We start from the raw sequence: 56,126 nt of genomic DNA on the forward strand, positions 1-56,126 counted from the left end.
ACGATCGATGGAAATCCAGCGGCTGCTGGGCTCGGATATCGTGATGGCGTTTGACGAGCTGGTGCCTGCGACGGCGGAGCGCGATGTTCAGGCGGCGGCGATGGAGCGCTCGATGCGCTGGGCGCGCCGCTCGCGCGAGGGCTTTGACAGCGGCGGCGAGCACGCGCAGCGCGCGGCGCTGTTCGGCATCCAGCAGGGGTCGCTCGACGAGCAGCTGCGCCGTCAGTCCGCTGATGCGCTGCGCGATATCGGCTTTGACGGCTATGCCATCGGCGGTCTGGCGGTGGGCGAGGGGCAGGAGGCAATGTTCGGCGTGCTCGACTATGCCCCCGGCCAGCTTCCCGACGACAGGCCGCGCTATCTGATGGGCGTGGGCAAGCCCGATGATCTGGTCGGGGCGGTCGAGCGCGGAGTCGACATGTTCGATTGCGTGCTGCCCACCCGCTCGGGCCGCAACGGCCAGGCGTTCACCTGGGATGGGCCGATCAACATCCGCAACGCGCGCCATGCGGAAGATCTGGGCCCGCTCGACGAGGCGTGCGGCTGCACCGCGTGCACGCGCTTCAGCCGCGCCTATCTGCACCATCTGGTTAAGTCTGGCGAAATGCTGGGCGCAATGCTGATGACGGAACACAATCTGCGGTTCTATCAGGATCTGATGGTCGGGATGCGCAGCGCGATCGCAGAGGGACGGATGAGTGCCTTCGGGAACGATTTTCGCACACGATATTACGCCAAGGGCTGAAGTCTGCGGGTTCAGGCCTTTGCGGGCACGAACACCGGTACGGCGATGGCGATGCACTCGAACGCGGTATCGCGATCGAGCGGTGCACGCAGCTGACGGGCCAAGCCCGTCATCACCCGGTCGATGCCATCGGCGAGCATCGCTTCGAGCTCCGGGTTCGGCCCCAGTGCGGGTGACGCGACCCGCAGCACAATTTTCGCCGGTTCATCGCTCTTGCGCACCGCGGAAATCCGGATCGTCGCCTCGGGTCGGGTGAGGTGGATCAGCTCGAGGATTTCGGTCAGCAGAAACGCAATCGGCACGCCGACGTCCTGGCTGACATGGACATTGTCGATATCGATCATGATATCCGGACTGTCCCCGTTATGGCCATTGTCGGCATGCTCGAAACTGCCCGCCAATTCGCCTACCAGCGCGCGCAGGTTGATGCCTTCGTTGTGTTCGGTTCCCGCGAAATGGTTGCGGTGGACCACGGCAAGCGCGTCGACCCGGCGCTGGATCTTGCCATAGGCAAGCTTGGCCTGCGCGGAATCGGCGGTGCGGGCATGCAGGTTGATCAGGCTGGCGATGATCTGCAGGTTGTTCTTGACGCGGTGGTGCACCTCGCGGGTCAGCATGATCTGCTGTTTCAGCCCCTCGTCGAGCGCCTCGCGATCCACCGACACCTTGTGCGCCAGCGCGACGAAGCCCTGATCCAGCTCCTGGATTTCGCTGGCGTTGAATGCGGTGCGCGCCATCGGGGCGAGTTGCTCACCCGTCTCGTACTGGCGTACCTTGCGTTGCAACTGGGTCAGCGGGCGGATCAGCATGAGGTTCACCACCAGCCAGCCAATGATCGCCGCTGCCAACAGGGTGATGAAGGGAATGATCTGCGCCAGAAATTCCGGCGGACTTTGCGTGGGCCGGACATAGCGCAGGTCCAGTTTCAAACCGGCAATATCACCCTGTGCCGTCATCAGCGCGTTCAGCCGCCGCTGCCAGTTTGATGGAATGACGGTAAGCGGCAGCACGGTTGCCTGGGTCCGCAATTCGAACTGCGACAAAGGCACGTCATCGACGGGATTTGCCAGCCCGAACAGGCTGTCGGACGAATAATACGCCACCGCCCGGGCAACCGAGACTCGTCCGCGCGTCGTGAAGATTGCGCCGTTAGCCTGAGGAGACAGCGTGACAGCAGGAGAGGCGGCGTCAGCGCCGACGTCACGAAGCGCTCTGGGTACCGCGCCGATCTGACAAGAAGGCGCGCCGCTGTTAGTGGTGTAGAGCAACGCAGCAAAGCGGGTCTTTTGCGCCCCAAGCTGTTCACGCAGGTTCAGGCAAATCTTTGCCGGGTCTTCCCCCAGCGCAATCTGGGACGCAGCCGCACTCAGGATGGCGAGGTCGTTCCGAACAGCCACATCGAGACGCAACGCGGCGTCATCGACATTCTTCTGGAGCAGCCGGTTGCGCTCATCGGTGGCCGTTTCGGCCAGGCTGCGGTTGGCGATGACAGACCCCAGCGCAAGCGGCAAAAGCGCCACCGCGAGAATAAGGAAAAGTCTGGTGCCAATCGAAAGGCGCGCAATCGGCGCCAGGTAGGGAAGCTTAGCCCGGCTGTTGGTCGGCATTATTTCAACTGCTTGAGCAAATCCAGAAAGTCGTCTGGAATCTCCTCTTCCAACGTGCGCTGGTAAACCGATTTGAGCGCGTCGCCGATCATGTGTGTCTTGCCGTCGTCGCCCAGGCTGTTTTCACCTGTGCCTGCACTGCCGTCCTCGTCGGTAACGCCGGGCAGGGGAGTGGCCGTCGGAGTGGCCGGACTCGCCTGCTCCGTCGTTGCATCCGCATCTGCGCTGACGACTAAAGGCTTCTGTGCGCCAGATTGATCGTCATTTTTACGATGCACGAGCATCCCATCCCGCCTGTTGAATTTCCGTCCCAAAATGGGCTTAGCAAGCCGTCCCAACCCTGCCAAGCCCGCAAAATCGTGCGGGATTGTGCATAAACGTCTCATACGAGGAAACAAACTGCGGCGCAGATTGTTCCTTCCCTGAGGTTCGGTTTGTCACCTTTCGCATTCGGCATCCTTGCGGCCAACCCGGTTTTGACACGGGTGGTCAAAGACCATAGACACGGCGTCAGCCGATAAAGGAGTTTCCATTCATGTCCCTGGGCCAGACGCTCGCTCCCCATCTTCCGCTTTTGCGGCGTTACAGCCGGGCTCTTGCCGGTGATCAGCATCATGGCGATGCCTATGTGAAGGCCACTTTGCAGGCGATCATTGCCGCGCCGGACCAGTTCCCCAGCGATGTCGATGCCCGCCTTGGGCTGTACCGGGTCTTTCAGGTGATCTGGAGTTCGACCCATGATGACCGCCACGAATCGGACAGCTTCGATGCCTACCCTGATGCGGATGATGACGCGCGCGTGCTGATGGCCGAGCAGCGGCTGGGCCGCATCCCGCCGCTGTCGCGCCAGGCGCTGCTGCTCACCGCGATGGAGGGGTTCTCCAATTCGGATACGGCCTATCTGATGGGTCTGGACGACCGCACCGTTTCGGGCCTTGTGTCCGAGGCGCTGAGCGAGATCGACAGCCAGATCAAGGCGCGCGTCCTTATCATCGAGGACGAGCCGATCATCGCGATGGATATCGAGACGATCGTGCGTGATCTGGGCCATGATGTCACGGGCATCGCAGTCACCCGTGACGAGGCCGTGGAACAGGCGCGGCTCTCCAAGCCCGGCCTTGTCCTGGCCGACATCCAGCTGGCCGACGACAGTTCAGGCATCGACGCGGTGGCGGACATCCTGCGCGAAATCGACGTGCCGGTGATCTTCATCACCGCCTTCCCCGAACGCCTGCTGACCGGCGAACGTCCCGAACCGGCGTTCCTCATCACCAAGCCGTTCCACCGCAACACAGTGCGCGCAGCGATCAGCCAGGCGCTGTTCTTCTTCGACGCTGAAACGGTAGGTTAATCACCGCAGGGATGGCTCGCGCCATTTCAGGCGAATGAAAAAGCGGGCCATTGGTCCGCTTTTTTATTGCCTGTCTGCGATAGGATTGCGGCTGGCTGCGGCCGTTCGCTCATCGAGCAGAACGGCGGATAGGCAAGGCAACAAAAAAGGCGGACCGTGAGGCCCGCCTTTTTCGTAATGCGTTGGGTTGGACCCGGATCAGCGCGAATAGAATTCGACGACCAGATTGGGTTCCATCTTCACCGGATACGGCACTTCGTCGAGCGTCGGAATGCGGGTGAAGGTGATCTTGTCGGTGCCATCGGGCGCGACATAATCGGGGATGTCACGCTCGGCCAGGCCCTGTGCTTCGATGACCAGAGCCATTTCCTGCGCCTTCTTGCCCAGCGACACGACATCGCCCGGCTTCACCTTGCGCGATGCGATGTTGCACTTCACGCCGTTGACGCGGATGTGGCCATGGCTGACGATCTGGCGAGCCGAGAAGATGGTCGGCGCGAACTTGGCGCGATAGACGACCATGTCGAGGCGCTGTTCCAGCAGACCGATTAGGTTCTGGCTGGTATCGCCCTTCATGCGGCTGGCTTCGGTATAGTTCTTCTTGAACTGCTTTTCGGTGATTTCACCGTAATAGCCCTTGAGCTTCTGCTTGGCGCGCAGCTGCAGACCGAAGTCCGAAACCTTGCCCTTGCGACGCTGGCCGTGCTGGCCGGGACCATATTCGCGCTTGTTGACGGGAGACTTGGGGCGGCCCCAGATGTTCTCGCCCATGCGGCGGTCAATTTTGTACTTCGAACTGTTACGCTTCGACACGTGTGTTTCTCCAATTTGCTGCCCGAAGGATCGGGCGGGTCCGGTCCCGAAAGGGCCAGGTTTGTCCCGGGTTCGCGCCACGTTGCCAAACATGCCTCGTGCGGCCGCTGCTTCACCGGGGGTGCAGGGCCAATTGCGAAGCGCGGCCTATGGCGACACGGGGACAAAGAGTCAACCCGCCGCTCAATGCCCCGACCCGCCTCGACAGGGGCCGGGCAGGCCTTTATGCGGGAGCCATGTCAGACATTATCAAATCGCCCGAAGACTGCATGACCATGGCCGATGTCCGCGCGGGCGTCGACGCGCTCGACCGCGAACTGGTCGCGCTTCTCGAAACCCGCTTCGGCTATATGCGCGCCGCTGCCCGGATCAAGCCCGAACGCGGCATGGTCCGCGACGAGGCGCGCAAGGCGCAAGTCATCGCCCAGGCCAAGGCCGCCGCATTCGACGCCGGCGTACCCGTGGGGCTGGTCGCCGATTTCTGGGAGCGGCTGGTGGAAGCCTCGATAGCGTATGAGGGCGAGCATTGGGAATTGTTGCGGCGGTAGGGGTAGGGTTGACCTTGTCACTTGCTGCCACCCACATCCGCTCAGCCTGAGCCTGTCGAAGCCCCCGCTATTCCGCCCCCGAGGGCGCGGGGCCTTCGACAGGCTCAGGCTGAGCGGATGTGGTCAAGCTCAACTGCTTGATCACTCCACCGGCTTGCGCTTGTCCTTGGCCAGCGTGCTCAGCACGCCTCTGAAGGTGCGAACCTCGTTGCTGTTCCAGTGCGGTTTGGTGAGCAGGTTGCGCAAGGTGCGCCGGGTCATCGAGGCGCGGCCTTCGGGGAAGAAATAGTTCTTTGCCTCCAGCATCGTGCACAGCTGCTCGAACATGCCGTCGAGTTCCTCCATCGGCGCGGGGGGATCGAGTTCGACCTCGGTCGGGGATGACACCGCATCACCGCCGCCGGTCTTCGACCATTCATACGCGACCAGGATTACCGCTTGTGCGAGGTTGAGCGATCCGAACTGCGGGTTGATCGGCACGGTGAGGATGGCGTGCGCGATGGCGACGTCCTCGGTCTCCAGCCCCGAGCGCTCCGGCCCGAACAGGATCGCGCTGCGTCCCGGCGCGCTGACGATCTGCTCTGCAGCGACCGCAGGCGTAACCACGGGCTTGGTGACCCCGCGCTTGCGCACGGTGGTGGCATAGACATGGTTGCAGTCGGCCACCGCATCGGCGACCGTCTCAAACACCTGCGCCTGTTCCAGCACGATATCCGCGCCCGAGGCCGCCGGGCCTGCACTGGGGTTGGGCCAGCCATCGCGCGGGGCGACCAGCCGCATTTCGGTCAGCCCGAAGTTGAGCATCGCGCGCGCGGCCTTGCCGATGTTCTCGCCCAGTTGCGGCCGTACCAGGATGACGATCGGCTTGCGCAGGTCGCCCGGCGTTGCGTCTTTGGCGGACTGAAGGTTGCGCGCTGCCTTGGCCTTGCCGAGCAGCATCTTGCGCGCGCGTTCGGACAATGCGGCATAGTCCTGCCGAATCAGCGCCTCTTTCTTGGCGCGGCTCCAGCCCTTGATCTGCCTGTCGACGGCGTTGGCGTTGTCAGCGGTGGCAAAGTCCTCGCTCCACACCAGTTCGACCGGTTGGCGTGACTTGGTATAGCCAGGCACGGTGCCCGACTGATGCGCGGCGACATCACGCTCCAGATCCTCGCCGTGGCCGACGAAATACGAGCCATCGCCGCAGCGCAGGATATAGGTATGAAATGGCATGGTCAGGCGCCGCCCCCGCCGCCGCCGCCAACGTCCTTGACGGTGCTGGCGAACTCCTCGAAATCCTTCGCCTCGCTGAAATCGCGATAGACCGAGGCGAAGCGGATATAGGCGACACTGTCGAGCACGCGCAGCCCGTCCATCACCATCCCGCCGATATCGCGCGAATGGACCTCGTTCTCGCCCGAGGTTTCGATCTGCCGCTGGATGCCCGAGACGAGCTGGTCGATCCGTTCCTGGTCGATCCCGCGCTTGCGGCAGGCGACTGCGACCGATTTTTCGATCTTGGCGCGGTTGAACGGCTCGCGCCGGTTCTCGCTCTTGACCACCATGATGTCGCGCAGCTGGATGCGTTCGAACGTGGTGAAGCGCGCGCCGCAGCTTTCGCATTGGCGGCGACGGCGGATAGCCGCCCCGTCTTCGGTGGGGCGGCTATCCTTGACCTGGCTGTTTTCGTGCGCGCAAAATGGGCATCTCATTGTTTAGCAGATGCCCTTTAGGGACGCAGGCGCTTGTAGAGCATGAAGCCCGCGCCCGCGAGCAGGCCAACTGGCCAGCTGACCACCGGCAATACCGCGCCCGCGACTGCACCGATCGCGCCTGCGGTGAGCACCGGCTTGGTCGATGGGTGCGCCATGCCCTGCTTGGCCATGCCCACGATTTCCTCGCGTGCATCGCCGATCAGGTCGCCCTTGTTGTTCGGATCATCAGGATTCTGCATGGTTCAAAGCTCCGGGTAGATGGGGAACCGGTCGCACAGGGCCTCGACACGCACGCGCACCGCAGCCTCGACTTCCGGATCGCCATGTTCGCCCTTTTGACGCAGGCCGTCCAGCACGTCTGCGATCATGTCACCGATTTCCCGGAACTCCGCGACGCCAAAACCGCGCGTGGTGCCCGCAGGGCTGCCGACGCGGATGCCGCTGGTCTTGGTCGGCGGCAGCGGATCGAACGGGATGCCGTTCTTGTTGCAGGTGATGCCGGCGCGCTCGAGCGCCTCATCGGCATCTTTGCCGGTGACGCCCAGCGGACGCAGATCAACCAGCGCCAGATGCGTGTCGGTGCCGCCCGCCACCAGGTCCGCGCCGCGTTCCTTCAACCGGCTCGCCAGCGCCTTGGCGTTGTCGATCACCGCGCGCGAATAGCTCTTGAACTCGGGCGTCAGCGCTTCGCCGAATGCGACGGCCTTGGCAGCCACGACGTGCATCAGCGGGCCACCCTGCAGTCCGGGGAACACGGCGGAGTTGAACTTCTTGGCCAGCGCTTCGTCGTTGGTCAGGATCATGCCGCCGCGCGGGCCGCGCAGCGTCTTGTGCGTGGTGGTGGTGGCGACATGCGCGTGCGGGAAGGGCGAGGGATGGACGCCCGCTGCGACCAGCCCTGCAAAGTGCGCCATATCCACCTGGAAGTACGCGCCCACTTCATCGGCGATTTCGCGGAATTTGGCGAAATCTATGTGGCGCGGATAGGCAGAGCCGCCTGCGAAGATCAGCTTGGGCTTGTGCTCGAGCGCCAGGCGGCGGACCTCGTCATAATCGATCAGGTGGGTATCGGGGGTCACGCCATACTGGATCGCGTTGAACCATTTGCCCGACATTGCAGGCCGCGCACCATGGGTGAGATGGCCGCCAGCGTCGAGCGACATGCCCAGAATGGTATCGCCGGGCTTGATCAGCGCCAGCAGCACCGCGCCATTGGCCTGCGCACCCGAATGCGGCTGGACATTGGCATAGGCGCAATCGAACAGCTGGCATGCGCGGTCGATCGCCAGGCGTTCGACATCGTCCGAAGGCTCGCAGCCCTGATAATAGCGCTTACCGGGATAGCCCTCGGCGTACTTGTTGGTGAACACCGAACCCTGCGCCTCGAGCACCGCCTTGGAGACGATGTTTTCCGATGCGATCAGTTCGATCTGTTTCTTCTCGCGGCGCACTTCCTTGGCGATGGCGGCGGCCACGGCAGGGTCGGTCACGGCAAGACCTTCGCTGAAAAAGCCGGTGGATCGGATTTCGTTGATCGCGGGATTGGTGGACATGGCAGGCTCCATCAGGGGCAGGGATTGGAATTGGAACTGGGGGGTGAGGTATCAGGCCGGGGTGAGCATGGCGACGCGCCGCTCATGCCGGCCACCTTCGAACGGGGTGGCCAGGAAGGTCGCAAGGCAATCCTTGGCGGTATCGATACCGATCAGCCGCGCGCCCATGGCGATGACATTGGCGTTGTTGTGCTGGCGTGAAAGGCTGGCGGAGAGATGATCGGAGACAAGCGCGCAGCGGCAGCCCGGATTGCGGTTGACCGCGATCGAAATGCCGATACCCGATCCGCACAAGGCGACGCCGAATTCCGCCGCGCCCGATGCGACATGATCAGCCAGCTTGAAGCCGTAATCGGGGTAGTCGACGCTATCGGTGGTTTCCGGTCCCAGATCGGTCACGGTGTGACCCTGCTCGCGCAGCCATGCGGCAAGCTCTGCCTTCAGGCCGACAGCAGCATGGTCGGATGCCAGAGCGATGGTGCGGGGGGATGAGGTCATGATCAGCGATCCGGGTCGGTTGATGGGCCGCGGGCGACTCCCCGCTTGGCGCGCTATCTAGGCCAGCACGCGACGTGATGCCACCAGTGATTGTGGTGCGGTGGCAGTTTTATGACGACGCGCCATTGCTTTCCCCTCCGGCGCGCGGGAGGGGAGGGAGAGGTCAAAACAGCCCCGGCACCTCGCGCTGCGCCGGCGTCGGTGCAGCTGGCACCAGCAGTTCGCGGTCGCTGGCGATCATGCCGTGCTGCGATTGCGCGCCGATGGCCGACTGGCCGGAAATGTTGCCTGCAGGTCCGTTCAACGCGATCGCGGTGCAGCTGCGCCCGGCGAGAAAATCGAGAGCGCTACGGATCGAGCCTTCCTGCGGATCGCCCAGGGGCCGGGTGAGGTCGTCCGCCGCCTGGCAGGTGACATCGAGCGTGCTGGCAAGCCCGGTGAAATAATCGCCGCCGCCGCGCGAATTGACCGAGCGGAACGCGACGACGCGCACCCGGTCGTCGCAGGCGCTGCGGTCGAGCGCGATCTGGCCCACCGGCTTGCCGAAAGTGTTGCCGCCGACCAGCGCCAGGTTGCGGCCGAGATAGGGTGCCATCGAATTGACCACCAGCTCGCTGGCCGATGCCGTGGCGCTGGTGCCGATGAACGCGATCTTCACCGGGCTCACCGACTCGGCGCGCGGGGCAAAGAACGTGTTCTCGTCCTGTGAACTCTTGGAGGCACGAAAGCGCAGCCCCGAAAACAGGTCGCTGCTTGTCCGATTGCCGCCCAGAAGATCGCCCATCAGCTCGGCGGTGGAAACCAGCCCGCCGCCATTGTAGCGAAAATCGATGATGAACTCGCTGATCCCGGCGCTGCGGAAGCTGGCGAAGGCCTGGCGCAGCGGCGCGTCGGCGGACGATATGAAGGTGCGCAGGTTGATGTAACCGATCTGCCGGCCACCATCCTGAATGATGCGCGTGCCATAGCGGCTCGACACGGCGGGCAGATCGAAGTCCGCCTTGGTCACGCTGACCTCGCGCGATACGCCGCCGCGCGCGACGCGCAGCAGGCGGGTGGTGCCAGCGGTGCTGGGGCCCAGCGCGTTGGTGATTCCGGCAGAGCCCTCCGCCGCAATGATGTCTGCCACGCTGCGCAGATTGGCGCTGCTGGTGCCGATCGCGAGGATCTCGTCGCCCCGGTCAATGCCGGCGGCCAGCCCTGGCGCGCCCTCGAAGCTCTCGCTGATCAGCACGCGGCGGGCAGGGGTGTCGATCGCCAGTCGGATGCCGATCCCGGCGCTCGCTCCGCTGGCGAAAAAGGCGTTTTCCTCGGCGATCGAGGTGATGAAGGTGAAGAACCGGTCCTTGCCCTGCGACCGCGCGGTGGCGGTGAGCGCGTCGATATAGCCCTGCACCGTGGTGAAGCTGTTCGGATTGGCGCTGGTCACCAGCAGTTCGGGGAATAGATACCATTCGTCGAGCACCTCGCGCGCGAAGGTCTGGCGGCTGGCGAGCGAGCAGGTCGAGCTGGGCGTCGGGCTGGGGGCAGGGGCGGAGGCAACCGGCGTCGGCGTTGGCGATGATGCACTGCCGCCGCCTCCTCCCCCGCAACCGGTGAGCAGCAAGGCAGAGCTGGCCAGCAGGCCGACGATATGGCGCATGTATCTGTGTGTCCAAACGAACCGTGTAGCCCGGTACATTAGGACGGCATCAGCGGTCAGGCGACAGATTTTTGCGGGCCCCGCTGCGCCAGCGCTGCGTTCTCCGTCCGGATGCGCACGAACAGGATGCCGAAGTTGAGCAACGTCCACAGCAAAGCGATCTGCACATGGCCGAAGATCAGCGGAATCGTGAGGATTTCGAGCGTCACCACCCAGTAATTGGGGTGCTTGACCAGGCGGTACGGCCCGCCGCTGATCCGCGGGAAATCGGGCGAAGAAATGATCCGCGTCGTCCAGTACGGCCCCAATGTCGCCAGCACCCACAGCCGCGCGATCTGCAAGGCGGCGAAGATGATGAGCAGCGGCCACAGCATCGGTGCGTCTGGTGGCGTGCTCAGCCACAGCGCGAGCAGGAAGCTCGCGTGAATGGCGACCATCAGCGGATAATGCGCGCGGCCATGTTCGACCGCGCCGCGCGCCAGCAGCGCCTTCGTGTTCTTCTGCGCGTAGACGAGTTCGAGCAGTCTTTGCGCCGTCAGCAGCCCCAGTACCACCCATGCCGCCGCCCAGCCGGGCGCCCACACATATTGCGCAAGTTCGGGCGCCTGCATCATCGGTGCAGCACTCCCATCGCGCCGGTAAAGCCTGGGCCGAGCGCAGTCATCAGCAGCGGACCGGTCTCCCCGGTCGCCAAAATCCGCTCGAGCACGAAATGGACGGTGGGCGAGGACATGTTGCCATGATCGGCCAACACCGCGCGCGTCACCGCCAGCCCTTGCGGCAGATGTTCGAAGCACTCTTCGAGCGCATCGACAACCTTGCGTCCGCCGGGATGGCACGCAGGTTCGGTGAGGCTCGCCTTGTCGAGCCCCTCGCGCGCCAGAAAACCATCGACCACCGGCACGAAATGCTCGCGCACGAAGCTGGGCAGGTCGCGCGACAGGATGAGGCCAAGGCCCATGGCGTCGACATCCCAGCCCATCATCGCGCGGCTGCTGGGCCAGGTGTGCTGCGCGAAATTGCCGAGGGCAGGGCCGTCGCCGTCCGCAGACAGCACCACCGCGCTCGCGCCATCGGCGAACAAAGTGGAAGCGATGATCGCCTTTTTCTCGAGATCGCCGAAGCGGAAGGCGAGCGAGCACAGCTCCATTGTCAGCAGCAGTACGCGGCGCTGCGGATCGGCGCGCACCAGATCGCCTGCGACCTGCAGCCCGAGCACGCCGCCCGCGCAGCCATAGCCGAACAGCGGCAGGCATTGCACATCGGCGCGGAACCCCATGGGGGCAAGCATCTGGCTGGGGATCGATGGCGTGGCGATTCCGGTGGAGGAGACGCAGACGATGGCGTCGATCTGGTCGGGTGCGAGCCCCGCCTTGGCCAGCGCCTCGGTCGCGGCGCGTTCGAGCAGCTTTTGCCCCTCGGCGAGATAGACCGCGTTGCGCTGCGGGAAATCGGCCGCGCCCAGATAGAATTCGGGCGGTTGCACGATCGCGCGGCTGTTGACCCCGGTGGTGTCATAGATTGCCGCGACGCGCGCAGGCAGTCCGCGCGGGCTCGCACTCGCCACGACATCGCGGACCTGGTGCTGGGTGATCGCATGGGGCGGAACCAAAGTGGCGATGGACTGGATGCGAGGAAGCATCGGCTCTAGGTGGCGCTGCGCCGGGGGCTTGGCAAGGGTATGGCAGGCTGCGCGGCACAATTGCGCCCGACTCGCGAATCCACCTTGGCAGGCCCGCGACAAATTGCTTTAGCCTCAGGCCAACTTAATCTTGTGCCGCGTGTCCATGCTGCGCCCCTTGTGGGCGGAGCCACCGCGTTCCACATGCCTATCCGTGATTTATCAGAAAGCCGCTTTGCCATGTCCGAAACGATCAAGACCCGCATGCTGATCCTGGGCTCCGGCCCCGCCGGGCTCTCCGCCGCGATCTATGGCGCGCGCGCAGGCCTCAAGCCCATCGTCGTGCAGGGTCTGCAGCCGGGTGGCCAGCTCACCATCACCACCGATGTCGAGAATTACCCCGGCTTCCGCGACGTGGTGCAGGGACCGTGGCTGATGCAGGAAATGCAGGCGCAGGCCGAGCATGTCGGCACGCAGATGATCTACGACACCGTGCTGTCGGTCGACCTGTCGCGCCGCCCGTTCCGCCTGATCGGCGATGGCGGCACGGTGTACGAGGCCGAAACCCTGGTGATCGCCACCGGCGCGCAGGCCAAGTGGCTTGGCGTTCCCGGAGAGCAGGAGCTGGGCGGCAAGGGCGTTTCGGCCTGTGCCACCTGCGACGGCTTCTTCTATCGCGGCAAGAAGGTCGCGGTGATCGGCGGCGGCAACACCGCGGTCGAAGAGGCGCTGTACCTCACCAACCATTCGGACAACGTGACCCTGATCCACCGCCGCGATTCGCTGCGCGCCGAAAAGATCCTGCAGGAGCGGCTGTTCGCCAACCCCAAGATCAATGTGCTGTGGAACAAGGGCGTCGAACGCTTCGTCGGCGGCGGCGAGCCGCACGGGCTGGTCGGCATCGATCTCAAGGACACGGTGACCGGCGAGAGCTCGCACCTCGCGGTCGACGGCGGCTTCGTCGCCATCGGCCACGCGCCTGCGACCGAACTGTTCAAGGGCCATCTTCCGCTCGACCGTGACGGCTATATCGAAGTGACCCCGGGCACGCCGTTCACCAGCGTCCCCGGCGTGTTCGCGTGCGGCGACGTGATGGACAAGGTCTACCGCCAGGCGGTGACCGCGGCCGGTACCGGCTGCATGGCCGCGCTGGATGTCGAGCGGTTTTTGGCAGAGGCGGACTTCGAGGCGATTGCGGCGGAGTGACGGGGGGCTGGCGGGGGCTGCTATTGGGGGGTGTTGCAAGCCTGTCGAATGACGGTTGAAGGGGGAGGATTCCGACCCTCCGCTAGGCGTCGATGGCCGTTTGTTCATGCGCCGCTATGGTGACGCGGACAGTTAACCATTCATAAACCACGAGCAGCATGGCAACTGGTATTACAGCGAGAAAGCCAAACTCCTTCCCCAAGTAAGATGCCAAGGCAAAGGCTGCGACCGCTGGACGTACGCTCGACTTGCCCGCAAGCAGCCGTTTTCCGCATGCGTTGCAAGCAAAAGGCTGACCTCTTTTAAAGTTTGCACGAAAAAATGAAATGGGTGTCCCGCACATGGGGCATTCGCCATTTGCGGATTTGTGTTGTGCCTCTGTCATTTTATAAAATTTGCAGAAAACATGCATATCCGCAACGGGCGGAGTGTTGCATGACAGTTTTTTAGTCACGTTTCTTAGCCGCCACCCCCTCCGCTCAGCCTGAGCTTGTCGAAGGCCCCGCTATACGGCCAGCGTGGGCGCGGGTCCTTCGACTTCGCGGGCTGACGCCCGCGGCTCAGGATGAGCGGAGGTGGGTGGATTAGCGTGTGCTATGGGCCGTTTGCTGACAGCCCGTTGTTTTAGCGAGTTACAAGAACCGCCGCTCCGCGAATGCGCGTTCCCCTCCCTGGACAGGGAGGGGTTAGGGGTGGGTCGTCTGCGCGGAGGGTGCATCTGGACGCCTACCCACCCCCAGCCCCTCCCTCAGAGGGAGGGGAGCAACTTGCAGAACGACGGGGGCGGGGGTGGGTTGATGGGCGTGTGCTTGTGCCATCGGAAACGTGTCCGCTTCCAAAAGCCCCTCTCCTTCAGGGGAGGGGTTGGGGTGGGGAGCGACCGTCGCGCGAAATGGCTGCGCCAGCGATTGCGCGCCGCAACCGCCCCCACCCCTTACCCCTCCCCTGAAGGGGAGGGGCTCTAGTGGCCCAACGCCTCCAATATCCGCTCCCTGAGCCAAGCCTTGTCGTATGCACTCGCAAAGCTGTGCGAGCCGCTGTCGAGGCGGGCCATCGTGAGGTTGGGGTTAGCGCGGGCGGGGGTGAAGGCTTCGCTGTCCCAGTGTTCGAGGAACCACAGAGCGGTGCGGTCGTGTTCGGCGACGAGCAGCTTCGTCGGCAGCGGCGTGGCCGCCAGCGCCTGGCCCAGCCTAGCCGCCAGCCCTGTAACCTGGGCCTTCGCGGTCGCCTGGCGCAACCCGCGCACCAGCTTGCCGAGGTTCACCCCGCCGCTTGCCAGCCGCCACAGTTCGCGCGGGTCTTTGAGCTTGGCGAGATAGCGGCTGCGGATCGCGCCTGCGGTCATCGTCGCGGCGGCTTCGGTCTCGTCGGCCTCGTCGCTCTCGGTCTCCAGCGTCCACATATTGGCGAGGATCAGCGCGTCGATCCCTGCCGCCGGGCCGTAGAGCGCCAGCGAACTCGCCGCATCGCAATTGCCGAATGCCACCAGCCGGGTGAGCGACGGGACGCGCGCACGCATCGCCAGCACGGCGGCGGCGATGTCGTCGGCGCTGGATTCGAAACCGGCGTTTCCGCCACTGCTGTCGCCGATCCCGCGCCGGTCATAGCGCATCACCGGATGGCCTGCGGCTGCGACCGCCGCTGCCAGCGCCGCCATTCCGGCATGCGCACCCGAGCGGATTTCGTTGCCACCGCTGACGATCAGCAGCCCACTGGAGCCGTCGGCGCCATCGAGCGTCGCGGTGAGCGTCTCGCCTGCGCAATCGAAAGTGAAATGCTGCCTCATCCGCGCATCCATGCGGCAATGTCCGCCGCCATCGCCTGCGCCATCGCCGGATCGTGCGCCGGTTCGGCGCGCAGCCACAGCGGCGCGCCTGCAATGCGGCCATCGGCATCGAGCGGATCATCGGCAAAGCGCACCAGCCGCACCGCGCCGCCGCTCGCCGGGGCCGCGCTGTCGAGTTCGCGGATCATGCAGGGCGAGAGGCTGTTGCCTGCCAGTTCGATGCCTTGCGCGCGCGCGGTCTCCATAAGCGCCTCGCTGCTGCTCGCGATGCCCGCCTCACGGTCGCCGGCCATCTTCGTGCGCAGCATCGTGCGGAGCAGCTGTCCGCCCTTGACCGGGGCCAGCCGCCATCGCGGAAGGTCGCCCAGCGCGCCGTCAAGCAATGCGCCGCCCCGGATTGATGCGAAGTGGCTCACCGGCCCCAATTGCTCGGCACACGCGATCAGCGCGGCTTGCCACAGGCTGATGCTGGCGTTTTCGAGGGGCACCGGGCTTTCATTGCAGCCGGGAAGGTCGGGCATCACGCTGGCGATGCCATGCTCGGCCAACGCCCGCGCGCATTCCACCATCAGATGGCGCACGCGGTTGGCCTCGTCGAACAAAGGTGGCAGGATCAGCAGCCTCGGCCCATCTTCAGGGCCGTGGATCAGGCACAGTTCGTCGTTGCCGTCGAACCGGTAAGCGCCGATCACGCGGAGGCCTTGGCCCGCGCGAAATCGACCAGATTGCCGAAATTCTCGAACAGCTCGCCATCGACCTCGTCATCCTCGATCAGGATGTCGAGCCGGTCTTCCATCTCGGTGAGCAGGCCTGCCACCGCCATGGAATCGAGCTCGGGCAGCGCGCCGAACAGCTCGGTGTCGCGGTCAAAGCCCGCCACCTGGCCTTCGGAAAGGCCCAGAATGTCGCGCAGCACCTGACGCACCACGGTTTCGATTGCGTCACTGTGTCCGCTGGTCTCGATTTCGCTCACATATCCCTCGCTGGCTTGTCGCCCTGGCGGCCGTCCCCCTGCCGCGTGAAAGCGGCCTTAGTCCTTTGAAAAACGGGCGGCAAGTCCCGCGACGCGGCTCTTGGCCATGTAGGGCCAAGCCTTGGGCGACTTGGGCCAGATCAGCTCCAGCCGATAGCGCGGGCGGATGTCTTCCATCCAGTCGCGCTTGTAGGCATCGTTGCCGGTGCCGAAATCGACCAGATCGACGCCGTCGGTATCGATGACATGAGCAAACAGCGCATGCGTCAGCAACGTGCCGGGCGAGGCCTGGATGTGGCGTTCGTCATGCGCCAGCTTGTGGATATAGGCGGTGCCATTCTCGACCGTCCAGAATTGCGCAGCGACCGCAACGCCATCGATGCTGGCGATGCCCATGCGCAGCCGCCCGGCTTCCGCCTCGCGCTGGGCGAGCCAGCGCAGGAATTCCGGGTTGCCCTCTTCGGGCTTCCAGCTGCGCGCATAGATCGTCTCGTAATCGGCCCAGTCCTGTGCGTCGAAGCGGGTTTCGATGCGCAAGGTCACCACGCCCTTGTTGCCCTTGCGCTTGACCGTCGAGCGCAGCTGGCCGGGGCGGCCCTGCCAATATTCGTCAAAGCTGCGTCCGCGCACGTGCAGCACGTGGTTCTCGTCGCATTGTTCGCGGCGCACTGTCCAGCCGACGCTGGCGAAAGTGTCGGCAATCAGGCTGGCCGATCCGCACTCATCGGGCACGGGCGAGAGGATCAGCCGGTGCGTGGTCTTGGCTAACTTGCGCGCGACGCGCGTCATGAGCGTGCGTTTGCGCTCCGCATCGGGCGTTCCACCAAAGACCGGTCGCCAGATGAAGCTGTACCAGTTGGCCATCGATTTGAGGCCCGAGCGGCCATTGTCGACCAGATGCAGCTTCACCGCATCGCCGTCCATCGCGGCATAGGCAATGTGCGGGGCGTGATCGGCCAGGCAATGGCGGTGCAGGCCATCGAACCACAAGGCGCGATCAAACAGGCCGATGCGATCTGCATCACAGGCAGCAGAAACCCGGTGCGCTATGCTCACCTTGGGGTTATCATGATATTCATCATTCAACGTCATGAACCCCATGATACCGCGTCTTCCCTAAAACCCAGGCCGTTCGTGATTTCGATCAATCCCACTCCGCAACCGCTCGATCATCTGGCACTTCGAGGCGAAGGCTCTGCCAGCGCCCTGCTGCTGCGCGAAGAGACACTTAGCTACGACACGTTAAACTTGCGTATCGGTTTGCTTGCCCATTGGTTAACTATCAACGGGCTGGTGCATGGCGACCGGGTGGCGACATGGTTGCCCAAGAACGAGACCACCTGCCTGATGCCGCTGGCGGCTGCAAGGGCGGGGCTGGTGCATGTGCCGATCAATCCGGTGCTCAAACGCGCGCAGGTCGCCCATATCCTGGCCGATAGCGGCGCGAAGCTGCTGATCGCCAATCGCAGCCGCCTCGCCACGCTGATCGAGGGCGATACGCCCGAAAGCTGCGCGGTGATCGAGGATGATGCGGCGATGGCCGCGTGGAAGGCGGGGGCGCACAGCATGGCCCCGTCGGCGCACGATCCGCATGATCTGGCGGCGATCCTCTACACCTCTGGCTCCACCGGCAAGCCCAAGGGCGTGATGCTCAGCCATGCCAATATGTGGCTGGGCGCGATCAGCGTGGCGAGCTATCTGGGACTTGCAGCCGACGACCGCACCTTGTGCGTGCTGCCGCTCAGCTTCGATTACGGGCAGAACCAGCTGCTGTCGACCTGGGCCGCAGGCGGCGCGGCGGCTCCGCTCGATTATCTGATGCCGCGCGATGTCATCAAATCGTGCGCGCGGCACCATATCACCACGCTGGCTGCGGTGCCTCCGCTCTGGACGCAACTGGTCGAGATCGAATGGCCTGCCGAGGTAATCGGCACGATGCGGCGGCTGACCAACAGCGGCGGTGCGCTCAGTCCCGCTCTCGTCAAGCAACTGCGCGGGATATTCCCCGAGACGCGCATTTTCGCGATGTATGGCCTGACCGAAGCGTTTCGTTCGACCTATCTCGACCCGGCATTGATCGACGGCAACCCGACGTCGATCGGCACCGCGATCCCGTTTGCCGAGATTCTGGTGGTCAATGATGCAGGCGCGGATGCCGCACCCGATGAGGAGGGTGAGCTGGTGCATGCCGGCCCGCTGGTCGCACAGGGCTATTGGCAGGATGACGTGCGCACCGCCGAACGCTTCAAGCCCGCGCCTGCGTTCTCGGTGCATGGCGGCATGGCGGTCTGGTCGGGCGACCGCGTGCGGCGCGACGCGCAGGGCCTCTTGTATTTCGTCGGGCGGCGCGATGCGATGATCAAGTCTTCGGGCAACCGGATCAGCCCGGCAGAGATCGAGGACGCGGCGACATCGACCGGCCTTGCCGCCGAAGCCGTGGCACTGGGCGTGCCCGATCCGCAGCTCGGGCAGGCGATCCTGCTGCTGGTGCGCCCGGCGCAGGTTGCGCAGCCGGCGCAGCTGGTCGATGATCTGATGATCGCTTTGAAACGCGAACTGCCCGCCTTCATGCTGCCCCGCACAGTGGAGCTGTTCGACAGCTTCCCCAAGAACCCCAATGGCAAGATCGACCGTGCATTGCTGGTCGCCCAGATCGAGGAACGTTTCGCATGAAGCCTTTGGGGCCGATTCCGCCGGGCTTTGCGGCTATGGATGGTGAGCTTGCGGTGCAGGGCATCAAGGCGAGCGAGCTGGTGGAGCGCGCAGGCGACAGTCCGTGCTTTGTCTATTCATCCGACATGCTGCGCGCGCGTGTCGCTTCGCTGCGCGCTGCGATGCCGCAGCGGCTTTCGATCCATTATGCGATGAAGGCCAATCCGTTTGCACCGGTGTTGCAGCTGATGGCGTCGCTGGTCGATGGCATCGACATCGCGTCGGCAGGCGAGCTGGTGCTGGCGCAGGCGGCGGGGGCAGACCCTTCGAAGATCAGCTTTGCAGGGCCCGGCAAGCGCGACCGTGATCTGGAAGCGGCGATCGCGGCCGGGGTCACGCTCAATCTCGAATCCGAAGGCGAGGCGGATCGCGCGCTTGCCATCGGGCAGCGCATCGGCGTTCAGCCGCGGCTGGCAGTGCGGGTCAATCCGGACTTCGACCTGCGCGGGTCGGGCATGCGGATGGGCGGCGGGGCCAAGCCGTTCGGGATTGATCAGGAGCGCGTTCCCGCGCTGGTCAAGCATATCCTTTCTGAAGGCGCGCATTGGCGCGGTTTTCACATCTTTGCCGGATCGCAGGCGCTCGACGCTGATGCGATCATCGAGACGCAGGGCAAGACGCTCGATCTGGCTGCGCAACTGGCCGAGGAGGCGGGCGCGCCGCTGGAGCATCTCAACCTGGGCGGCGGAATGGGCATCCCCTATTTTCCGGGGGACAAGCCGGTCGATATCATCAAGGTGGGCGCGGCTCTGGGCGAACGCTTCGCAGAACTGCCGCCGGTGCTCAGCGACACGCATTTCGCGATGGAGCTGGGCCGCTGGCTGGTCGGCGAGGCGGGCGTGTATCTCACGCGGATCATCGACCGCAAGACCAGCCATGGCGAACTGTACCTCGTCACCGATGGCGGGTTGCACCATCAGCTCGCCGCCAGCGGCAATTTCGGCACCGTGGTGCGCCGCAACTATCCTGTCGCGATCGCGAGCCGCTTCGATGCGGAAGCGTCAGAAGAGGCCAATGTCGTCGGCTGCCTGTGCACCCCGCTCGACCGGCTGGCCGACAAGGCGCATTTGCCACAAGCGCAAGTGGGTGATCTGGTCGCGGTATTCTGCGCCGGGGCTTATGGCGCGACCGCCAGCCCGGCGGATTTCCTGGGCCATGGCAAGGCCCCGGAAATCTTGGTCTAACCGAGCAATCGGGCCAGCAATCAGCCCAGCGAGCACGCCGCAGCGGCATTGCGCTGGATCGCGGCCACGTCGATCGGGCCAGCCGGGATCATCCAGCTGCCGCCGACGCACAACACCGGATCAAGCGCCAGCCAGTTGCCTGCGGTCTCCAACGTCACGCCGCCGGTGGGGCAGAACTTGCACTGGCCGAACGGTGCGCTGAGCGCCTTGAGCGCCGGAATGCCGCCTGCGGCCATCGCGGGGAAGAACTTGAAATGCGTGAGGCCCAGATCCAGCCCGCGCATGATGTCGCCCGCATTGGCGGTGCCGGGCAGAAACGGAACGCCGTTGGCGATCGCCGCCTTGCCGAGGCTCTCGGTGAGGCCGGGCGAGACGATGAATTCCGATCCGGCCTTCAGCGCTGCATCGAGCGTCTGGGTGTCGATCACCGTGCCAGCACCGACGATCGCGCCTTCGACCTGCTTCATCAGCGCGATCGCTTCCAGCGCGGCGGGGGTGCGCAGCGTGACTTCCAGCACCTTGAGTCCGCCTGCGACCAGCGCCTGTGCCATCGGCACGGCATCGGCGACATCGTGGATGACGATCACCGGAATGACCGGCGCGGTCAGCATGATTGTCTCGATGGCGGCGGGGCTGGTGGTCATGCGGCATTCTCCTGGGCAAAGGCGGCGGCGGCCCCGAACAGGCCGGGCTGGGGATGGTCGATCAGCTTGACGGGAATCGTCTCCATCAGCCGCTGGAACCGGCCCTTGGCGACAAAGCGCTCCTCGAACCCGGACTGCGGCAGACGGTCTGCAATCCGCTGACCAAGCCCGCCGGCGATTACCACCGCGCCCGCGCCCTGCGCCAGCGCAAAATCGCCCGCCGCTGCGCCCAGGCTCAGGCAGAAGCGATCGAACGCGGCGGCGGCGAGGCTGTCCTCGCCCGACAGCGCGAGCTGCCACAATGTCTTGTCGTCCATGCTCACGACCGCGCGGCCCTCGATGCTCGCCAGCGTCTCGTAGATGGCAGCAAGGCCCGGCCCCGAACACACCCGCTCCACCGATACCCGCCGGTGCTGGCGCCGCAACCGCGCCAGGATCGCGTCCTCGGTCGAATCGAGCGGCGAATAGTCGACATGCCCGCCTTCGGTTTCCACCGCGCGATAGCCATCGGCGCTGCGCAAGACATAGGCAACGCCCAGGCCCGTGCCCGGGCCGATGACGGTGATGACGCCGGTGTCGGGCAGGTCGCCCTCAGGTCCGCACAGGTGCGAGAAGCTTGCGCCGTCGCAGTGCTGCACGGCGTGTGCGACCGCGCCGAAATCGTTGATGAGCACATAGTGATCGACGTTCAGCTTTTCGCGGACCAGCGCCGGGCGGATGACCCAGGGGTTGTTTGTCATTTTCAGCACCTCGCCGCGGATCGGCGTGGCCAGCGCGATGGCAGCGGCGCGCGGCAGCGGCTGACCAATCTGCTCGCCAAACGCCTCCCAGGCGGTCTGCAGGCTGGCATATTCGGCGCATTTGAGCGTGACCGGCTCGTCCAGATGGGTGACTCGGCTATCCTCGATGGTCGCGAGCGCGAACCGCGCATGGGTGCCGCCTATATCGGCTGTGACGATCTGCATGATGGGCCTACCTTTGAGAGCATGTGAGGAGGAGGGGGCGGCACATGACGTCCCTCGACTTCCCGGCAGAGCCGGGAAGTTTATCCCGAGCGGCTGGCTTGCCAGCCAGCCGAGGGGCTCGGGAACTCGGAGAGGTTTGGGTGAATTTAAACGAACACAATTCCGTTTGTCCCGAGCGAAGTCGAGGGAAGTGAAGTGCAACCGGGAGGGAGAGACCCGTCACAGCCCCGCCATCGCCAGCATCGCGCTCGCCCCCGCTTCGGCATTGTCGCTCGATGCGCGCATCAGGGCGAAGAGCTCGCGCCCGGTGCCCAGAGGCTGCGAGGGCTGCGTTGCGACCGGACGTGATTCCCAGTCGGAGCCGTCCACCGCCACGCTGATCGTGCCCGCCACCGCATCGAGCCTTACGATATCGCCATCGTGCAGCCGCGCGAGCGGGCCGCCATCGCATGCCTCTGGCCACAGGTGGATCGCAGCGGGCACCTTGCCCGATGCACCCGACATGCGGCCATCGGTGACCAGGGCCACCTTGAATCCGCGGTCCTGCAGCACGCCCAGCGACGGGGTGAGCTTGTGCAGTTCGGGCATGCCATTGGCGCGGGGACCCTGGAAGCGGACGACGACCACGACATCGTGATCCAGTTCGCCCGCCTTGAACGCGGCGATCACGGCATCCTGATCGTCGAACACCCGCGCTGGCGCTTCGATGGTCCAGCGGGCCGGATCGACCGCGCTGGTCTTGACCACGCCGCGCCCCAGATTGCCCTCGACGAGCCGCATGCCGCCATCGGGCTGGAATGCGGCGCTGACCGGGCGCAGCATCGCTTCGTCGCGGGTCACTTCGGGCGAGGGCGCGAACATCAATGAGCCTGCATCGTCGAGTACGGGGTCGACCGCGTAATCGAGCAGGGACTGGCCCGACACAGTCATGATGTCGGTGTGGAGCAGGCCGTTGGCCGCGAGTTCGCGGATGATGAAGCCGATGCCGCCAGCTGCATGGAAATGGTTCACATCGCCCGATCCGTTGGGATAGACGCGCGCCAGCAGCGGGATAATGGCGGACAGCTCGCTCAGGTCCTGCCAGTCGATATGGATGCCCGCCGCGCGCGCCATAGCGGGCAGGTGGATGGCGTGATTGGTCGATCCGCCGGTGCACAGCAGGCCGATGCAGGCATTGACGATCGCCTTTTCATCGACGCAATGGCCGAAGGGGCGGTAATCATCACCATTCCAGCCGATCTGCGTCACGCGGTGCGTGGCGGCGCGGGTGAGTTCCTGCCGCAGCTTGGTGCCCGGGTTGATGAAGGCAGAGGCCGGCACGTGCAGCCCCATCATCTCCATCATCATCTGGTTGGAATTGGCAGTGCCATAGAAGGTGCAGGTTCCCGCGCCATGATAGCTCGCAGACTCGGCCTCGAGCAGCTCTTCGCGGCCGACCTTGCCCTCGGCGTAGAGCTGGCGGACGCGCTGCTTTTCCTTGTTGGCAAGGCCAGAAGGCATCGGGCCTGCGGGCACGAGGATGGTCGGGATATGGCCGAACCGGGCTGCGGCGATGAACAGTCCGGGCACGATCTTGTCGCAGATGCCCAGCAGCAGGGCGCCTTCGAACATGCCGTGGCTCATCGCGATGGCGCTGCCCATGGCAATGTTGTCGCGGCTGAACAGCGACAGTTCCATGCCCAGCTGGCCCTGGGTCACGCCATCGCACATCGCGGGCACGCCGCCTGCGACCTGCGCGGTGGCGCCGACTTCGCGGGCGAAGATCTTGATCTGCTCAGGATAGCGGCCATAGGGCTGATGCGCCGAAAGCATGTCGTTGTACGCAGTGACGATGCCGATGTTCATCGCCTTGCCCGCGCGGATCGCGGGCTTGTCGTCACCGGCTGCCGCAAAGCCATGCGCCAGATTGCCGCACGACAGGGTGGGGCGGTGCACGCCCTTGTCGCGTTCGCGCGCGATGAAATCGAGATACGCCTGACGCTTGGGCTTTGAGCGTTCGATGATCCGCTGGGTGATGCGTTCAAGCTCGGGGTGAAGCTGCGTCATGGGTATCTCGTTTCAATTCATGTGAGGGGCGATTTATTTCGCCCAGTGGATGTCTACCGGCAGTTCGACGGCGCTCAGCACCTTGCCGATCGGATAGTCCGAGGCGTCGGCCTGCTTGATCGCGGTCTCCAGCACCTTCTTCTTGTCCTTGCCGGTGATCGCGATCATCAGCGCGCGCGCCGAGGCGATGGCGGGCAGCGACAGGGTGACCCGCGCCACCGGAGCGTCCTTGGGCAGCGGATCGGGCATCACGCCCAGAGCGCGGCGGTCGGCAGGCGCGGCAAGCGCCTCTTCCAGATCGGGTCCGGGGAAGATCGACGCGGTGTGGCCGTCGGTGCCCATGCCGAGCAGGCACAGGTCGAGCGGCCAGTGGAAATCGGCCAGACGCGCATTGGCCGCATTGCCGCACGCCTTGTAGTCGTTTGCCGCCTCGCTGATGATCGGAATCACGCGTGCGCCCTTGGGCAGGAAGGTCTTGGCCAGCATCGTCACGTTGGACAGCGCATCGCCCATCGGGACGATCCGGTCGTCGGTGGGGATGATCGTGACCTTCTTCCAGTTGATCTTGGCTTCGGCCAGCTTGGCATAGGCGGCCTGCGGCGTGCTGCCGCCGGCCAGTGCGATCACCGCATTGCCGCGCGCATCGATCGCGTTCTCGATGATGAAGCCGATGTCGCCCGCGAGCGCGTCCGCCATTTCGGCAGCATCATCATAATCCCACCACTCAATCTCAGTCATTCCAGCTAACCCCGTCTCGTTCTGTCAGGGCAATGGCGGCGCTTGGCCCCCAGCTGCCCGACCCATAGCTTTTCGGCTCGATTCCGTGATCGACCCACGTCTGGCGGATCGCATCGACCCAGCGCCACTGCGCCTCCACCTCATCGCGGCGGACGAACAATGTCGGCTCACCATCAACGAGGTCGAGCAGCAATCGTTCATAGGCAATACGACGCTGCGCCTTGGAAAAGGCTGCGGTCAGCGACAGATCCAGCGGCACTTCGCGCAGGTTCAGCCCGCCGCGGTCGAGTCCAGGCTCCTTCGCCATCACCAGCAGGCGGACATATTCCTCGGGCTGCAGGCGGATGACGAGCCGGTTCGACGACAGTCTGCCACCGCGCTGCGCAAAGATATTGTGCGGCACCGGCTTGAACTGGATGACGATCTCGCTGCGCCGTTCGGACAGCCTCTTGCCGGTGCGCAGATAGAAGGGCACGCCCTGCCAGCGCCAGTTGTCGACATGCGCCTTGATCGCGACGAAGGTTTCCGTGCCCGACGGCTTGCCCAGATCGTCGGCATAGGAGTGGACCGATTTGCCGCCGACCGCGCCTTCGCCATATTGGCCGCGCACCACTTCATTGGGTGCCACCGGGCGCAACGAGCGCAGCACCTTGACCTTTTCGTCGCGGATCGAGGTTGCATCGAACTCGGCAGGCGGTTCCATCGCGATCAGTGCGAGCAGTTGCAGGATATGGTTTTGCACCATGTCGCGCAGCGCGCCGGTATCGTCGTAAAAGCCGTGGCGGCCTTCAAGGCCCACGGTTTCGGACACGGTAATCTGGATGTGCTCGATGCCGTTCGCATTCCAGAGCGGCTCGAACATCATGTTGGCAAAGCGCAGCGCCATCAGGTTCTGCACGGTTTCCTTGCCCAGATAATGGTCGATGCGGAAGGTGCGGCTTTCGGGGAAGGCATGCGCCACCGCATCGTTGATCGCGCAGGACGAGGCGAGATCGTTGCCCAGCGGCTTTTCCAGCCCGATGCGAACCATCTCGCCGGCCAACCCCGCCGATTTCAGGCCCTGGATGGTCGGCGTGAACAGGAATGGCGCGGTCGACAGGAAGATCGACATGCCGCCCGATATGTCACCCAGCCGGTCGGCAAGCGCGGCAAAGCCATCCAGCTTGGAGGCATCGAGCGGCTGGTAGCTGACCCGTTCCAGAAAGCTTGCGATCTTGGCTGCGTCCTGGCGTTCTTCGGGCAGGAACTGCGTCAGTGCTTCGCCTGCCAGCGTGCGAAAACCAGCGTCGTCCATCTCGCTGCGCGCGGTGCCCATGATCCTGAGATCCGGGGCAATCAGGCCGTCGGCGTGCAGCGCATAGAGCGAGGGAAGCAGCATGCGCTTGGACAGGTCGCCTGTCGCACCAAACAAAAGCAGCGTCCGGGATTGCGCATTCGCCATGAGGTTTCCTATCCTTTTTCCGCTTGGTTCTGCCGGCGAACCACCTGTTAAGGTCGCCCCGCGTGCATGTCCACCGCTGTTGACCATGTATAGCTATGCAGATTCTTGCAATCGATTGCAAGGATGCGGGGGCAGCACCTTCCGCTAGAGCACAGACGCAGTTTGGGAAGCGTTCAGCCGAGCGCGCGTTCCAGCGCAGCGCCCAGGCGCAAGCCCGCGCGCAGCACCTGGGTGCGGACAACCGGGATCAGCGCCTCGATATCCGCATCATCATGGCGCGCCCGTTCGCCCCGGGCGAGTGCGGGGCCGCAGGCGGGGCCATGCTGCGCGGTGGGATAGGCTGTCTCGCGCGCGATGCTCCACGCTTCGCGCGCCCAGTCCTCGACCGATCCTGCAACCATGGGTGCGCGCTCGCCAGGTGAATAGTGCCGCACCAACGGGTCGCCTTGCGTGATCGCACGTTCGGCGACCGGCGTGTCCCACAACCGGTGCAGGTTCATGCGCCCCTCGACGATGCCATAGGACGCGCTGACCCGGTTGCCGCCCAGATCGCCCCGGTCGCCGCCATGCATCGGTTGGTGCATGTCGCCCATGGTGTGGACCAGCCATGCCAGCGCCTCCAGCCGCACATGTGCGGGTAGCTTGCGATCGGCCAGCAGCGCCTCGTTGCGCGTGACCTGCGCCCCCACACAATTGCCATTGGGGCAATTGGCCTTGAGGTCGAACGGCTTGCAGATGTCCATGTTCACATAATGCCACGGCGCGGTGTAGCCCCAGCGAACATCGTCGCGGCGGACACAGTCGGCCCAGACGCTGGCATCAGCGATATTGCTGAGCGGGCAATCGGGCGTGGCGATCAGCTTTTCGGCGCGGAACAGCGCGTTCATGCGTGCCTTTGCCTTGGGTGAGATATTGGCTTCGGCGATCTGCGCGATGGTCTTGTGGCCATATTCACCCCAGGCCAGAGCGGGTGCGGGAAGGGCGAGAAGGATGATCAGGCAGAGACGGGCAAGCATGGTCTGTTTTATCCGGCAGGCGTGAGAGCGCACGTCCCTCGACTTCGCTCGGGAACGCGGAAAGGTTGGTAAGAGAAGGCTTAATGCAAGCGGCACCCTCTCCCGTCTGTCCCGAGCCCTTCGACTGGCTGGCAAGCCAGCCGCTCAGGATGAACTGCGTCGAGGGACGTACGCGCGGCGTTAGCCTTCCATCCAGTCCCTAAAGAACGCGAGGTTCGTCTCACGCAGATCGGCCACGACAACATTGGTGCCCTTACCGAACGCGATAGCATCGCCGCCGGTGCGGCCAATCACCACCGCATTCACACCCGCCGCCTTTGCCGCCGCGAGTACCGCGTCGGCATCGGCAGCCGTCACGACATATCGGCCCTGGCTCTCGCCGAACCAGAAGCCGGCATCACCTTCGACATCCAGCGCAGCGCCGATGCCCGAGGCCAGCGCCATTTCAGCGACGCTCACGGCCAGGCCACCATCGGCGCAGTCATGCACGGCGCTCACCTTGCCATCAGCAATCAACGACGCAATCACGCCGCCTGCAGCGAGTTCCGCGTGCAGGTCGACCTGCGGCGGCGCGCCTTCGCGGCGGCCATGCAGCACGTCGAGCCACAGCGACTGGCCGAGTTCGGGCATGTCATTCGCGCCGACCAGAATGATCGCCTGATCCGCCGCCTTGAACGCGAGTGTCGCCATCTCGTCGAGATTTTCGATCAGCCCGATCGCGCCGATGGCGGGTGTCGGCAGGATTGCGCGGGCGATGCCATCAGGGCCGGTCGTTTCGTTATACAGGCTGACATTGCCGCTGACGATCGGCATGTCGAGCGCGACACAGGCCTTGCCCATGCCCTCGATGCAGCCGACGAACTGGCCCATGATCTCGGGCCGCTCGGGATTGCCGAAGTTCATGCAATCGGTGGTCGCCAAGGGGCGTGCGCCGACGCTGACGAGGTTGCGATAGCATTCGGCGATCGCCTGCTTGCCGCCCTCGAACGGATCGGCAAAGCAATAGCGCGGGGTGCAATCGGTGGTGACCGCAAGACCGCGGTTGGTGCCATGGATGCGCACGACGCCAGCGTCGCCGCCGGGGATCTGCACCGTGTCAGCCATCACCATGTGGTCGTACTGCTGCCAGATCCAGCTGCGGCTGGCGAGCGCGGGCGAGGCCATCAGCGCGGTCAGGTCCGCAGCCAGATCGGCGCTTTCGGGCACGTTGGTCAGCGGTTCGCACGGCGCGGTGGTGACATAGGGGCGGTTATAGGCAGGCGCATCGTCGGCCAGCGGACCCAGCGGAATGTCGCAGACGGTCTCGCCCTTGTGCGTGAGCACCATATGGCCGGTCTCGGTGACATGGCCGATGACGGCGAAGTCGAGCTCCCATTTGCGGAAGATGGCCTCGGCAAAGTCCTCGCGTCCGGGCTTGAGCACCATCAGCATGCGTTCCTGCGATTCGGACAGCATCATCTCGTACGCGGTCATGTTGGTTTCGCGCTGGGGAACGTTGTCGAGATTGAGCTCGATGCCGACGCCGCCCTTGCTCGCCATTTCGACGCTCGATGAGGTCAGGCCCGCCGCGCCCATGTCCTGGATCGCGACGATCGCATCCGATGCCATCAGCTCGAGACAAGCTTCGATCAGCAGCTTTTCGGTGAACGGGTCGCCGACCTGCACCGTGGGGCGCTTTTCCTCGCTGTCCTCGCCGAACTCGGCCGACGCCATCGTCGCGCCGTGGATGCCGTCGCGTCCGGTTTTCGAACCGACATAAACGATCGAATTGCCCGCGCCCGAGGCGGCGGAATAGAAGATCTTGTCCTGTTCGGCGATGCCCACGGCCATCGCGTTGACCAGGATGTTGCCGTCATACGCGGGGTCGAAATTGGTTTCGCCGCCCACGGTCGGCACGCCGACGCAATTGCCATAGCCGCCGATGCCCGCGACCACGCCCTGCACCAGATGCTTCATCTTGGGGTGATCGGGCCGCCCGAAGCGCAGCGCGTTCATCAGCGCGACGGGGCGCGCGCCCATGGTGAACACATCGCGCAGGATTCCGCCGACGCCCGTCGCCGCGCCCTGATAGGGTTCGATATAGCTGGGGTGGTTGTGGCTCTCCATCTTGAAGATGGCGGCGAGCGGCTTGCCGTCAGGGCCGGGGCCGATATCGACGACGCCGGCGTTTTCACCGGGGCCGCAGATGACTTGCGGACCAGTGGTGGGCAGCGTCTTCAGATGCACGCGCGAGCTCTTGTAGCTGCAATGCTCGGACCACATCACCGAGAAGATTCCCAGCTCGACCAGATTGGGCTCGCGCCCCAGGGCCGCCAGGATGCGCTGATATTCGTCCGGCTTCAGGCCATGTTCGGCCACGATTTCGGGGGTGATGGGTGCCACGGGTGCTGTCTGGGTGTCGCTCATGGCCCCGCGCTTTACGCGGCTGTGCGCGATCGGGGAAGGGGGAGAATGCGCGGAAATCCAATCGCGGAAAAATTGTCGCAACGGCGGGCTCGCGTGCATCGACGAGCCCGCCGGGTTGCTGAATCAGCGGTCGCTGGTAACTTCGGTATCAGCCAGGGGCATCACGGCGTCACGACGGAAACGCACCGCGCTTGAGCCGACCGTGCCGCTGACGCGCTTGTCGCTCACGCGCAGGGTGAAGCGCTTGCCGGAGCGGGTTTCGGTGCCGTCGATGATCTTGTCTTCGCCAACCTTTTTGACGGTATAGACATAGCGATCGCCTTCATGTTCGAAGGTCACTTCCTCGGGTTCTGCGGCATAGGCTGCTGCAGGCGCGGCCAGAGTTGCGAGCGGAAGAAGGCAAAGGATGAACTTTTTCATGATGTCGGTCCCTGTTCTTTTGAATTGAACTGCCGTCAACATCCTCTTGTTATTGTGCGGTGCAGCATGTCAAGGCGCCGGGAAACTGGCAAATGCAAATAGCGTCTTCGCAGTTGCAGCATATGAAACTGCCCATAAGGCCACCCCATGGCGGCTGCGCAATCGCCTTGACCACGCGCAGGCCAGCGGTCAAAGCTGTGTGCATGAGTGAAGCCAATACCGTTCCTGCCGACCTGTCGTTCGAAGATGCCCTCAAGGAGCTGGAGGTCATCGTCCGCCAGCTGGAATCGGGCGATGTCCCGCTCGATGCATCCATCAGCCTGTACGAGCGGGGGGATCTGCTGCGCGGTCATTGCCAGAAGCGGCTCGATGCGGCGCAAGCGCGGATCGAAAAGATTCGCATCGGTGCAGATGGCCAGGCTGCCGGCACGACGCCGTTCGATGCAGGCTGACGACAGAGCAATGCGCGCAGGCGTTCAAACCGGCGCACAGACCGGGGCAGGGGAGCAGAACCAATGACCACCGTCATGATCAACGAGACCGTATTGGTGGATGCCTTCCGGCAGATCTCGCAGGATGTCGACGCCTGTTTCGAAGCGCTGCTGACGGTGCCGGACGATCCGCGCGCGGTGCTGTACGAGGCGATGCGCCATGCCGCGATCGGCGGGGGCAAGCGGGTGCGCCCGCTGCTGCTCACGGCAACGGCAGGCATGTTCAATGTCGATCGCCCGCTCGCCGTACGGGTCGCCTGCGCGGTCGAGGCTATCCACGTTTATTCGCTGATCCATGACGACCTGCCATGCATGGACGATGATGATGTCCGGCGCGGCAAGCCGACAGTGCACAAGGCGTTCAGCGATGCGGTCGCGGTGTTGGCGGGGGATTCGCTGCATGCTCTGGCCTTCGAGATTCTGGCCGGCAGCCAGTCGCACCCTGACCCGTTCATTCGCTCGGAGCTGATCATGACCCTGGCCGAAGCCAGCGGCCCCAACGGCATGGCGGGCGGCCAGATGATGGATCTGGAGGCTGAAAAGGCACGGTTCGATCTGCCCACCGTGACCAAGCTGCAGCGATTGAAGACCGGTGCCTTGATCGCGGCATCCGTCGAGATGGGGGCGATCCTGGGCAATGTCCCGGTTGAAGGCCGCACGGCGTTGCGCGCCTATGCCCGCGACATTGGCCTTGCCTTCCAGATCGCCGACGACATCATGGATGAAACCGGCGACGAGGCGCTGGCCGGCAAGGCGCTGCACAAGGATGCGGCGGCGGGCAAGGAAACGTTCCTCTCTTTGCTGGGGCTGGAGCGTGCGCGCGAACAGGCGTTCTTCCTGGTCGATCAGGCCATTGGTCATCTGGGCAGCTATGGGCGCGAAGCAGATCTGCTGCGTGCGCTGGCCCGCTACATCGTCGAGCGCGACAACTGACCGCAACAGCGGCGCGAAAGGGAGCAGGCTGATGCGCATAGGGGTTTATCCGGGGACGTTCGATCCCATCACTCTGGGCCATATGGACATCATCCGTCGTGGCGCGAAGCTGGTCGACCGGCTGATCATCGGCGTGACCACCAACATCGCCAAAAGCCCGATGTTCTCTGATGACGAGCGGATGGAGATGGTGCGCCGCGAAGTCGCGCAGATCGAGGATTCGAATATCACGGTGGTGGGGTTCAGCTCGCTGCTGATGGATTTCGCCGAGGCGCAGGGCGCGTCGGTCGTCATTCGCGGCATCCGCGGCGTGACGGACTTCGAATACGAATATCAGCTTACCGGCATGAATCGCCAGCTGAACGACCGGATTGAAACCGTGTTCCTGATGGCAGACGTCTCGTTGCAGCCGATTGCATCACGCCTGGTCAAGGAAATCGCGATCTATGGCGGGCAGATCCATCGCTTCGTCACCGATGCGGTGCGCATCGACGTTGAAAAGCGGGTGCGCGAAATCGGTCTGAAGGGTGATTGAGCGCACAAGGCGCTGCACCCAAGTTCATTCATGACAGGCTCAGACGCTTTGGCTATAGCCGTGCCCGAAATAGGGGTGCGATCCGCCTGTCCCTCCGCCTGAATCTAACAGGAATGCCTGGTTTTATGCCCAATATCTTCAAATCGCTTGCAGCCTTGTCGTTCATTCCGATGCTGCTGGCTCCGATTACCGTTTCTGCCCAGGATGCGACGCCCACCGAACAGGCGTCCCCGGATGCAGCCCGCGCCGCGCGCCAGGCCGAGAAAGAGGCTGAAAAGGCTCGCAAGCAGCAGGAAAAGGAGGCGGCCAAACAGGCAGACGAGGCCCGGGACGCCGCCGAAAAGGCCGCCAAGGAAGCGCGCAAGGCCGCAGAGGATGCTGCCATCAATGGCGAGACTGGAGCCGCGGTCGCGGCGGCAGCGCCGACCCTGCCGACACCCGACAAGGCCGATCCGGACAACATCCTGTATCTCGATCTTTCGACCGGCGGACGCGTCGCCATCCAGCTCTATCCCGAAATCGCGCCCAACCATGTCGAGCGTATCAAGACGCTGACCCAGCAGGGCTTTTACGATGGCGTCATATTTCACCGCGTGATCGAAGGCTTCATGGCGCAGACCGGTGACCCCACCGGCACCGGCACCGGTGGGTCGGACCTTCCCGATGTTGTTGCCGAGTTCAACAAGTTCCCGCACCTTCGCGGCAGCCTCTCGATGGCGCGCGCGCAGGATCCGAACAGCGCCAACAGCCAGTTCTTCATCGTGTTCTATCCGCGCTTCTCGCTGGACAACAGCTACACCAACTTCGGGCGGGTGTTCTCGGGCATGCAGTATGTCGACAGCATCCCGCGCGGCGAACCGCCGACGGCTCCTGCACGCATCCTGCAGGCCTCGCTGAAATCCCAGAACAAGCCCGAGCCCAATTATGCCGCAGCGGCGCAGCCTGCGGATCGGGCGATCTCGGTCGATGATCTGAACGCCCCGATCGGCAATTGACCGGGCGTTTACGCTCCGGCCAGTGCCGACGCGGTCGCCGATCAGCGCAAGACTGCCAAGGCCCGGTGGTTTTGCCAGCCTTGGATTCCAGCTTTCGCCCTGAATAATTTTGGTGTTAGGGGCGCGACATGCGCGTTGACGATTTCGATTTCGAACTTCCCCCCGAACGCATCGCCCTGCGGCCGGTGCGCCCGCGCGATGCGGCCAGGATGCTGTGCGCGCGGGGCAGCGCGCTCAGCGATGCCAGCGTGCGCGACCTGCCAAAGCTGCTCAATCCCGGCGATTGTCTGGTGTTCAACGACACCCGCGTCATCCCGGCACAGCTGGAAGGTGTCAAGCTTGGCGGGCAGGCACGGGTCGGCGCGACGCTGCACAAGCGCATCGATCTGCGCCGCTGGCAGGCCTTCGTCCGCAATGCCAAAAGGCTGCGCATCGGCGATGTCGTCGATTTTGGTGCAGGCGTGCTCGCTGATGTCGAGGCGCGCGGAGACGATGGATCGATCACGCTGGCATTCCAGGGCAATGAGCCCGTCGAGCTGTTGCTGGAACGCGCAGGCACCATGCCGCTGCCGCCCTATATCGCTGCCAAGCGCGCAATCGACGAGGCCGACCGCGAGGATTACCAGACCCGCTTTGCGCAGAAGGACGGCGCGGTTGCAGCGCCCACGGCATCGCTGCATTTCACGGACCGGCTGATGGCGGAACTGGCGCAGGCGGGGATCGAGCATGCAACGCTGACGCTACATGTCGGTGCGGGGACGTTCCTGCCGGTGAAGGCGGATGACACTGCCGATCACCAGATGCATGCCGAATGGGGACGGATCGATGCAGACACCGCCGCACGGCTGAACGCGGTGCGCGCGCGCGGCAACCGGGTGATCGCGGTGGGCACCACCGTGTTGCGCCTGATCGAAAGCGCGGCGGACGAGGACAACATCATCCAGCCGTTCGAGGGCGATACCGCGATCTTCATCACGCCGGGCTATCGCTTCAAGGGCATCGATGGCCTGATGACCAATTTCCACCTCCCGCGATCCACATTGTTCATGCTGGTCTCGGCGCTGATGGGGCTTGATGTGATGCGCGCGGTCTATGCGCATGCGATTGAAAACGAGTACCGGTTCTACTCTTATGGCGACTCTTCGCTCCTGCTCCCCTGAGCGCGCAGGTGGTTGATCTATTTCGCCACTAACATAGATCAGGAAAATCGGTTTTCCCGATCAGCCAGTCTGGGCTTAACGTCGAGTGAACGGCCAAACCGCCGCTTTGCAGGAGACTGAAACCTCATGACTCGCACCTCTGTGTCCGTGTTTGCCTTACTGGCGTTCACCTTGTCCGCCCCTTCGGCCCTGGCCGAAACGGCTGACGCCCCGGCGGCCATGCCCGTCAACCCGGCGGCAGCCAATACCAACCAGGATTGGTGGCCCGAACGGCTCGACCTCTCGCCGCTGCGTCAGCATGCAGCTGAATCGAACCCCTATGGCGACGGTTTTGACTACGCCAAGGAGTTCCAGACCCTCGATATCGCTGCAGTGAAGAAGGACATCGAAGCGCTGATGACCACGTCGCAGGATTGGTGGCCGGCGGACTATGGTCATTATGGGCCATTCTTCATCCGCATGGCATGGCACAGCGCAGGCACCTACCGTACCGCCGATGGTCGCGGCGGTGCAGGTGGCGGCCAGCAGCGGTTCGAACCGCTGAACAGCTGGCCCGACAACGCCAACCTCGATCGTGCGCGCCGCCTGTTGTGGCCGATCAAGCAGAAGTATGGCCGCAAGATCAGCTGGGCCGACCTGATGGTGCTGACCGGTAACGTCGCGCTCGAATCGATGGGCTTCAAGACCTTTGGCTTCGCCGGTGGCCGCACCGACGACTGGGAAGCCGACAAGGTCTATTGGGGCCGCGAGAAGAAGTTCCTTGCTGCCGATCGCTATCACGGCGAGCGCAAGCTGGAAAAGCCGCTGGCCGCGGTGCAGATGGGTCTGATCTACGTCAACCCTGAAGGTCCCAACGGCAACCCCGATCCGCTGGCGGCGGCCGCTGATATCCGCGAAACCTTCGGTCGCATGGCGATGAACGACGAGGAAACCGTCGCCTTGATCGCGGGCGGCCACACCTTTGGCAAGGCGCATGGCGCGCACAAGCCCGAAGAGTGCATCGGTGCCGATCCGGCAGGTTCGGCGACCGAGCAGCAGGGCATCGGCTGGGCCAACAAGTGCGGCACCGGCAAGGGCATGGATACGGTCACCAGTGGCCTGGAAGGTGCATGGTCGGTCAACCCGATTGCGTGGACCAGTCAGTATTTCGATAACCTGTATGCGTTCGACTGGGTGCAGACCCGCAGCCCGGCAGGCGCTATCCAGTGGATCCCCAGCGATCCCAATGCAGCCAATCTGGTCCCGGATGCGCATGACAAGACCAAGCGCCATGCACCGATCATGTTCACCACCGATCTGTCGATGAAGATGGACCCGGGCTATCGCAAGGTGTCCGAACGGTTCCATACCGATCCCGACGCATTCGCCGATGCCTTTGCCCGTGCGTGGTTCAAGCTGACCCATCGCGACATGGGTCCGCGCACCCGCTATCTGGGTGCCGATGCCCCGAAGGTGGATCTGATCTGGCAGGATCCGGTTCCTGCGGTGACACACCCGCTGGTGGATGCGAACGACGTCGCATCGTTGAAGTCGCAGGTGCTGGCCACCGGGCTCACCGGGCCTGAGCTGATCCGCACTGCATGGGCAGCAGCGGCCAGCTATCGCGATACCGACATGCGCGGTGGTACCAATGGCGGCCGCGTGCGGTTGGCTCCGCAGAAGGACTGGGCGGTCAACAATCCGGCGGAAATCACCAAGGTGGTGAGCAAGCTGGAAGCGGTGCAGGCGTCGTTCAACAAGGCGCAGAAGGGCGGCAAGCAGATCTCGCTGGCCGATCTGATCGTGCTGGCGGGCAATGCTGGCATCGAACAGGCGGCAGCCAAAGCCGGACACAGCCTTGTGGTGCCGTTCAAGCCGGGCCGTGGCGATGCCAGCCAGGAGCAGACCGATGTCAGCTCGTTCGCACAGCTTGAGCCCACCGCCGATGGCTTCCGCAATTATTATGCTGCGGGCAGCGTGATGTCGCCGGTGGACATGCTGGTCGATCGCGCCAACATGCTGAGCCTCACCGTGCCGGAAATGACCGTGCTGGTCGGCGGCCTGCGCGCGCTCGATGCCAATACCGGCGGCGCCAAGCATGGCGTGTTCACCGCCACGCCGGGGCAGCTGAACAACGCGTTCTTCGTCAACCTGCTCGACATGAACAACAAGTGGTCGAAGTCGCCCAGCGATGCGGGTCTGTACGAAGGCCGCGACGTCAAGTCGGGTACGTTCAAGTGGACGGCAACGCCGGTCGACCTGGTGTTTGGTTCCAACTCGGAACTGCGCGCGGTGGCGGAAGTCTATGCCGCCAGCGATGGCGAGCAGAAGTTCGCGACCGACTTCGTGGCAGCCTGGACGAAGGTGATGAACCTCGGCCTGATGTAAGCCTGATCCCCTCCACTTCATCCGGCGGCGCAGGGTTACCCTTGCGCCGCCGTTTTTGTGTTTCGGTCAGAAGATCCCAAGGAACTTCTTGTCGTCCTTCTTGCCGCTGTCTGCCTTCTTGCCGTTGCCGACATCGTCGCGCGGCTTGCCCTGGGTGGTACGCTGGCCGGCGGCGCGCGCACCCTGCAGCACGGGAGCGCAATCGGCGGACTTGGCATCGCCCACATCCACGAAGGCCAATACCGCAGCGGGCGGTGCTGCGAGCAGGGCAAGGCCCAGGCCGGCTCCGGCACGGCCCAGCAATTCAGGGCTGATCACGTTGAGCTTTGCCGCAGAAAAATAGCCGCCAACCTGCACCGGCGACTGGCCCGAGATCAGGCTGAACTTCTTGCCATCGGCATTGAAGGCCAGGTCCATCTGCTCGGTGGCAAAGCTGAACCCGCCGCGTCCGGTGATGACGTTCTTGGTGGTGTCGATGAGGATCGGGTCGGCGGCGGCCTTGCCTCCGCGCACGGTGAACGCGACCAGCCCGCAGTTGATCTGCACCGGCTGCTTCAACTTGTCCTCGAACATCTTCTGCACGAACGTGCCGAAATCGAGCTCGGCCAGCTGCACGTTGCGCGTCCAGAACGTGCCCCTGGGGATGACGAACGCCATGCGCCCCGACGCGCTGGCCAGCGAATCGTGCAGCGCATCGCCATCGCCGGTCAGCTGGATACGGCCCTTGACCGTGCCGGTGGTGCCCGCTTCCACCACGCCGAAACCGCTGAGCAATTGCGCCATTGGCGTTGCAGCGAGGCGGATGTCGTATTGCGTCCGCGCCGGGCGGCGGCGCCAGTCGATGGTGATGTCAGACGCCAGCTTGCCCCGCGCCATGGTCAGCAGCAAGGGCGAGAGCTTGAGCATGCCATCGTCGAGATCGACGGTGACCGATATGTCGCTGATCGGGATGCTGTCCGAACGCAGGCGGGCGGCGGTGTAGCGCACATCGGCATCGAACACCCTGAGGCCTTCGGCGCGCAGGCTCGCGTCGGGCAGCAGCCGGGCGGGGGCCGCACCGCTTTCTGCCGCCGCGGCCTGAACCCCGCGCGCGGCGACCACATCGGGGTTGTAGCCGATGAACGGCGAGACATCGATGATGTCGAGGGTTTTGGTTGCAAGGTCGGCGTCCATGTGAACGCGCTCACCCGCCATGTCGACGGTGAACTTGCCCGCGATATCGCTCGCGCCGAACGTACCTTTGAGACCGGTGAACCGGTACTCGCGGTCCTGCTTGACCAACGTGGCGTTCAATTTGTAGCTGCGCGTCCGGGGGATGACGACGCCGATGATGCCGAGCAGTTCGGCCGCGTTGCGCCCGCGCGCCTTTGTCGCCAGCGGAACCCCCTCGATATCGGCGAGGCTGGGCAGCGTGCCGGAAATGTCGATGATGTTGTTGGCGGCGCGCGCTTGCAGTTCGAGCGTGTTCTGGCCGCGCTGCACCGTCGCATCGGGAGTCAGCAGCGCACCCTTGAGGGTAAACGGGGTTGCGCGCAGCGTGCCATCACCGGTGAAGCGCACAGCCTCGCCGATCTTCGCATCGGTCGATTTCACCGTGGCGAAATCGAGGTCGGTCAGCAGTTGCAACACCGGGTCGCGGTATCGCACCGATGTGCCACGCAGCGATGCACGGTCGATGGTCGGAAGCTCGAGCGGCTTGGCCTGTTCGTCGCTGGCGAATGTCCAGGTGTTGGCCGTGCGCTCGGCGTTCCATTCCAGATCCACCGCTCCATTGGTCAGGTCGAGCCAGTACAGGCGCCAGCTGCCGAACAGCAGCGCCAGCGGCGCAATGCGGGTATCGACCTTGCGCGCGGTGAACAGATAGGGCCGCGTTGCCCATTCGGGGTTCGATACGGTCAAACCTTCGGCCAGGAACTTGATCTGGAACGGTGCGAAGTAAAGCTGGAAATCGCCTTTCACCGCCACTTCGCGTTCGGTCAGCGAGGAGGCGATGCCTTCGACCGGACCTTTCAGAAACCGGCCCTTGGTCACGAACAGGATCAGCCAGATGGCAAACAGCGTTCCCAGCACGCCGATCGCGACATTGCGCGCGATGCGCAGCCTGCGCTGGCGGCGTGCCTGCAGCTCAGGGGCTATTGCGGCGGGCGAAGCGGGAGATGCGGGGGGATCGTGCGGTGTCGGATTCATGGTTGCGCCTAGCACGATTGGCCAGTGGCTCTGCCCTGATTTCCTCAAGGAAAAGGGGAGCAGCGGCGACCACCGGCGAAGAACTGCCTACAGCTTACCCGCAAACCCCCTGTTCGTTGCACGCGCGCGACATTCGGCGAGCCCTACTTGTCCTTCATCACCCAGACGCCGTCCCACTCGCCCTGCGGCGGCGTCGCCTGCATCACCCGGCAGCGATCGACATAGGTGCGCGACAGGCCATCGCCGGGGTTCAATGACAGGCATTTTTCGAAGCGCACGATCGCCTCGTCCCAGCGCGCGGTGCGATAGGCGATCATGCCGTCCTCGAAATGGCCCAGAACATCGCGCATCGCCGGGAAGGTCTGCGCGTCGTGATAATCGAGCAGTTCGAACACGCGCACCGGCGCGGTCTTGCCCTTTACCACCACCAGGTCGATATCGCGCATCCGGTAGGTGCCATTGAGCTTGGCCACGGTGCTCTCGCTTGCCAGGATGCGCGCCGAATAGGCCTTGCAGGCGCTCTCCAATCGGCTGGCGAGGTTCACGCCGTCGCCGATCACGGTGTAATCCATCCTTTTGGGGCTGCCGATATTGCCCGAGACGACATGATCGGTGTGGATCCCCACGCCCATGTCGACGGTCTTCAGCCCCTTGTCGCGGCGCTGGGCGTTCCACTCCCACAAGGTGCGGATCATGGCGATTGCGGCGCGCGCGGCGCGATCGGGATCGTCGTCATGCGCGATCGGCAGGCCGTAACAGGCCATGATCGCATCGCCGATGAACTTGTCGAGCATTCCCCCTTGGGCGGTGATGCAGTCGACCATCAGGCTGAAATATTCGTTGAGGAACGAGACCGTCCCTTGCGCGCCATATTCCTCGGTGATCGTGGTGAAGCCGCGCACGTCGGTGAACATGATCGTCGCTTCGGCGCTGACACCGCCCAGCAGATCGAGCGCATCGCCATCCATCATCTGTGCGGCGATCACCGGGTCCATGTAGCGCGACATCGTCGATTTCATGCGCTTTTCGCTGCTGATATCCTCGACCATCAGCATCGATCCCAGCTTGGAATCATCGCTGTCCGACACGAGCGGCATGATTGTCAGGTTGACCGACTTGTGCACGCCCGACAGCGCAACGTCCGCGTCAGGGAAGACGTCGCTGGCTTTGTCCTGCTTGACCCGCTCGATGCGGTTCATGATCCAGCCGCCGTGTTCGCCCAGCAGATCGGCGAGCAATTGCCCCTGGATGTCCGCCGCCTTGCACGACCAGATGCGTTCGATCGCCTGGTTGCAGGTAATCACCTTGCCCAACGGATCGAGCGTGATGACGCCGTTCGACATGCTTTGCAGCACCGACTCGTTGTACAGCTTCATCCGCTGAACATCATCGAACAGCTTGGAGTTCTCGAGCGCGATGGCGATCTGGCCGGTGAAGGTCTTGAGCTGCTGCTCGTCCTTGTCGCTGAACGCGCCGGTCTTCTTGTTGAGCACCTGGGTGACGCCGATGACCTCGCCCTGCTTGTTGACGATCGGAACGCACAGGATGCAGCGGGTGAAGAACCCGGTCTGCCGGTCGAACGACGGATTGAAGCGCAGATCGGCATAGGCGTGCGGGATGTTCAGGCTCTGCCCGGTGGTGAACACCGTGCCGGCGATGCCGACGCTCGACGGAAACCGGATTTCGTTGACCTTGCCGCCCGCCGAGAACAGCGAGAACAAGGTGTCGGTGGCCTTGTCGTGGATGAAGATCGTCGCGCGCTCGGCCTCGAACATCCGCACGGTTTCCGCGACCACGCGCTGCAGCAGCCGTGTCAGGTCGACCTCGGAGCTGATCTCCGAGATCATCGACAGGAACGCGAGCTCCTTGGCGCGGACCTGCTCGATCTCCTCGATCGACTGCAGGCTCTGCAGGAACACGGTCGCCTGGCTGGTCATCTCCTCGAGCAGCGAAACGTCTTCGCTGGTGAAGTCGCCCTCGTGCTTGTTGATGTTCTGCATCACCCCGATGATCTGGCCCAATGGGGTACGTACGGGAACGCAGACGATGTTGCGCGTCTTGTAGCCGGTGCGCTGGTCGACCGTGCTGTTGAAGCGCGGATCGGCATAGGCATCCTCGACCAGCAGCGACTGTCCGGTCTGGAAAACCTCGCCTGCAATCCCCGAGGTGTTGAGAATGCGGATTTCCTGGCTCTGGCTGCCTTGCGCAAAGCGCGAGTAGAGTTCGCCGGTCTTGGGGTCATTGAGGAACAATGTGCCGCGATCGCAATTCAGCTCGCGCGACGTCAGTTCGACCAGCATGGCAAGCACGCCATCGATCTGGGTCATGGTCGCGCATTTGCGCGTGACCTCCAGCAGCACCTCGGTCCGGCGCAGCGCAGAGGCGCGCTGCTCTTCGGTCATCGGGCGGATGAGGGTGTCGGCTGCGGGAGGTGTCATGCTGCGCTTTGCCCCATCATCTGATCCATCGTGTCGCGCAGCGCCTGTATCTGCTGCTGCAGGGCCTGCCGTTCGCGCGCGTGCTCGGCCTCCAGTGTCATTCGCGCTTGGTCGGCGGCGGCGCGTTCGTTGTCGAGTGTCAGCCGCAGTGCATCGATACTGCCCTTGAGCTGTCCGATCTCGGCCTGCGCGGCTGCGCGCTCGGCCTGCAGCGCGCGGTCATGCGTCTGCTGTTGCGCTTCCATCTGGTCCCGCATCTGCTGGATGGTCACGGTCAGCTCCGCGACCCGTGCCGCCTCCTCGGACTGAACGCGCGTGACGCGCCGATCCGCCTCCACGGCTGCCGCCTCCAGTGACTGGCGCAGGCCGTCAATCGTTGCCTGCAGATGCAGATTGGCCGCGCGCAGATCAGACAGCGCGTCGGGCATGGTGTCCGGAAGTGTCATGTCGCAGTCGGTTGCCCCCGCCAAAATGGTCTTATCGGTAACGGCGCAAGTCAAGCGGCGTTAACCGGTCATTTGCCATATCGGCGTCGATATCCTGTGATGATCCGCACGCGGCTGAACATTTGTCCATGGCCACGTCCGCGATCGCAAAGGTGAGGGCGCTATCCGTCGAGTTTCAGCGCCTTGCGCAGTTCGGCGTTGATCCGGCTCTGCCAGCCGGGACCGGTGGCACGGAAGCCTTCCAGCACTGCGCTGTCCAGCCGCAGGGTCACCTGCTGCTTGGGATCGTCCGACTTAGGGCGGCCCGGCTTGGTGAGGGTGCCGTCTGCTGGGCGGATGAGTTTCTTGCCATGCCACACAGCAGCGCGGCGAAACTGATCGTCGGTCCATTCTGGGAGGTCGTCATCATCCTCCCAACCATTGGGCAAATTTTCGCTTTTCTCTGTCATTGCATTTTCTCATCGAGATGACGCGGATTCCAGAATCCGTCTCTGCCCACGCAAACATAACCAATCTTGCACCAAGATAACCATAAGTCTGAAAGCGCGGTTCGGGATAGGGCTTGCGGTCATCTGGCAGGTCAACGTGAACATCTGCTGTGATCAAATGAACATCACGGAAATCCAGGCCGCGGTTTTCAAGCGTCCAGAGACGCTTGGCCTCGTCATAAGTGATTTCCATTCTATCCCCCCGCTCACGAGGGTTAGACCCTCAGTTGGATGACCCACACATAGCAACATTTCCTTTTATCGGCCCGGCTGTCTTGAAGAAGCGGCCAACCTTCTCCAGCGTATTTTATGTAACTACAAAAACTCCGTCCGTCAACCTATCCTTCAGCCAGCAGCCCCACCGCGCCGCCCAGATCGACCGAGACCAGGCGGCTGACGCCTTGCTCCACCATCGTCACGCCGAACAGGCGGTGCATGCGGCTCATCGTGACGGCATTGTGGGTGACGATGAGGTAGCGGGTGTCGGTGACCACCGCCATGTGGTCGAGCAGATCGCAGAAGCGGTCGATATTGGCATCGTCGAGCGGAGCATCGACCTCGTCGAGCACGCAGATCGGCGCGGGGTTGGTGAGGAACAGCCCGAAGATCAGCGCGACCGCGGTTAACGCCTGTTCGCCGCCCGAGAGCAAGGTGAGCGAGGACAGCCGCTTGCCCGGCGGCTGAGCCATGATCTCGAGACCTGCCTCCAATGGATCGTCGCTGTCGATCATTTCCAGATGCGCCTTGCCGCCGTTGAACAGTCGCGCGAACAGGTCTTGGAAATGGCCATCGACGGTCGCAAAGGCCGCGAGCAGCCGCTGCCGTCCCTCGCGGTTCAATGCGCCGATCGAGCCGCGCAGCCGCGCGATGGCTTCGACCAGCTCGTCATGCTCGGTGCGGATGGTGGCCATTTCGGCCTCCAGTGCCGCAAGCTCGTCGGCAGCGATCAGGTTGACCGCGCCCAGGCGTTCGCGCGCTTCGTAAAGCCGGTCGTGCTCGGCGGCTTCGGCCTCGGGCGAGGTGACCTGTGCAGGATCGAAATCGAAGCGCTCGGGCAGCACCGGCGGCGGGCACTGGAAGCGTTCGCCGCAACCCTGTGCCAGCTCCACGCGACGCTGGTCCTGATGCTCGGCGCGGGCGCTGGCGCCGGCGCGCTGTTCGCGGGCCAGCGCCAGCGTTTCAGCGGTGGCGGCTGCGACGCGTTCCGCCTGTGCAAGCGCCTTTTCGTGGGTTTGCGACGCCGCTTCTGCCGCAGCCTGGGCCTCCCTGGCTTCGGTTGTCCTCCGTTCAAGTGCAACGATATCCTGCGCCAGCGCCTCTGGCTTGCCCGCAATCGCCGCGCGCTCGGCGGCCAGTTCTGCGGCACGGACCTGCATGTCGCGCAGCCTTTGTGCAGCCTCGCCCGAGCGGCCCTGCCAGCCCTTGATCTCGGCGCGCACACTCGCCCGGCGCTCGCGCAAGGCGGACACCGCCTGTGCCTGGACCGCGATCGCCGCCATCGCGGATCGAAGCGCGGCCTGTGCAGCCTGGGTGCGATCGACCAGCAGAGCGACCTGCTCACGCTGGCCTGTGCCATCGGGAAGGGTGGCGCGGGCCGCCTGCGCTGCCTGCAGATCGGCCTTTGCGCCTTGCGCATCTGCCCCCAGCCGCTCGATCCGCTCGGCCAGGTCGTCGCGGCGCTCTGCATCGCGTTGCAGCGCATGCTCGGCCTGGTCGCGGTCGCGCAGGGCCTGGCGTTCTGCCGTCTCCGCTGCATTGAGTGCGCGGGTTTCGTCGGTGATCCGTGTCTGGAGGCTGGCCAGCTGCTGCTGCGAGATATCCAGTGCTGCCTGAGCCGCCTCCAGCCGGGAGGTCAGCGCGGGCCTGGATGCCTCCAGCTCCCTCAGCCTCGTGCGCCGCTCCAGCCGCTCGGCGGCACTCGCGCCATCGCCAGCAGACACAAAACCGTCCCAGCGCCGCATCCTGCCATCGCGGGTGACGAGCCGCACGCCGGGGTTGAGCAGCAGGCCATTATCGCCGTCGGCCACCATGATCAGCGCCAGCCGCGCTGCCAGCGCCTCAGGCGCGCGGACATGATCGCCCAGCCAGACGCACCCCTCAGGCAACGCAGCGCGATCGACCGGCGTTTCGCGCCCGGTCCAGAAGCGTCCATCGCCGTGTGCCTGGCCGATGACCGCGCTCAGATCATCGCCCAGTGCCGCCGCAAGCGCCTTTTCAAAACCCTTGTCGGCCTGGACCTGATCGAGCGCACGGTCTGCGCCGCCCGGCTTCTTCGCCAGATCACGCGCCAAGGCCTCGATTTCGCGGGTCATGGCGGTCAGTTCGGCGCGCAGGGTCGCCAGGTCGGTCTGCGCAGCATCGCGGGCCTGCACCAGAGCATCACGGCCCGATTGCGCCTGCGCGAGCGACGCAGCGGCTTTCGCTTTGTCAGCAGCCAGGCGTTCGCATTCTGCGACGGCCTCGTCGCGCAGGGTGGCAAGCTGTGTTGCGTCGCCCAGCCCAGCGCGCTGCGCGCGCGTGCGCTCCAGTTCGTCGGCAGCCCGGCGATAGCGTGTTTCGGCGGTGGCCAGCGCTGCCGCTGCGACCTTGATGTCGGCATCGGCGCGCGCCAGTTCGGCCCGCGCCTGCGCCAGAGCGACCTCGGATTCGCGGGCTGCGCGCTCGGCATTGTCCTGCGCCTGCGCGAGCGCAGGGCCGCGCGAATCCTCGGCGCTGATATCGACCTGCACGCGAGCGTTTTCGGCCTCCAGCCGCTCCAGCGCGGCGGTGGCATCATGCGTCAGCCGGTCTTCACGCGCGCTGTCCTCGGCGATGCGGGTCTGCTGGCGGTCAAGGTCTGCCAGCCGTTGCGCGGCTGCATCACGCTCGGCGAGCAGGGTTGCGAGTTGGTGCGCGATTGACTGGCTGTCCTCGCGCGCGGATTGCAACGCGCTGCGCGCCTCTGCCAGTGCCTCGATCGCCAAGCGTTGCTGCGTCTGCGCATCGGTCTGCGCCTCTTGCGCGGTAGCGACCGCAGCCTCTGCCGCGGCGGCTTCGGCGCGGGCCTGTTTGGCAGCCTCTGCCGCCGTGCGCCAGCGCGCGAACAATGCGCGTGCTTCGGCGACCGCGATCTGCTGGCTGAGCGCGCGATAGCGTTCGGCTGCGCGCGCCTGCCGTGTCAGCGTGCCGGAGCGCGCTTCCATGTCGCCCAGCACCTGCTGCAGGCGTTCCAGATTGGCTTCGGTGGCGCGCAGCTTCTGTTCGGCGTCCTTGCGGCGAACGTGCAGCCCGGCGATCCCGGCTGCCTCTTCAAGCATCTGGCGGCGTTCGACGGGTCGCGCGGAGATGACCGCGGCGATCCGCCCCTGGCTGACAAGCGCGGGACTGTGCGCGCCAGTGGCGGCGTCGGCAAAGAGCAATGCGACGTCCTTGGCGCGGACATCGCGGCCATTGGCGCGATAGGCGCTGCCTGCGCCGCGCTCGATCCGGCGGACGACTTCAAGCTCGCCATCCTCGACGGAAACTGCCGCCAGAACCGGTTGGCTGACTTCGGTCAGAAGCGAGACTTCGGCAAAGTTGCGCGACGGGCGCGTGGCGGTGCCGGCGAAGATCACGTCTTCCATCCCGCCGCCGCGCATCGACTTGGCAGAGCTTTCGCCCATGACCCAGCGGATGGCTTCGAGCAGATTGGACTTGCCGCACCCGTTGGGGCCGACGATTCCGGTCAGGCCGGGTTCTATGCGGAGTTCTGCGGGTTCGACAAAGCTCTTGAAGCCGCTCAGCTTCAGCCTTTTGAACCGCATGGGTGCGTGAAACGAGGGGGCGCTGACCGGCCCGCCGGATGTCGCCATCTGGCCGTGCGCGTCAACAATGAGCCCCCCATCGTCCATCTATCCCGTTGGCAGCCCTTGCAGGTCAGCGCGCTCCCATCGCCTGGATTTCGGTTTCCAGCGCCGGCCAACCAGTGAATTCGACCTGACGGCCGTTGAGGAAGAAGGTGGGCGTGCCCTGGATCTTGTCCTCGCGCGTGGCGGTGCCCGTGTTGTCGGCCAGTGCGCGTGCGCTGTCGATGTTGGTCAGGCACTGGTTGGCCTGATCGCGCGAGATGCCGCGCTGGGCGAAGAAGTCGGTCAGGCCCGTGCCCTCTGCCAGTGCGACGTAGCGCTGGTTGTCGGGCAGCGCGAGCACGGCTTCAAACCGCTGCTGGCCCATGGCCTGCGCCTTGGTGAAGATGTCGGCCTGGTTGGCGAGTACCTGCTCGGTCAGCGCGAAATAGCTTTCGTCCGGGCCGCAGCGGGTCAGCATCGATGCCGTCAGGTCGAGCGGTTCGCGCACGAAATTGCGCAGCTCGAAGCTCACCCGGCCGCTGGCGACGTACTTGTCACGGATCGTGGCAAAGGCGGTTTCGGCAAAGTCGGCGCAATGGCTGCACGTCAGCGATGCGTATTCGACCAGCTTGATCGGTGCTTCGGGGTTGCCCAGGACATAATAGCCCTTGTCGGTCTTGGTGACCGTTTCCGCCCAGTTCTTGCCTGCAGGCGCAGGGATGGCGGCAATCGGTTCGCCCTTGGTGGCACCCTCAGCGGCGGTATCGGCCTCTCCGCCACAGGCGGCGAGCGACAGCATCAGGGGCAGGGCGATCAGGCTGGCAATACGCTTCATACAGGCTTGGTCCTTGCGATGAACGTGCAAACCCTCCCGCATCGGGAGGGAGCTGTTTTTGAGCAATCTTGTCTTCTGGTCCCGCTCTAGCGGCTGGCCAGCAGCGGTTCCAGACTTTTCCAGTCGTAGACATCAGGCAGCAGCTTGCCGCCCAAAGTGAAGCTGGGGGTGCCTTGCACCTTGACGGTCTCGGTTGCGAACTTGGTCATCGCCAGAACCTTGTTCTGCTCCGCCTTGTTGGTGAGACAGGCATTGATTTGGGCATCGGTCGCGAGCGGGGCGTGGCGGCGAAGCTCGTCATACAGACCAAGATCGCGGGCGATCCGCTGGAGCCGGGTGTTGGTGTCACCCTGATACCATGCCGCCTGGCCTTCGCGGCCCAGGCTTCCGGCCTTGCCCAGCCAGGTCTTCTGGCTGGCCAGCAGTCCCTTGTGGCGGCGGAAGAAGCTGCGCGGCTCGCCGCAGCGCGCCAGCAGCGCCACCGTCAGGTCGACCGGGTCGCGGATGAAGTTGCGCACTTCGATGCTGGTCTTGCCGTTGGCGATGAATCCATTCGCCAGCGCCGGGTTCGAATCCTGCTCGAACGCTGCGCAATGCGGGCAGGTGTAGCTCATGTATTCGACGATTTTCTGCGGTGCGGCGGTGTTGCCCAGCACATGCCCGCCGACCTGGCTCTGGCTGACCTTTTCGGTCGGCGAACTGGCCGGGGCTGTTTGCGCGCTGCCCGGTGCGACTGAGAATAGCCCGGCAGTGGCGGCAAGTGCGAAAGCGGACAGGGCAAGAAGGGGGCGCAGGGGCGCAGTCATCAATGGACCTCATCAGATGGTGGCGGCGCAAACAGGCGCACGGGTTTAAGATTGTCGCTTTTCAGCTGAACGGGGGCTGCACGGGCGGCGTCGGCGGCGGCCTCGCGTGCTTCCTTTTCCTCCATGGAACGGGCCAGCCTTTCCAGCACGGTCTGCAGTTCGGGGTCGGCGATCGGCTTGAGGCCATCGGCGGGCGCAATGCTGATCGGCTTGAGCGAGGGCGGCGCTGCCGGGCGCGGTTCTGGCCGCTTCGGGCGGGTCAGCGCGCCGTGGCGATAGCGGATCCGCGCCACCGCCTCATAGCCGAAGAAGCGGTTCACCCGCGATATGATCTCGGGCTCGGCATGCTGCATGAAGATCGCGGTTGCACTGGTGACGACGAGTTGCAGCGTGCCTTCGGCCTTCTTGCCGCGCGCAAAGACGATCGATTCAGGGCTTGCCATCGTGGCATAACGTGGCCCGGCAATCTCGGTCCAGCGGCTGAGCAGCGAGCTCTGGATGAAGCCGAACTTGCGGAAGCTGGTCTCGCCGATCGCCGGGATCAGATCGGCAATGCCGCGCGCCTCGCCACCCCGCATCCGCGCAGGGCGGGCGGAGGCCGATACAGGCTTTTTGCGCGGCTTAACAGGCAGGGGCTTATCACGTTCCATATGCGCTGCGACCATGGCATAGCCGGGCCATGTCCGTCGAGTGTCGCGAGAAAATTGTGGATGAACCGAAGACGTCGCCGGTCGCGGCAGATTTGCTCGCGCATTATGATGCGCATGCGCGCGATCTGCCCTGGCGGGTTGCTCCGGCCGACCGCAGGGCAGGGGTCCGGCCCGACCCCTATCGCGTCTGGCTGTCCGAGGTGATGCTGCAGCAGACGACGGTCGCGGCCGTGACCGGCTATTTCGACCGGTTCGTCACCCGCTGGCCCACCGTCGATGCGCTGGCCGCTGCGCCTGACGAAGACGTGCTCGCCGCCTGGGCAGGGCTGGGCTATTACGCCCGCGCCCGCAATCTCATTGCGTGTGTGCGCACGGTCGCGGCAGGGCATGGCGGGCAATTCCCCGATACCGAGGCGGGATTGCGTACGCTGCCCGGCATCGGCGATTATACGGCGGCATCGGTGGCAGCGATCGCGTTCGACCGGCCCTCGGCGGTGGTCGACGCCAATGTCGAGCGGGTGACCGCGCGGCTGTATGCGATTGAAACACCGTTGCCAGCCGCGCGCACCGAAATCCGCGCGCGCGTCGCTGCACTCGTTCCTGCGGACCGGCCCGGAGATTTTGCCCAGGCGATGATGGACCTGGGCGCGACGGTCTGCACCCCGCGCAATCCTTCGTGCCTGCTCTGCCCGCTGGCCCAGCATTGCGCCGCGCGCGCGGCGGGCATTGCCGAATCATTGCCGGTCAAGCTGCCCAAGAAACCGCGCCCGCAACGCACCGGCACCGCGTGGTGGATCGAACAGGACGGAAAGGTGCTGCTTGTGCAGCGGCCGGGCAGCGGCATGCTGGGCGGCATGCGGGCGCTTCCCGATGATGGCTGGTCCGCGCGTGGCGATGGCAACGCCGAGCCGCCGATGACTGGCCAATGGCAGCGGATTGACGCGGCGGTGGCGCATGTCTTCACGCATTTTTCACTCGACCTTGCATTGGCGCTTTATCGCGGCCCCCAAATCGATAAGGTTGCCTTTGAAAACCTGAATGGTGCGATCTGGTGGCCGGTGGACAATATTGCCGGCGCCGGGTTGCCGACGCTGTTCGCCAAGGCGGCGGCGGTGGCCATTCAGCATCGATAAAGCCTGGCTCATCAAAGCGCAGGTTCGGTTATTGGGAGTATGATATGTCGAAGGTTTTGAGCCAGATGCCGCAGTTGAGCCGTCGCCATGTGCTGGGATCGGCGGGCCTGATGGGCCTGTTCGCCGCGATGCCCGGCTATGCCCGCGCCATGGCGACGGGTGACTTCGCGCTCATTCGCAGCCAGGTCGAAGAGTATGTCGCCAGCAAGAAGGTGGCGGGCATGATCGTCTCGCTGGGCTTTGGCGCACAGCCGGCGGCGCTGATCGGCGCGGGCAATCTGGCGCTCGACATTCCTGTGGCGGTCGATGCCAATTCGCTGTGGCGCGTCTATTCGATGACCAAGCCTGTCACCGGCATGGCCGCGATGATGCTGATCGAACAGGGCAAGCTGGGTCTCGACCAACCGATCGCCGAGCTGATCCCCGAGTTCGCCAACATGAAGGTGCTCACCGATCCGGCCAATAGCCTCGATTCGGTTCCGGCCAAGACGCTGATCACGCCGCGCCACCTGATGACGCACACCGCTGGCCTGGGCTACAACATCGTCACCAAGGGCCCGCTACTCGAGGAATACAACAAGCTGGGCATCAACCCCGCCGCGGTCAGCAAGACGCCGATTCCCGGCTTCCCGATGCCCGCACCGACCCCGCCGATCGACGAGTTCGCGCGCCGCGTCGCCTCGCTGCCGCTGATCGCAGAACCGGGCTCGATCTGGAGCTATTCGATCGGGCTCGACCTGCTGGGCTATGTCATCCAGGTCGCATCGGGCATGGAACTGGGCGCATTCTTCCAGAAGAACCTGTTCGATCCGCTGGGCATGACCAGCAGCTACTGGACCGTGCCGCAGAGCGAAGTCCCCCGCCTCAGCACCAATTACGTGCCGTTTGCGGGTGCGCTGATCCCGGTCGATCCGGCGCAGGACAGCATCTTCACCACGCCGCCGGCCTTCCCGTTCGGCGGGGCGGGGCTGGTCAGCAGCGCCAGCGATTACGATCGCTTCCTGGCCATGCTGGTCGGCAAGGGGCAGCTCAACGGCACCCGCATCATGTCGGAGGCGACCGCGCTGATGGGCATGTCGAACCTGTTGCCATCCACCGCCGTGACGGCAGGCACCTGGATCGATGGCCAGGGCTTTGGCGCAGGTGGCCGCGTCGGCCTTGGCAACGACAAGGGCCCGGCAGGGACCTATGGTTGGGGCGGTGCAGCCGGCACAGTGGCGTTCGTCGATCATATCCGCGGCATCCGCGCATCGGGCTACACGCAGTACATGCCGGCTGAAACCTATCCCTTCCAGCGCGAATTCCCCAAGATGATCTACGATCAGCTGCAGGCAATGGGCTGATCGGCGGGCAGGGGGCTCAGACATGTCGCTATCGTTGATTGCCCCGGCGCTGACCGGGGGGCAGATCGATCGTGCCGATCAGGTGCGCGTCGATCCCGACCGGCTGGCCGGGTACATGAACTGGAAGGCAAAGGTACTCAGCCTCAACGGGCTGGAACCCGAGATCAGCGCAGAGGGGCGGCTGGTGTGGCGCAGTCTTGCCGATGCCGCGCCCGACAGCGAGCTGATCTTTCTGGGCCTGATCGACGACAAGGCCCATTTTGCCGAGCTTCAGCGCGGCAATCCGGGCTCTGGCCTGCATTACAATCCGCGCATCTGGCAATTCCTGGCCAGCCTGCCAGCAGACGAGCTCGCGTTGTACGGCGGCGCGCGCACATTGGTCGACTGGCACGCACGCCACCGCTTCTGTTCGCTGTGCGGCGCGGGCAGCGCGATGAGCAAAGGTGGCTGGTCGCGCACCTGCACCGGCTGCGGGGCGGAGCATTTTCCGCGGGTCGATCCGGTGACGATCATGCTGTCCGAATATCAGGGCAAGGTGCTGCTGGGCCGCCAGCCGCGCTTTCCCCCGCGCCGCTTTTCGGCGCTGGCGGGCTTTGTCGAACCCGGCGAGAGCCTGGAGGAAGCGGTTGCGCGCGAGCTGTGGGAAGAGGCGGGCATCCGCGTGCGCAACGTGCGCTATCTCGCCAGCCAGCCCTGGCCGTTCCCGTCATCGCTGATGATCGCGTGCACGAGCGAGGCGTTGAGCGACGAACTGACGCTCGATACCACCGAGATCGAGGAGGCCGGCTGGTTCAGCGCCGCCGAGGTCCGCGCCGCGATGGCAGGCGATGAAACCGCCCCGTTCATCGCGCCGCCGCCGTTCGCGATTGCGCATGATCTGCTCAAGCACTGGCTGGAGCAGCAATAGGCCCCTGCAAAACGCGTCTCGCCGCAGAGCTGCAAACCAGATATTGACGACCAACCTGGCAAGTGGCATGAGCGCCCTCGCATCGCAGTCGCGACCCAGGCGCGCGGGTATAGCTTAGTGGTAAAGCTCCAGCCTTCCAAGCTGGCTATGAGGGTTCGATTCCCTCTACCCGCTCCAGGGCCTCTCTCAGGAGGTCCGGAAATGCCGCTCCGACAGTCGCTCTCCAACAGTTTCGGACATCGCCTCCAGCGCTCACCGGTGCGCGTTGACATCTGTTTGCCCGATGGTGGATTGCTGGCGCTGGACGATCAGAGTCCCGTCGCCGATGCGGATCAGGCCCATCGCCTCGAAGGCGCGCAACCACCCTTCCATCGGCCAGAAGCCCCAGCGGGCGTGGAAGATGGGGGCATTGCGGACGATATCGTCGAAATGCTGGAGCGGCGGGTCCTGGCAGTCGTGATGCTGGTGGAAGGCCCCCGGCCCGCCGATGAACCACAAGGGCAAGCCTGCTGCAGCCGCGCGAAAGCCGAAATCGGTGTCTTCCCCGCCATAGCCTGCATAGCTTTCGTCAAAGCCCCCTAACGCTTCAAACCGGCTGCGGCGGATGCCGCAATGCGAGATTTCGGGCCTGTGCTAGCGGCAGACGCTGGCTCGCCAGCGGTACAATGCGCACGGGAAAATCCGCTTCGCCGACCGTCACGGCTGGGTCGCTTGCCATATCGATCATCACCAGTTCGGCATGCGTCCAGGCGATGCTCTGCAAGCCCAGCGGAAAGTCTCGTGTATCCGGTTTGTACCCTCGCGTTGACATAGATAACTTTGCGTGGGGCGTGGCTCCTCACATCCTACGGACCTGCCCAAATGGCAGCATCGGTTGCAGGGGGTGCGCGCTGGCAGGTGGCCACCGGTACAGGGCATGCTGGATGCGGCGGACGGACGCCGGTCGTTTGATGCGGGCGGAGCTGGGCGATGCTGTTTGCAATACTGCAACAGGATGACAGGTAGCCATTCGCTTCACCTATCAATATAGGTCAGCAACGAGGGCCGGGGATTGGGCGAGTCAATATGCTGACGAAATTGAGTTCTTGGGTGAAACGCCACAAGATTTGGACCGCGCTGATAGTGCTGGTCCTGCTGTTCGTGGTCTATCGGATCATCCGTCCAACGCCGCATGATTACGAGTATATCGGCGAAACGGTGTCTCGCGGAGAGGTGCTCCGCGTTGTCTCGGCGAGCGGCAAGGTGCGCGCGCTCAACACCATCAAGGTCGGCACCGAGGTGTCGGGGCAGGTCACCAAGGTCTATGTCGATTTCAATTCACCTGTGAAGGCCGGACAGGTCCTGGCCGAAATCGATCCGACCCGCGTTCGCGCACGCGTGCAGCAGACCGAGGCCCAGGTCGCGCTGGCTGGCGCAGGTTTGCAGCAGACCCGCGCGAATGTCGAGCGGGCGCGCGCTGAGCTGGAAATCCAGGAGCGCGATTTTGCACGGCAGAGCGCGCTGGCAGAGCGCGGCTTTGTCTCGAAGGCCAATCTCGATACGGCACAGACCCGGCTGAACAGCGCGCGCAACGCGCTCGATGTTGCGCTGGCGCAGACGCAAAGCGGCAATGCGCAGATCCGCCAGGCGACTGCGGAGCTGTCGTCGGCACGGCTGGATCTCAACAGGACGTTGATCATCGCGCCGGCCAGCGGTGTGATCATCGACAAGCTGGTCGAGCCGGGAACCACGGTAGCCGCCAGCTTCCAGACGCCGAACCTGTTCGAGATCGCAGCCGACACCACCAAGATGCAAGTCGAGGCCTCGGTCGACGAGGCCGATATCGGCCAGATTGTCGAGGGCCAGAATGTGACCTTCACCGTCGACAGCTATCCCGACGACGTGTTCCGCGCGAAGGTCCGCCAGGTCCGCAAGGCGCCTGTCGAAACCCAGAATGTGGTAAGCTATCTGGTGATCATCGATGTCGACAATCTGGACGGCAAGCTGCTGCCCGGCATGACCGCCAATGTCGAGATCATCACCGGGGCCAAGAAGAACGCCTTGCGCGTCCCCACCAATGCGCTGCGGTTCCGCCCGAAGGCGGCAGACCGGGGCCCGCCTGTCGAGGAGCAGCCTGCAACCCCCGGCAGGAAGGAAGCGCCGCGCCAGACGCTGTTCGTTGCGGGCGCCGATGCCTACAAGCCGGTCAGGAAGCGCGTGAAGGTCGGCCTGGAAGGCGACGAATATACCGAGATCCTGTCCGGCATCAAAGCGGGCGACAAGGTGCTGGTGCGCACCAAGTCGCTCAAGCCCAAGGCAGAGACCGACGATACGGATGACGATGACAGCGCCGCTTCTTGAAACGCATGATCTGGTCAAGGATTATGTGATCGGCGGCGAGCTGGTGCACGCCGTCAATCGCGTGTCGTTGCGCATCCAGCGCGGCGAGTTTGTCGCGATCATGGGGACGAGTGGCTCTGGCAAATCCACCTTCATGAACATGATCGGCTGCCTGGACGTGCCGACGTCGGGCACCTTGTTGCTCGACGGCATCGACACCAAGACGCTCGACAGCGATGCGCTGGCCGATATCCGCAACCGCAAGATCGGCTTCGTCTTCCAGCAGTTCAATCTGCTCGCCCGCACCAGCGCGCTCGACAATGTCGCGGTGCCGCTGATCTATGCAGGGGTGCGCGCGGCCGAGCGGCGGGAGCGCGCACAGGCCAAGCTTGAGGCGATGGGGCTGGCCAACCGGATGCAGAACACCCCGGCCAAGCTGTCGGGCGGGCAGCAGCAGCGGGTCGCGATCGCCCGCGCGCTGGTGACCGATCCGCTGATCCTGCTCGCCGACGAACCGACAGGCGCGCTCGATTCGCAGACGTCGCTCGACATCATGGGGATTTTCCAGAAGCTCAACGATGAGGGCATCACATTGGTCATCGTCACCCATGAACCCGACATCGCCGAATATGCCGAGCGGCGGATCGTGTTCCGCGATGGGCAGGTGATCGAGGACGCGCCGGTCACGTCGCGCCGCCGGGCGACGGCCGCATGAGCGAACTGCTGAGCGCGCTGGCCGGCTGGGGTGTCAATATCGCGATTGCGATCACGGCGCTGCGCACCAACCTGTTGCGCTCGATCCTCACCACCTTGGGCGTGATGATCGGGGTGTTCTCGGTGATTCTCGCGGTGGCGGTGGGCAACGGGGCACAGGTTTCGGTGACCCAGCAGATCGCGACGCTGGGGTCCAACATGGCGATCGTGGTGCCCGAGCCGGAACGCGCCAATGGGCCGCCCCGGCCTGGTGACCGCGGCCGGCTGACCGAGCGCGATGGAGACGCGATTGCTCGGCAGGTGCCGGGGGTCAACGCGGTTGCGCCTCAGATCCGCACCAGCGTGCAGATGGTGACCGGCGGGCGCAGCGCGTCCACCCAGGCGATCGGGTCGACCGAAGATTATGCCAGCATCTCCAATCTTGCCACTGAAGATGGCCGTTTTCTGACCAAGAGCGATGTGGGTGCGGCGACGCGGGTGGTGGTGATCGGCCAGACTGTGGCCGACAAGCTGTTCGTCGACATCAATCCCATCGGCGAGACTGTCCGCATCAACCGCGTGCCGTTCACCGTCATCGGCTTGCTCGAAAGCAAGGGCAGCAATCTGGGCACCGACAATGACGACCAGATCATCATGCCGATCTCGACCTTGCGTCAGCGGCTGTCCACCGGGCCTGCGCAGGGGCCGGATGATGTCACCTTGCTGTTTGTCGGCTTTGAAGACGAGGAGGCTCTGGTCGCCGGGGACCGCGAGATCAAGAGCCTGTTGCGCGCGCGCTACCGCGTGTCCAAGGGCAAGATCACGCCGTTCACCGTGCGCACCACCAAGGAAATCGCCGAGACATCGGGGCAAGTGACCCAGATCTTCCAGGCGGTGCTGGTGGCGATTGCCTCAATCTCGTTGCTGGTGGGCGGCATCGGTATCATGAACATCATGCTGGTCAGCGTGACCGAACGGACGCGGGAAATCGGATTGCGCATGGCGCTGGGGGCCAAGCGCCGCGATATCCGCAACCAGTTTCTGGTCGAAGCAGCAGTGCTGTGCATCATCGGTGGCGCGATCGGCCTGATGCTGGCGATGCTCGCAGCCGCGATCTTCCAGCAGGTCGCGGACTTTCCGGCACCGATTGGCTGGGATACCGCGCTGATGGCGATTGCGTTTTCTGCGGTGATCGGACTGGCCTTCGGCGGTTACCCCGCCATCCGGGCATCGCGGCTGTCGCCGATCGAGGCCTTGCGCAGCGAGTAACCGCAACGCGTCGTCCAGGTTCAGCCGTCTGCCCAGCGGCGCAGCAGGTTGTGATAGACGCCGGTCAGCCGGACCAGCGCGGGATGGCCCTGATCCAGTTCGGTGGAAAGCTGCTGGATCGACTGGTCGAGATCGAACAGCGACGATCTCGCGCGTTCATCCCGCACCATGGATTGCACCCACAGGAAGCTTGCGAGCCTCCGTCCGCGCGTGACCGGTTCGACCCTGTGCAGCGAGCTTGACGGATAGAGCACCGCATCCCCGGCGGGCAGCTTCACCCGCTGCACACCAAAGGCGGTCTCGATCGTGAGGTCTCCACCGTCATACGCTGCAGGATCTTCCAGAAATACCGTCATTGACAGGTCTGCGCGAACCGAGCCGCCGCCATCGGGCAGCACGCGCACGGCATTGTCGACGTGCAGCCCGTAATTCTGGCCACCGGCGTAGCTGTTGAACATCGGCGGATAGATCCTGGCGGGCAACGCTGCGGAGATGAATGCCGGATGGCGACCCAGCGCCGTCAGCACGACTTGGCGCGCGTGCTGCGCAGCCTCGCCGTTTTCGGGCAGTTGCAGATTGTCCTTCACCAGCCGCGCCTGATGGCCGCTGGTCGCATTGCCATCGATCCAGTCTGCACCGTCGATGATCGCGCGCAGCTGCTGAACTTCATCCTGCGTCAGCAGGCCTGGAATGGGCAGGAGCATGCTGGCGCCTCA

The 56,126-nt window shown here is 64.4% G+C and carries 55 protein-coding genes and 1 tRNA gene (2 of these 56 only partly in view); 19 read left to right on the plus strand and 37 right to left on the minus strand.

Going from position 1 to position 56,126, the window contains the following annotated elements; all coding sequences use genetic code 11:
• Nucleotides 1-745 carry the 3' portion of a tRNA guanosine(34) transglycosylase Tgt gene (gene tgt / locus D618_RS0104335; RefSeq protein ID WP_017670269.1) on the plus strand. The gene continues 395 nt to the left of window position 1, outside the view, so the window shows 745 of its 1,140 coding nt (coding positions 396-1,140); the start codon falls outside the window, past its left edge; its stop codon occupies nt 743-745.
• Nucleotides 746-756: 11 nt separating this feature from the next.
• Here the strand turns inward: tgt and D618_RS0104340 are convergent, their stop codons facing one another.
• Together D618_RS0104340 and D618_RS17625 are read right to left on the minus strand one after the other, a co-directional pair.
• Nucleotides 757-2,265 (minus strand): sensor histidine kinase, encoded by a 1,509-nt coding sequence (locus tag D618_RS0104340; RefSeq protein WP_193746672.1) that lies wholly within the window; start codon nt 2,263-2,265, stop codon nt 757-759.
• A gap of 86 nt (nt 2,266-2,351) precedes the next feature.
• Nucleotides 2,352-2,636 carry a NepR family anti-sigma factor gene (locus tag D618_RS17625; protein WP_017670271.1) on the minus strand — a complete coding sequence of 95 codons (285 nt, stop codon included), beginning with the start codon at nt 2,634-2,636 and terminating at the stop codon, nt 2,352-2,354.
• A gap of 251 nt (nt 2,637-2,887) precedes the next feature.
• On the opposite strand from D618_RS17625, the gene D618_RS0104350 reads away from it, so the two are divergent.
• Nucleotides 2,888-3,703 carry a response regulator gene (locus D618_RS0104350; protein ID WP_026091272.1) on the plus strand — a complete coding sequence of 272 codons (816 nt, stop codon included), beginning with the start codon at nt 2,888-2,890 and terminating at the stop codon, nt 3,701-3,703.
• 198 nt (nt 3,704-3,901) lie between these two features.
• Here the strand turns inward: D618_RS0104350 and rpsD are convergent, their stop codons facing one another.
• Nucleotides 3,902-4,516 carry a 30S ribosomal protein S4 gene (gene rpsD / locus D618_RS0104355; protein ID WP_026091273.1) on the minus strand — a complete coding sequence of 205 codons (615 nt, stop codon included), beginning with the start codon at nt 4,514-4,516 and terminating at the stop codon, nt 3,902-3,904.
• A gap of 236 nt (nt 4,517-4,752) precedes the next feature.
• On the opposite strand from rpsD, the gene D618_RS0104360 reads away from it, so the two are divergent.
• Complete coding sequence (locus D618_RS0104360; RefSeq protein WP_017670274.1) at nt 4,753-5,064, plus strand: chorismate mutase; 312 nt, start codon at nt 4,753-4,755, stop codon at nt 5,062-5,064.
• A gap of 141 nt (nt 5,065-5,205) precedes the next feature.
• Here D618_RS0104360 and D618_RS0104365 read toward each other — a convergent pair whose 3' ends face one another.
• The 8 genes from D618_RS0104365 to D618_RS0104400 all read right to left on the minus strand — a co-directional run bounded on the left by D618_RS0104365 (nt 5,206) and on the right by D618_RS0104400 (nt 12,093).
• Nucleotides 5,206-6,276 (minus strand): TrmH family RNA methyltransferase, encoded by a 1,071-nt coding sequence (locus D618_RS0104365; protein ID WP_017670275.1) that lies wholly within the window; start codon nt 6,274-6,276, stop codon nt 5,206-5,208.
• A 2-nt stretch (nt 6,277-6,278) separates the two neighbouring features.
• Nucleotides 6,279-6,755, minus strand: a complete 477-nt coding sequence (gene nrdR, locus D618_RS0104370; RefSeq protein ID WP_017670276.1) for a transcriptional regulator NrdR — start codon at nt 6,753-6,755, stop codon at nt 6,279-6,281.
• A 17-nt stretch (nt 6,756-6,772) separates the two neighbouring features.
• Nucleotides 6,773-6,997: a hypothetical protein gene (locus D618_RS0104375; protein ID WP_017670277.1), complete on the minus strand. Its 225-nt coding sequence runs from the start codon at nt 6,995-6,997 to the stop codon at nt 6,773-6,775.
• A gap of 3 nt (nt 6,998-7,000) precedes the next feature.
• Nucleotides 7,001-8,311 (minus strand): serine hydroxymethyltransferase, encoded by a 1,311-nt coding sequence (gene glyA, locus D618_RS0104380; RefSeq protein WP_026091275.1) that lies wholly within the window; start codon nt 8,309-8,311, stop codon nt 7,001-7,003.
• Between the two features lie 51 nt (nt 8,312-8,362).
• Complete coding sequence (rpiB, locus tag D618_RS0104385; protein WP_017670279.1) at nt 8,363-8,809, minus strand: ribose 5-phosphate isomerase B; 447 nt, start codon at nt 8,807-8,809, stop codon at nt 8,363-8,365.
• Between the two features lie 163 nt (nt 8,810-8,972).
• Nucleotides 8,973-10,451: a S41 family peptidase gene (locus tag D618_RS0104390; protein WP_017670280.1), complete on the minus strand. Its 1,479-nt coding sequence runs from the start codon at nt 10,449-10,451 to the stop codon at nt 8,973-8,975.
• A gap of 56 nt (nt 10,452-10,507) precedes the next feature.
• Nucleotides 10,508-11,065 (minus strand): isoprenylcysteine carboxylmethyltransferase family protein, encoded by a 558-nt coding sequence (locus D618_RS0104395; RefSeq protein WP_017670281.1) that lies wholly within the window; start codon nt 11,063-11,065, stop codon nt 10,508-10,510.
• Nucleotides 11,062-12,093 carry a type III polyketide synthase gene (locus D618_RS0104400; RefSeq protein WP_017670282.1) on the minus strand — a complete coding sequence of 344 codons (1,032 nt, stop codon included), beginning with the start codon at nt 12,091-12,093 and terminating at the stop codon, nt 11,062-11,064. Before D618_RS0104400 ends, D618_RS0104395 begins: the two co-directional genes overlap by 4 nt.
• 219 nt (nt 12,094-12,312) lie before the next feature.
• Between D618_RS0104400 and trxB the strand changes: the two genes are divergently transcribed.
• Nucleotides 12,313-13,278: a thioredoxin-disulfide reductase gene (gene trxB / locus D618_RS0104405; protein WP_017670283.1), complete on the plus strand. Its 966-nt coding sequence runs from the start codon at nt 12,313-12,315 to the stop codon at nt 13,276-13,278.
• An 82-nt stretch (nt 13,279-13,360) separates the two neighbouring features.
• On the opposite strand, the gene D618_RS19645 is transcribed toward trxB, so the two are convergent.
• From D618_RS19645 to D618_RS17630, 5 genes are all read right to left on the minus strand, one after another.
• The gene (locus D618_RS19645) at nt 13,361-13,663 is read right to left on the minus strand and encodes a hypothetical protein (protein ID WP_152414527.1); all 303 of its coding nucleotides are present in this window, start codon (nt 13,661-13,663) and stop codon (nt 13,361-13,363) included.
• Nucleotides 13,664-14,239: 576 nt separating this feature from the next.
• Entirely contained in the window at nt 14,240-15,142 is a 903-nt protein-coding gene (locus tag D618_RS0104415; protein ID WP_343207517.1) for a hydrolase 1, exosortase A system-associated, read from the minus strand.
• Nucleotides 15,061-15,756: a hypothetical protein gene (locus D618_RS0104420; protein WP_017670286.1), complete on the minus strand. Its 696-nt coding sequence runs from the start codon at nt 15,754-15,756 to the stop codon at nt 15,061-15,063. Before D618_RS0104420 ends, D618_RS0104415 begins: the two co-directional genes overlap by 82 nt.
• Entirely contained in the window at nt 15,753-16,037 is a 285-nt protein-coding gene (locus tag D618_RS0104425) for a phosphopantetheine-binding protein (RefSeq protein ID WP_017670287.1), read from the minus strand. Before D618_RS0104425 ends, D618_RS0104420 begins: the two co-directional genes overlap by 4 nt.
• A gap of 57 nt (nt 16,038-16,094) precedes the next feature.
• Complete coding sequence (locus D618_RS17630) at nt 16,095-17,129, minus strand: GNAT family N-acetyltransferase (RefSeq protein WP_238550587.1); 1,035 nt, start codon at nt 17,127-17,129, stop codon at nt 16,095-16,097.
• Nucleotides 17,130-17,171: 42 nt separating this feature from the next.
• Between D618_RS17630 and D618_RS0104435 the strand changes: the two genes are divergently transcribed.
• A complete protein-coding gene (locus D618_RS0104435; RefSeq protein WP_026091280.1) occupies nt 17,172-18,710 on the plus strand; it encodes an acyl-CoA ligase (AMP-forming), exosortase A system-associated in 1,539 nt (512 codons plus the stop codon).
• Nucleotides 18,707-19,933: a pyridoxal-dependent decarboxylase, exosortase A system-associated gene (locus D618_RS0104440; RefSeq protein ID WP_026091281.1), complete on the plus strand. Its 1,227-nt coding sequence runs from the start codon at nt 18,707-18,709 to the stop codon at nt 19,931-19,933. Before D618_RS0104435 ends, D618_RS0104440 begins: the two co-directional genes overlap by 4 nt.
• Before the next feature lie 20 nt (nt 19,934-19,953).
• Here the strand turns inward: D618_RS0104440 and eda are convergent, their stop codons facing one another.
• From eda to D618_RS17635, 8 genes are all read right to left on the minus strand, one after another.
• A complete protein-coding gene (gene eda, locus D618_RS0104445) occupies nt 19,954-20,577 on the minus strand; it encodes a bifunctional 4-hydroxy-2-oxoglutarate aldolase/2-dehydro-3-deoxy-phosphogluconate aldolase (RefSeq protein WP_017670291.1) in 624 nt (207 codons plus the stop codon).
• Nucleotides 20,574-21,542 carry a glucokinase gene (gene glk / locus D618_RS0104450; protein ID WP_017670292.1) on the minus strand — a complete coding sequence of 323 codons (969 nt, stop codon included), beginning with the start codon at nt 21,540-21,542 and terminating at the stop codon, nt 20,574-20,576. Before glk ends, eda begins: the two co-directional genes overlap by 4 nt.
• A gap of 219 nt (nt 21,543-21,761) precedes the next feature.
• A complete protein-coding gene (gene edd, locus D618_RS0104455) occupies nt 21,762-23,588 on the minus strand; it encodes a phosphogluconate dehydratase (RefSeq protein ID WP_017670293.1) in 1,827 nt (608 codons plus the stop codon).
• Nucleotides 23,589-23,621: 33 nt separating this feature from the next.
• Nucleotides 23,622-24,326, minus strand: coding sequence for a 6-phosphogluconolactonase (gene pgl, locus D618_RS0104460; protein ID WP_017670294.1), 705 nt, complete (start codon nt 24,324-24,326; stop codon nt 23,622-23,624).
• Nucleotides 24,319-25,767, minus strand: a complete 1,449-nt coding sequence (gene zwf / locus D618_RS0104465; protein WP_026091282.1) for a glucose-6-phosphate dehydrogenase — start codon at nt 25,765-25,767, stop codon at nt 24,319-24,321. Before zwf ends, pgl begins: the two co-directional genes overlap by 8 nt.
• A 173-nt stretch (nt 25,768-25,940) precedes the next feature.
• Entirely contained in the window at nt 25,941-26,783 is an 843-nt protein-coding gene (locus D618_RS0104470; RefSeq protein ID WP_017670296.1) for a S1/P1 nuclease, read from the minus strand.
• A gap of 180 nt (nt 26,784-26,963) precedes the next feature.
• Complete coding sequence (gene purL / locus D618_RS0104475; protein ID WP_017670297.1) at nt 26,964-29,189, minus strand: phosphoribosylformylglycinamidine synthase subunit PurL; 2,226 nt, start codon at nt 29,187-29,189, stop codon at nt 26,964-26,966.
• Nucleotides 29,190-29,312: 123 nt separating this feature from the next.
• Nucleotides 29,313-29,609, minus strand: coding sequence for a hypothetical protein (locus D618_RS17635; RefSeq protein ID WP_017670298.1), 297 nt, complete (start codon nt 29,607-29,609; stop codon nt 29,313-29,315).
• 203 nt (nt 29,610-29,812) lie between these two features.
• Here D618_RS17635 and D618_RS0104485 point away from each other — a divergent pair, with 203 nt between their 5' ends.
• The 6 genes from D618_RS0104485 to katG all read left to right on the plus strand — a co-directional run bounded on the left by D618_RS0104485 (nt 29,813) and on the right by katG (nt 36,090).
• A complete protein-coding gene (locus D618_RS0104485) occupies nt 29,813-30,061 on the plus strand; it encodes an exodeoxyribonuclease VII small subunit (protein WP_017670299.1) in 249 nt (82 codons plus the stop codon).
• Between the two features lie 63 nt (nt 30,062-30,124).
• Complete coding sequence (locus tag D618_RS0104490; protein WP_026091283.1) at nt 30,125-31,033, plus strand: polyprenyl synthetase family protein; 909 nt, start codon at nt 30,125-30,127, stop codon at nt 31,031-31,033.
• Between the two features lie 31 nt (nt 31,034-31,064).
• Entirely contained in the window at nt 31,065-31,568 is a 504-nt protein-coding gene (gene coaD / locus D618_RS0104495) for a pantetheine-phosphate adenylyltransferase (RefSeq protein WP_026091284.1), read from the plus strand.
• Nucleotides 31,569-31,693: 125 nt separating this feature from the next.
• Nucleotides 31,694-32,563, plus strand: coding sequence for a peptidylprolyl isomerase (locus D618_RS17640; protein WP_017670302.1), 870 nt, complete (start codon nt 31,694-31,696; stop codon nt 32,561-32,563).
• Nucleotides 32,564-32,691: 128 nt separating this feature from the next.
• A complete protein-coding gene (gene queA, locus D618_RS0104505; RefSeq protein WP_017670303.1) occupies nt 32,692-33,723 on the plus strand; it encodes a tRNA preQ1(34) S-adenosylmethionine ribosyltransferase-isomerase QueA in 1,032 nt (343 codons plus the stop codon).
• 126 nt (nt 33,724-33,849) lie between these two features.
• Nucleotides 33,850-36,090 carry a catalase/peroxidase HPI gene (gene katG, locus D618_RS0104510; protein ID WP_017670304.1) on the plus strand — a complete coding sequence of 747 codons (2,241 nt, stop codon included), beginning with the start codon at nt 33,850-33,852 and terminating at the stop codon, nt 36,088-36,090.
• Between the two features lie 66 nt (nt 36,091-36,156).
• Here the strand turns inward: katG and D618_RS0104515 are convergent, their stop codons facing one another.
• From D618_RS0104515 to D618_RS17650, 9 genes are all read right to left on the minus strand, one after another.
• Nucleotides 36,157-38,277, minus strand: a complete 2,121-nt coding sequence (locus D618_RS0104515; RefSeq protein ID WP_017670305.1) for an AsmA family protein — start codon at nt 38,275-38,277, stop codon at nt 36,157-36,159.
• A gap of 143 nt (nt 38,278-38,420) precedes the next feature.
• Nucleotides 38,421-40,715, minus strand: a complete 2,295-nt coding sequence (locus tag D618_RS0104520) for an adenylate/guanylate cyclase domain-containing protein (RefSeq protein WP_202949935.1) — start codon at nt 40,713-40,715, stop codon at nt 38,421-38,423.
• On the minus strand, nt 40,712-41,143 hold the full coding sequence (locus D618_RS0104525; RefSeq protein WP_017670307.1) for a hypothetical protein: 432 nt from the start codon (nt 41,141-41,143) through the stop codon (nt 40,712-40,714). Before D618_RS0104525 ends, D618_RS0104520 begins: the two co-directional genes overlap by 4 nt.
• Nucleotides 41,144-41,322: 179 nt before the next feature.
• Complete coding sequence (locus tag D618_RS0104530; protein ID WP_040370281.1) at nt 41,323-41,589, minus strand: BrnA antitoxin family protein; 267 nt, start codon at nt 41,587-41,589, stop codon at nt 41,323-41,325.
• On the minus strand, nt 41,567-41,842 hold the full coding sequence (locus D618_RS19255) for a BrnT family toxin (RefSeq protein ID WP_081590407.1): 276 nt from the start codon (nt 41,840-41,842) through the stop codon (nt 41,567-41,569). Before D618_RS19255 ends, D618_RS0104530 begins: the two co-directional genes overlap by 23 nt.
• Before the next feature lie 145 nt (nt 41,843-41,987).
• Nucleotides 41,988-45,431: an AAA family ATPase gene (locus D618_RS0104535; protein WP_026091286.1), complete on the minus strand. Its 3,444-nt coding sequence runs from the start codon at nt 45,429-45,431 to the stop codon at nt 41,988-41,990.
• 112 nt (nt 45,432-45,543) lie between these two features.
• Nucleotides 45,544-46,290 (minus strand): thioredoxin domain-containing protein, encoded by a 747-nt coding sequence (locus D618_RS0104540; RefSeq protein WP_017670310.1) that lies wholly within the window; start codon nt 46,288-46,290, stop codon nt 45,544-45,546.
• An 86-nt stretch (nt 46,291-46,376) separates the two neighbouring features.
• The gene (locus D618_RS17645; RefSeq protein WP_017670311.1) at nt 46,377-47,096 is read right to left on the minus strand and encodes a thioredoxin domain-containing protein; all 720 of its coding nucleotides are present in this window, start codon (nt 47,094-47,096) and stop codon (nt 46,377-46,379) included.
• Nucleotides 47,096-47,746, minus strand: coding sequence for a DciA family protein (locus D618_RS17650; protein WP_081590425.1), 651 nt, complete (start codon nt 47,744-47,746; stop codon nt 47,096-47,098). Before D618_RS17650 ends, D618_RS17645 begins: the two co-directional genes overlap by 1 nt.
• Before the next feature lie 29 nt (nt 47,747-47,775).
• Between D618_RS17650 and mutY the strand changes: the two genes are divergently transcribed.
• From mutY to D618_RS0104570, 4 genes are all read left to right on the plus strand, one after another.
• Nucleotides 47,776-48,879, plus strand: coding sequence for an A/G-specific adenine glycosylase (gene mutY / locus D618_RS0104555; protein WP_017670313.1), 1,104 nt, complete (start codon nt 47,776-47,778; stop codon nt 48,877-48,879).
• Between the two features lie 44 nt (nt 48,880-48,923).
• On the plus strand, nt 48,924-50,222 hold the full coding sequence (locus tag D618_RS0104560) for a serine hydrolase domain-containing protein (protein WP_017670314.1): 1,299 nt from the start codon (nt 48,924-48,926) through the stop codon (nt 50,220-50,222).
• Between the two features lie 22 nt (nt 50,223-50,244).
• Nucleotides 50,245-51,129, plus strand: coding sequence for an NAD(+) diphosphatase (gene nudC / locus D618_RS0104565; RefSeq protein ID WP_017670315.1), 885 nt, complete (start codon nt 50,245-50,247; stop codon nt 51,127-51,129).
• Nucleotides 51,130-51,232: 103 nt separating this feature from the next.
• Nucleotides 51,233-51,306 (plus strand) — tRNA-Gly (locus tag D618_RS0104570).
• A gap of 75 nt (nt 51,307-51,381) precedes the next feature.
• Here D618_RS0104570 and D618_RS19995 read toward each other — a convergent pair.
• Together D618_RS19995 and D618_RS20005 are read right to left on the minus strand one after the other, a co-directional pair.
• Entirely contained in the window at nt 51,382-51,633 is a 252-nt protein-coding gene (locus tag D618_RS19995) for a hypothetical protein (protein ID WP_238550588.1), read from the minus strand.
• Nucleotides 51,634-51,715: 82 nt separating this feature from the next.
• The gene (locus tag D618_RS20005; protein ID WP_017670317.1) at nt 51,716-51,892 is read right to left on the minus strand and encodes a hypothetical protein; all 177 of its coding nucleotides are present in this window, start codon (nt 51,890-51,892) and stop codon (nt 51,716-51,718) included.
• A 326-nt stretch (nt 51,893-52,218) separates the two neighbouring features.
• Here D618_RS20005 and D618_RS17660 point away from each other — a divergent pair, with 326 nt between their 5' ends.
• From D618_RS17660 to D618_RS0104595, 3 genes are read left to right on the plus strand one after another with little or no spacing between them, the layout of a single operon-like run.
• Complete coding sequence (locus D618_RS17660; RefSeq protein WP_017670318.1) at nt 52,219-53,469, plus strand: efflux RND transporter periplasmic adaptor subunit; 1,251 nt, start codon at nt 52,219-52,221, stop codon at nt 53,467-53,469.
• Nucleotides 53,450-54,163 carry an ABC transporter ATP-binding protein gene (locus tag D618_RS0104590; protein WP_017670319.1) on the plus strand — a complete coding sequence of 238 codons (714 nt, stop codon included), beginning with the start codon at nt 53,450-53,452 and terminating at the stop codon, nt 54,161-54,163. The genes D618_RS17660 and D618_RS0104590 overlap by 20 nt, the downstream gene beginning before the upstream one ends.
• Entirely contained in the window at nt 54,160-55,410 is a 1,251-nt protein-coding gene (locus tag D618_RS0104595) for an ABC transporter permease (protein WP_017670320.1), read from the plus strand. Before D618_RS0104590 ends, D618_RS0104595 begins: the two co-directional genes overlap by 4 nt.
• 20 nt (nt 55,411-55,430) lie before the next feature.
• Here D618_RS0104595 and D618_RS0104600 read toward each other — a convergent pair whose 3' ends face one another.
• On the minus strand, nt 55,431-56,114 hold the full coding sequence (locus tag D618_RS0104600; RefSeq protein WP_017670321.1) for a Fe2+-dependent dioxygenase: 684 nt from the start codon (nt 56,112-56,114) through the stop codon (nt 55,431-55,433).
• Between the two features lie 9 nt (nt 56,115-56,123).
• Nucleotides 56,124-56,126, minus strand: partial view of an energy transducer TonB gene (locus tag D618_RS17665; protein ID WP_017670322.1) — the end only. It continues 777 nt past the right edge of the window; 3 of the gene's 780 nt are visible here — the last part of the coding sequence; the start codon falls outside the window, past its right edge; the stop codon is at nt 56,124-56,126.

Origin of the sequence: Blastomonas sp. AAP53 (genome assembly GCF_000331245.1) — a bacterium.
In the GTDB taxonomy this organism is placed as follows: domain Bacteria; phylum Pseudomonadota; class Alphaproteobacteria; order Sphingomonadales; family Sphingomonadaceae; genus Blastomonas.

Excerpts from the sequence above, each read along its gene's own strand:
- D618_RS17625 (WP_017670271.1), bottom strand. The coding sequence starts at position 2,636 with ATGCTCGTGCATCGTAAAAATGACGATCAATCTGGCGCACAGAAGCCT.
- D618_RS0104350 (WP_026091272.1), top strand. The coding sequence starts at position 2,888 with ATGTCCCTGGGCCAGACGCTCGCTCCCCATCTTCCGCTTTTGCGGCGT.
- D618_RS0104360 (WP_017670274.1), top strand. The coding sequence starts at position 4,753 with ATGTCAGACATTATCAAATCGCCCGAAGACTGCATGACCATGGCCGAT.
- D618_RS0104365 (WP_017670275.1), bottom strand. The coding sequence starts at position 6,276 with ATGCCATTTCATACCTATATCCTGCGCTGCGGCGATGGCTCGTATTTC.
- nrdR (WP_017670276.1), bottom strand. The coding sequence starts at position 6,755 with ATGAGATGCCCATTTTGCGCGCACGAAAACAGCCAGGTCAAGGATAGC.
- D618_RS0104375 (WP_017670277.1), bottom strand. The coding sequence starts at position 6,997 with ATGCAGAATCCTGATGATCCGAACAACAAGGGCGACCTGATCGGCGAT.
- glyA (WP_026091275.1), bottom strand. The coding sequence starts at position 8,311 with ATGTCCACCAATCCCGCGATCAACGAAATCCGATCCACCGGCTTTTTC.
- rpiB (WP_017670279.1), bottom strand. The coding sequence starts at position 8,809 with ATGACCTCATCCCCCCGCACCATCGCTCTGGCATCCGACCATGCTGCT.
- D618_RS0104390 (WP_017670280.1), bottom strand. The coding sequence starts at position 10,451 with ATGCGCCATATCGTCGGCCTGCTGGCCAGCTCTGCCTTGCTGCTCACC.
- D618_RS0104395 (WP_017670281.1), bottom strand. The coding sequence starts at position 11,065 with ATGATGCAGGCGCCCGAACTTGCGCAATATGTGTGGGCGCCCGGCTGG.
- D618_RS0104400 (WP_017670282.1), bottom strand. The coding sequence starts at position 12,093 with ATGCTTCCTCGCATCCAGTCCATCGCCACTTTGGTTCCGCCCCATGCG.
- trxB (WP_017670283.1), top strand. The coding sequence starts at position 12,313 with ATGTCCGAAACGATCAAGACCCGCATGCTGATCCTGGGCTCCGGCCCC.
- D618_RS19645 (WP_152414527.1), bottom strand. The coding sequence starts at position 13,663 with ATGACAGAGGCACAACACAAATCCGCAAATGGCGAATGCCCCATGTGC.
- D618_RS17630 (WP_238550587.1), bottom strand. The coding sequence starts at position 17,129 with ATGACGTTGAATGATGAATATCATGATAACCCCAAGGTGAGCATAGCG.
- D618_RS0104440 (WP_026091281.1), top strand. The coding sequence starts at position 18,707 with ATGAAGCCTTTGGGGCCGATTCCGCCGGGCTTTGCGGCTATGGATGGT.
- eda (WP_017670291.1), bottom strand. The coding sequence starts at position 20,577 with ATGACCACCAGCCCCGCCGCCATCGAGACAATCATGCTGACCGCGCCG.
- glk (WP_017670292.1), bottom strand. The coding sequence starts at position 21,542 with ATGCAGATCGTCACAGCCGATATAGGCGGCACCCATGCGCGGTTCGCG.
- edd (WP_017670293.1), bottom strand. The coding sequence starts at position 23,588 with ATGACGCAGCTTCACCCCGAGCTTGAACGCATCACCCAGCGGATCATC.
- pgl (WP_017670294.1), bottom strand. The coding sequence starts at position 24,326 with ATGACTGAGATTGAGTGGTGGGATTATGATGATGCTGCCGAAATGGCG.
- zwf (WP_026091282.1), bottom strand. The coding sequence starts at position 25,767 with ATGGCGAATGCGCAATCCCGGACGCTGCTTTTGTTTGGTGCGACAGGC.
- D618_RS0104470 (WP_017670296.1), bottom strand. The coding sequence starts at position 26,783 with ATGCTTGCCCGTCTCTGCCTGATCATCCTTCTCGCCCTTCCCGCACCC.
- purL (WP_017670297.1), bottom strand. The coding sequence starts at position 29,189 with ATGAGCGACACCCAGACAGCACCCGTGGCACCCATCACCCCCGAAATC.
- D618_RS17635 (WP_017670298.1), bottom strand. The coding sequence starts at position 29,609 with ATGAAAAAGTTCATCCTTTGCCTTCTTCCGCTCGCAACTCTGGCCGCG.
- D618_RS0104485 (WP_017670299.1), top strand. The coding sequence starts at position 29,813 with ATGAGTGAAGCCAATACCGTTCCTGCCGACCTGTCGTTCGAAGATGCC.
- D618_RS0104490 (WP_026091283.1), top strand. The coding sequence starts at position 30,125 with ATGACCACCGTCATGATCAACGAGACCGTATTGGTGGATGCCTTCCGG.
- coaD (WP_026091284.1), top strand. The coding sequence starts at position 31,065 with ATGCGCATAGGGGTTTATCCGGGGACGTTCGATCCCATCACTCTGGGC.
- D618_RS17640 (WP_017670302.1), top strand. The coding sequence starts at position 31,694 with ATGCCCAATATCTTCAAATCGCTTGCAGCCTTGTCGTTCATTCCGATG.
- queA (WP_017670303.1), top strand. The coding sequence starts at position 32,692 with ATGCGCGTTGACGATTTCGATTTCGAACTTCCCCCCGAACGCATCGCC.
- katG (WP_017670304.1), top strand. The coding sequence starts at position 33,850 with ATGACTCGCACCTCTGTGTCCGTGTTTGCCTTACTGGCGTTCACCTTG.
- D618_RS0104515 (WP_017670305.1), bottom strand. The coding sequence starts at position 38,277 with ATGAATCCGACACCGCACGATCCCCCCGCATCTCCCGCTTCGCCCGCC.
- D618_RS0104520 (WP_202949935.1), bottom strand. The coding sequence starts at position 40,715 with ATGACACCTCCCGCAGCCGACACCCTCATCCGCCCGATGACCGAAGAG.
- D618_RS0104525 (WP_017670307.1), bottom strand. The coding sequence starts at position 41,143 with ATGCCCGACGCGCTGTCTGATCTGCGCGCGGCCAATCTGCATCTGCAG.
- D618_RS19255 (WP_081590407.1), bottom strand. The coding sequence starts at position 41,842 with ATGGAAATCACTTATGACGAGGCCAAGCGTCTCTGGACGCTTGAAAAC.
- D618_RS0104535 (WP_026091286.1), bottom strand. The coding sequence starts at position 45,431 with ATGCGGTTCAAAAGGCTGAAGCTGAGCGGCTTCAAGAGCTTTGTCGAA.
- D618_RS0104540 (WP_017670310.1), bottom strand. The coding sequence starts at position 46,290 with ATGAAGCGTATTGCCAGCCTGATCGCCCTGCCCCTGATGCTGTCGCTC.
- D618_RS17645 (WP_017670311.1), bottom strand. The coding sequence starts at position 47,096 with ATGACTGCGCCCCTGCGCCCCCTTCTTGCCCTGTCCGCTTTCGCACTT.
- D618_RS17650 (WP_081590425.1), bottom strand. The coding sequence starts at position 47,746 with ATGGAACGTGATAAGCCCCTGCCTGTTAAGCCGCGCAAAAAGCCTGTA.
- mutY (WP_017670313.1), top strand. The coding sequence starts at position 47,776 with ATGTCCGTCGAGTGTCGCGAGAAAATTGTGGATGAACCGAAGACGTCG.
- D618_RS0104560 (WP_017670314.1), top strand. The coding sequence starts at position 48,924 with ATGTCGAAGGTTTTGAGCCAGATGCCGCAGTTGAGCCGTCGCCATGTG.
- nudC (WP_017670315.1), top strand. The coding sequence starts at position 50,245 with ATGTCGCTATCGTTGATTGCCCCGGCGCTGACCGGGGGGCAGATCGAT.
- D618_RS0104590 (WP_017670319.1), top strand. The coding sequence starts at position 53,450 with ATGACAGCGCCGCTTCTTGAAACGCATGATCTGGTCAAGGATTATGTG.
- D618_RS0104595 (WP_017670320.1), top strand. The coding sequence starts at position 54,160 with ATGAGCGAACTGCTGAGCGCGCTGGCCGGCTGGGGTGTCAATATCGCG.
- D618_RS0104600 (WP_017670321.1), bottom strand. The coding sequence starts at position 56,114 with ATGCTCCTGCCCATTCCAGGCCTGCTGACGCAGGATGAAGTTCAGCAG.